Below are 56,610 nucleotides of genomic sequence, written 5' to 3' on the forward strand. Positions count from 1 at the left end.
TTCCGGTCTACATCGCGATCGCGTTCGCGCTCGTGATCGCGCTGCCACTGGGCATCTGGGTGTTTGCTCCGCTGCGGCGGCGCGCGACCGCCGGCCTTGCCATCGTCGACGAGCGTCGCCGCCGTGACCGCGAGCGGCTGCGGGCCCGGCTGCGCGGCGAGAACCCGCGGGAAAACGAATGACACGCGAGGCATTCGGGACCGCGTTCGTCGGTGCCGACGGATTCCTGGACACCCCGAGCGTCGGGCTGCCGCCGCGGTTCGTCGCAGACGCGCTGCGCGACTGCATCGGCTGGTGGGAGGCGGGGACGTTGGACGTGACCCAGTTCGACGAGGCGCTTGGGTCGGCCATCGCGCGGGCGGCGGCACAGGCGGTTCGGGCACACCCCGTTCACCCGGTCGGCGAAGAAGGTGCTCGAACTGGGGCTGCGAGAAGCCATCGCGCACAAGGACCGATTGGATCGGTTGCGAGCACATCGTGCTCGGCATTCTGCGCGGCGGCGACGAGTGCGGGGCGGCACTGCTGACCGAGCATGTCGAGACCCAGCGGCTGCGCGGCGAGGTGATCGCGCTGCTCGACCAGGCCGCCTAACGTCGGTGACGCCGCCATCTCCTTGTTCGACGCGCCGCGTGCGACCAGGCACGCACCGGCGGCGTGCGGGTCTCCGTGGTCTGCCAGCGACCTTGAACCAACTTGCCGGCCACCCCGTGTTCGATAGAACCAAAGCCTCGGTCAACCGAAAGGTGTACCCCTGTGTCCACGACGCTCGAGGCGTCTGCGGCTGATTCATCGCCGAGCGCCACACGTTCTGCCGTCTTCGGCCGCCGTTGGCTGCAGGGTGCCGCCGTGGTGCGCGTGCTCTTCGGAGTGCTTTGGGCCTGCGACGCGAGCTTCAAATGGCAGCCTGGGTTCATTCACGGGCAGACCCTGCACACCGAGCTCGGCAAGGTCTCGCAGGTCAACACGCCCGTCATCCACCAGTGGCTGGCGCTGACACACATGGTCGGCATGGCCAATCCGCCCGTCTTCGCGCTGGGCATCGCCATCGTCGAGACGTTCGCCGCGCTAGCCCTGATTCTTGGAGTGCTGTCCAATGCCGCGTTCGTCGGCACGGCGGTGCTATCTTTCGGCATTTGGTCGGGCGCTGAGGCTTTCCACCTGCCCTTCAAGCCCGGCATGACAGATCTCGGGCCTTCGGTCGGCTACATCTTTGCGTCGCTGGCCCTGTTCTTCGCGGCGGCCGGCTCGACGTGGAGCGTCGACCGCTGGCTGCGCCCCCGTCTCGGACGATTCGCCTGGCTGGCAGCCCCCGCTGTCGAGCCCCGCGGCCGCTGAGCGATGGGAATATCCGGACCCGAACCCAGCCGCCGACATGGGCGCTGACCAGTCCTTCGATCACATTCGACGTTGAAGTACAGCACGCCAACTCTGGCCAGCCGAAGTCGGTGGCGTTCGGCATCGGCGAAATGCGAGGCTGTCCATGATGACTCGCGCATCTCTATCATGTGGGGACGTTCCACCCTCCGCGGCGATGATGCTGCCCCTGGAAAGTCTTCAACGCCCAAGCGCATAGAGCCCCGCGCCGATGGGCATAACTACATCGCGGAGCGGAATAGCACCTGCTATCGAACATCAGGCTCGCCTGGGTCCAGCCTGGTTCGTCCGCAATATGCAGGGCCGCTGAACGTACAGAACAACGTGACAGGGCCCGCGGCGATCGGTGTTAAAAGGGAGCACAGCATGGCCGAGACAGGGTTTTCTTCGTTCAACACCACGGTCGACAAGACAACCGAATCCTGAAGCAAATCGAGGAGGCATGCGACTGGCCGAAGGAGCGGCGCAACCAGTCCTACGCGGCACTGCGGGCGGTTCTGCACCCGCTTCGCGACCGGTTGACGGTCGACGAGGCTGCGCAGCTCGCGGCACAGCTGCCTATGTTGGTGCGCGGCATCTACTACGACGGCTGGGAGCCCACGCGTGTGCCCGTGAAGATGGACAAGGACGAATTCCTCGCGCGGGTTCGCAAAGAGTTTCCGTACGACATCCGGGGCAGCCTGGATGAGCTGGTCCAGACCGTCCTGCAAGCCCTCAGGAGCTACATCACTGAGGGCGAGTGGCAGGACATCAAGTCGAGCATGCCGAAAGACCTGGCCACCGCCTTCCCGTGAGGCGCGGGTCGGGACCACGCATCGGCAGCACCGGACAAGCCGGCACGATGATCGACGCGCTCGATCAGGACACCTGAGCCGGCGCTACCTGGCCAGCGTCAACGCCAGTGCGACGGCCACCGACCACACCAGCATCGTCAGCCCGGTGTCGCGCAACACCGGGATCAGCTCGCGGCCGCCGCTGCCCGCACGCACCGGCGCCGCGGCCCGCACCGCGAGCGGCGCGGCCACCAGCGCCACCAGGCACCACGGCGTCGCCAGGACCAGCACCACGGTCAACGCCCCGGCGGCCGCCATCAGGCCCTGGTAGAGCAGCCGTGTTCGGCGATCGCCGAGGCGCACCGCCAGGGTCCGTTTCCCGGCGCGGGAGTCGGTCGGGATGTCGCGCAGGTTGTTGGCCACCAGCACGGCGCTTGACATCGAGCCGATCGCGACGGCCAACACCACGCCGATCCAGTCGATCCGCAGTGCTTGTACGTACTGCGTACCCAGCACCGCGACCGGACCGAAGAACACGAACACCGCAAGCTCGCCAAAACCAAAGTAGCCGTACGGCTTTGACCCACCGGTGTAGAGCCACGCCCCGGCAATGCACGCCGCGCCAACCGCGATCAGCCACGGCTCGCTACAGACCGCCAGGGCCAGGCCCGCCACCGCCGCTATTGCCAGACTGACGCATGCCGCCGTCAGCACAGCTCGCGGCGCCGCCAGCCGCGAGCCCACCAGCCGCACCGGGCCGGCCCGGTCGTCGTCGGTGCCGCGGATCCCGTCGGAGTAGTCGTTGGCGTAATTGACGCCGATGATCATCGCGACCGCGACGACCAGCGCCAGCAATGCCTTCCACCACACCGCCGCGTGCAGCCACGCCGCGGCGCCGGTTCCGGCGACCACCGGGGCAACCGCGTTGGGCAGTGTCCGCGGGCGGGCGCCCTCGATCCATTGCGCGAAGCTGGCCACAACCGATCCTTACACGGGGCATGCCCGACAATGGTCGCCATGCTCGGAGTCATCGGCGGCAGCGGCTTCTACACGTTCTTCGGCGACGACGCCCGCAGCGTGACCGTCGACACTCCGTACGGACCGCCCAGCGGCGCGATCACGATCGGCACCGTGGGCGATCACGAGGTCGCGTTCCTGCCGCGGCACGGCATCAAGCACGAATTCTCACCGCACACCGTGCCGTATCGCGCCAACATGTGGGCGTTGCGGGCGTTGGGCGTGCGCCGCGTCTTCGGGCCGTGCGCGGCCGGCAGCCTAACCCCGGAGTTCGGTCCCGGCGCGACCGTCGTGCCCGACCAGCTCGTCGACCGAACCCGGGGCCGCATCGACACCTACTTCGATTCCGGGGGCATCCACGTCGGCTTCGCCGACCCGTACTGCCCGACGCTGCGCGAGGCCGCGCTGCAGCCGCGCGTGATCGACGGCGCCACGATGGTCGTCGTTCAGGGGCCGCGGTTTTCCACCCGGGCCGAGAGCCAGTGGTTCGCCTCGCAAGGCTTCACCCTGGTGAACATGACCGGCTACCCCGAGGCGGTCCTTGCCCGCGAGCTGGAAATGTGCTATGCGGCAATCGCTCTGGTGACCGATCTTGACGCGGGCATAGAAGTCGGTGCCGGCGTGCGGGCGGTAGACGTGTTCACAGAGTTCGAGCGCAACCTCGGTCCGTTCAAACAAGTCGTGCTTGACGCGATCGGCAAGGTGGCCGTCGAACGCACCTGCACCGATTGCCTACCGCACGAGGGCGTCCAGTTGCCATTCGAGCTGCCGTGAGGGTGCTGCTGACCGGGGCGGCCGGGTTCATCGGCTCGCGCGTGCAAACCGAACTGCAAGCCGACGGCCACGACGTCGTCGCCATCGATCTGTTGTTGCCCGCCGCGCACGGCCCGCTCAGCCGGCCGCCGTCCGGCTGCCGCGCAGTGGATGTCGCTGACGCCGAGAGCCTGGCCCGGCTGCTCGACGGCATAGACGTGGTCTGCCACCAGGCCGCAATGGTCGGGGCCGGGGTGGACCCCGCTGATGCTCCGGACTACGGCCGCCACAACGACTTCGCCACCGCGGTGCTGCTGGCCGAGATGTACAAGGCCGGCTGCCGGCGCCTGGTGTTGGCGTCGTCGATGGTGGTCTACGGCCAAGGTTCCTATGACTGCCCGCGCCACGGTCCGGTCGACCCTCCGCCACGGCGGCGCGAGGACCTCGACGCGGGAATTTTCGAGCACCGCTGCCCGATCTGCGGCGAAACGCTGAGCTGGCGGCTCGTCGACGAGGATGCGCCGCTGCGCCCGCGCAGCCTGTATGCGGCCAGCAAGACCGCACAGGAGCATTACGCGCTGGCCTGGGCCGAAGCCAGCGGCGCCTCGGTGACCGCGTTGCGCTATCACAACGTTTACGGGCCGGGCATGCCACGCGACACCCCGTATTCCGGGGTGGCCGCGATCTTTCGCTCGGCGCTCGCGAGCGGCCGTCGGCCACAAGTCTTCGAGGACGGACGCCAGATGCGCGACTTCGTGCACGTCGACGACGTTGCCGCCGCCAACATGAAAGCCGTCAACATGGCGCCCGACGGGTTCGTCGCCGCGAACATCTGCTCAGGGCGGCCGATCTCGATTCTCGAGGTGGCCGAGCAACTGTGCGCCGCGTGCGGCGGTCCGCCGCCGCGCATCACCGGCGGTTACCGCAGCGGCGACGTGCGCCACATCGTGGCTGACCCGGCCCGCGCCCGCGAGCTGCTCGGCTTCACTGCCAGCATTCAGCCGGAGGCCGGGCTGCGTGACTTCGCGAAAGCGCCGCTTCGTGATTGACTTCCCGTGGTGGGCAGGTTTGCAGCGGCGGCTGATCTACTTCCCGTCGCGCGTCCCGGTGCCTCGCGCGGCGACGGTGCTACCGCGCGGCCAGGACATGCTCCTTGAAACCAGCGACGGCCTGCTGTTGAGCGCGTGGTTCGCCCCCGCGTCCGCCGACGGTGGACCGGCCGTACTGCTCTGCAACGGTAACGGCGGTGACCGGAGGCTACGGGCGCCGCTTGCAGCCGCGCTGAATGCGGCAGGACTGTCGGTGCTGCTGTTCGACTACCGCGGATACGGCGGTAACCTGGGCCGGCCTTCCGAGCAGGGCCTGGTGGCCGACGCCCTGGCGGCACAAGCGTCATTGGTGGCACGGCCCGAGGTCGACCCGGACCGGATCGTGTACTTCGGTGAATCGCTGGGCGCCGCGGTCGCGGTGCGGCTCGCCATCGAACGGCCCCCTGCCGCGGTGGTTTTGCGGTCACCGTTCACGTCGCTGCCCGACGTCGGCCGACTGCACTACCCGTGGCTGCCGGTCGGCGCGCTGCTGCTCGATCGCTACCCGTCCATCGATTGGATTGGTCAACTCGCCGCACCGCTGCTCGTGGTAGCCGGCGATCGCGACACCATCGTGCCGCCCGAGCTCAGCCGCCGGCTGTATGACGCGGCGCCAAAGGTTCTGGAGCCGAAGCGGTTTCTGATCGTGCGCGGGGCCGGCCACAACAGCCCGGCGCTACTCGACGGCCGTCACATGATCGGCGAGATCGTCGGCTTCCTGACGCGGGCGGGCGTGCTGCCGGTCACCGGTGGGTCGGGCGACGGCTAGCTGCCGACATTGCCTGGCCGCCGATGGCGACTAATCCGTGAACTCGATGCGCACCGAAATCGGATCGCTTTGCAGTGCACGCATTCCCAGGGCCGTCGCGGCGCCGGCGATCCTCCCGTTGGCGAAGCCGCGCGCTCGCGCCTTGACGTCGTCGTCGGGACGCAACGTCGCGGTGCCGGCGCGCCACCGGTCGCCGACCCGAACCCGCACGGCGGGGTTCGCCTTGATGTTGTGGGCCCAGCCCGCGCGGTGGCCGTGTTGCGAGATCACCCAGACGCCGCGATCGTCGGCGCTGCCGGTGAGGTAGACGTGACGCGGCGCGCCGGACTTGCGGCCCACCGTCTCCAACTCGACCACCAGCGAGGACCGCACGCCGATCCGATCCAGCGCGCCGATCAGTGGATTGACCACGCTGCGGCCGACCTGGCGCTCGAACTTGAACTTGCGTAACCCGGTTCCTGCCATCGCCAACCCTTCGACCCCTTCGACCCGGTGCGGTCAACGACATTAATGGACCAATTGGTACAAATCAAGCCGCGGGATCGGCACGAATCAGGCGTGGCTCACGTGGCCTCCTTGATCAGTAGATTCGGTCCTTCCGGTCCGCCGTGAACCGGGTAGTAAGTGCGATGCGTGTCCGAGTTGACCGCCACCACATGCGCGCCGTCGGCCAGGAAGTCGGAGCGGATCACCGGAACGCTGCGATCGTGCAGGAGCAGCACGGCGACGATGCCGCTCTCGGCGGCAACATACAGCCGGCGGCCGGACGTGTCGTAGGCGAGCATGTCGGGGCCTTGGCCGACCGGGTAGGTCCCGGCGATGCTCCAGTTCGTCGAATCGACGATGACGACGGTGGCGTTGTAGTTGCACCCGACGAACACCAACCGGTCCTGCTCGGCGACGCTCACGCCGCGCGGGCCGTCACAGTTGGGCAGTGACACCCGTTGAGCGACCGTCATCGACTGGGCATCGATCACGGCCAACTGGTTGTTGCCCTGCACCGCAAGCAGCATCCGGTCGCTTCTCGAATCGTAACCAACATTGCCAATCTCGCCGCCGATGTCTACGTTGCCGCGCTCTTGCAAGGTGGCCCCGTCCAGGACGGTCAGAGTCCCGCTTTCGCGGTTGGACACCCACACCGCGTGGCGTCGGGAATCGTATGCCAATCCGTCCGGATAATTCCCCGTCGGAGCGCGCCCCACCTCCAGCCCAGTGGTCTCGTCGATAGCCACCAGCTGGTTGACCCGGGTGGCGTTCGCATACACCCGGCTCTGTTCACCGACGGCCAGCACCCCATGTACGGCCTGCAGATTCCGTATGGTGCTCACCACGCGCTGCGCGTTGATGTCGACCTGGATGACGTCGTTTTGCCCTGGGTGTGAGATGAACAACAAACCCCGTTGTGCATCCAAGCTGGCGGAGTCGAACCGCGAATTATCCCCTGGCAGCGGCATTTCCCCCACCGAGCGCAGCGGTAACCCCAGCGGCAGATTTTGCGGAACATCTTGCGGCTGCGCTCGATTCGAGCACCCTCCCACCAGCAACACAGCTGCGAACAGCACTACATGCAATGCACCGGCGGCCCACGACCCACTACGCCGGTTTGGCGTCATAAGCCATGTTCCCACAACCGGTTAACGATATGGCGCCTTATCAAGATCAGACGGCACCGAAGTCCCAGGTCAATCGTCCACGGCGAGCGGTAATCGCACCTCGAACCGGGCGCCCGTGCCGAGATTGCGGGCGGTCAGCGTGCCGCGGTGCGCATTGACCAGGCCCGCGGCGATCGCCAGTCCCAATCCGGATCCGCTCGGCAGTGACGAATCCGATCGCGGCACCCGGCTGTTGGAGCCGCGGTAGGCAACGTCGAACACCCGGGGCAGGTCGGCCTCGTCGATCCCCACGCCGGTGTCGTCGACGCGCGCGTATGCGCCGTCCTCATCGGAGCCGAGCGCCAGCTCCACCCTGCCACCGGCCGGAGTGTGCGCGATCGCGTTGGCCACCAGGTTGGACAGCACCCGAACCAGCGCACGGTCACTGCCGAATACCTGCACCGGCGTGCCGGGCAGCGTCATCTGCAGCGACACTCCGGCGCGCTCGGCGGCGATGCGATGCGCGGCCATCACATCGTCGGCGACCTCGTCGAGCGCGACCTTCTCATGCGCAGGCTGTACCGCACCGGCGTTGATCTTAGACATCTCGAACAGGTCGTCGACCATCTCCGATAGTCGAATCGATTCCTGTTCAATGTGTTTGGCGTGCTGGCGCACCTCGTCTTCGTCGACCACGCCATCGGCGATCGCCTCCGACACCGCACGGATGCCGGCCAGCGGAGTGCGCAGGTCGTGGCTGACGAATGCGACCAGCCGCCGCCGCGACTGCTCGGCTGCTCGTTCGGCGTCGCGAGCCTGCCTCTCCCACACCGTTCTTCGGGCCTGGTAGCGCGCCAGCATCACCGCAGCCGGGATCGTCACGAGCGAGATGATCGTCATCACGATCGACGTCTGCTGAAATGTCTCGGTAATCATGAACCGGCTTGCGCCGAGCACGCCTGCGATCGTCGCCAACGTCGGAATCAGCACCAGCAGCGCCATACTCAGCGCCAGCGACCGAGATCGCACCAGCCACACCACCAACCAGCCGAGCAGTACCAACGGCACCGAGCAGCCCAGTGCCCACGCGACCATCTCGAGGAAGTCACGCCAACCCATCGCCGCTCCACACGTATCCGCGGCCCCACACCGTCTGCAGCCGGTGGTGGCCACCGAGTTTCGCGCGTAGCCGCTTGACGTGCACCGTGACCGTCGACAGATCACCGAAGTCCCACCGCCATACTCGCGTCAGGAGTTCCTCACGCGTGAATACGGTGTCGGTGTGTGTCAGGAAGAACAGCAGCAGCTCGAACTCGCGATTGGTGAGCGTGACCGGTACGCCGGCAACCCGCACCGCGCGGGCCGCGGTCGCGACGGTCAGCGCGCCCTCGGTGATCTCCAGCGGCAGCGTGGTCGCCGGCGCGGACACCCGGCGCAGCACAGACCGCACCCGCAGCGCGACCTCGCGCGGGCTGAACGGCTTGGTCACATAGTCGTCGGCGCCCGCCTCCAGGCCGGCGATGCGGTCGTCCTCCTCGCCGAGCGCGGTCAACAATATGACCGGAATCGCGTAGCCGTTGCTACCGCGCAGGGTGCGGCATAACGTCAGGCCGTCGGGACCCGGCATCATCACGTCGAGCACCGCGAGGTCGATGCGCTCGGTGCCCAGCAGCCGCAGCGCCTCGTCACCGTCGTCGGCCACGCTGACCTGGAGGCCGTCGCGCTCGAGGTATCGGCGCACCATGTCGCGGACGACGGTGTCGTCGTCGGCGATGAGCACCCGCGCCACAGCATCTGACAGTAGCCCTGGCCGCAGCCGACCTGCGCCGATGTCACGCATTTGTCACCGATATCGGGGCCGGTGCCCATCTGGGCTGACTAACCTCGGGACACATGCCCGGCTGTTCCGTGACCGTGGTGCTGCCCTGTCTGAATGAGGCGGCATCGCTGCCCGGCGTGCTCGCGGCCATTCCGCGGGGCTACCGCCCCCTGGTCGTCGACAACAACAGCACCGATGAGACGGCCGACGTCGCGCGCCGGCATGGCGCCGACGTGGTCGCCGAGCCGTCGCCCGGATACGGGTCGGCCGTGCATGCCGGGGTGGTCGCGGCGACGACACCCGTGGTCGCGGTGCTCGACGCCGACGGATCGCTGGACGCGTCCCAACTGCCGGCGTTGGTCTCCGAACTGCGGCGCGGCGCCGACCTGGTGACCGGGCGGCGCCGACCGGTGCAGGGACTGCGCTGGCCGTGGCATGCGCGGGCGGGCACCGCCGCGGTGTGCTGGCGGCTGCGAACGCGTTATGGCGTGCCGATCCACGACATCGCGCCGATGCGGGTGACCCGCCGCGACGCGCTGCTGGCGCTCGGCGTGGTAGACCGGCGCTCCGGGTATCCGGTGGAGCTGCTGGTCCGTGCCGCCAAGGCCGGTTGGCGCGTGGTTGAACGCGACGTGCGCTACGGTCCGCGCACCGGGGGCAAGTCGAAGGTCAGCGGGTCGCTCCGAGGCAGTTTCATTGCCGCGCTTGACTTTTGGCGGGTGATCTCATGATCGCCCAGGGGGCAGGAGCGAAGCGACCGGGGGACATTCCCGTAACGGTGCTGGTGCTGGCCAAGGCGCCGCTGCCCGGCCTGGCCAAGACGCGGCTGGCGGCGGTCGTCGGGCCCGAGGCCGCGGCCGACATTGCCGCCGCTTCGCTGCTTGACACGTTGGACGCGGTGGCCGCGGCCCCGGTCGAGGCCGGTGTGGTGGCGTTGACCGGCGACGTGACCAGGGCCGCGCGCGGCGCGGAGCTGCGTGAGCGACTGCGCATGTTCACCGTAATCGCCCAGCGTGGAGTGGATTTCCCGAACCGGCTGGCCAACGCCCACGCTGATGCGTTTGCCGCGGCGGGCCCTCAACCCCTGCTGCAGATCGGAATGGACACCCCACAGGTCACCGCTGAATTGATAACCCGGTGTGCCGAGGCGCTGTTGACCGCGCCCGCGGTGCTCGGCATGGCCACCGACGGCGGCTGGTGGGTGCTCGGCGTGCACTCGGCGACCATGTCCGCTGTGCTGCGTGACATACCGACCTCGCGCGACGACACCGGTGCCGTAACGCTTGCGGCGCTGCGTGAAACCGGCGTGGACGTGACACTTGTCGATCAACTCCGTGACGTCGACACCATCGACGACATCGAGGCGATACGCCACATGTGCCCGCCAGATTCCCGCTTCGCCAAGGCGACCGACGCGCTTGCCCAACCGGCCGACGCGCTTGCCAAGGCGACCGACGCGGCGGGCGGGTGACATGTTCGGCAACCTTTACGAAAGGGCGCTGGCGGGGGAGCGGTGCTGGATCCGCCACGACGACGGCGCAAAGTGTGCGCTGCCGGTGCGCAGCTGGCTGGGCGGCGGCGGCGGCGCCGACGACGTTTTCGACGGCGCCGTGGTCGCGTTGTGCAAGGGGCCGACCATCGACTTGGGCTGCGGTCCTGGGCGATTGGTCACGCACCTGATTCGACGCGGAATACCCGCGCTGGGCGTCGACCAATCGGCCACCGCCGTCGGGATGGCGCGGCGCAGCGGCGCACCCGCCCTGCACCGCGACGTGTTCGACCCGCTTCCCGCCACCGGCCGCTGGCATACCGTGGTGCTGGCCGACGGGAACGTCGGGCTCGGTGGCGACCCGCGTCGGATCCTGGGCCGCGCCGGCGAGCTGTTGCGCCGCGGTGGCCGCTGTGTGGCCGAATTCGACGCCGCAGCAACAGGTGTCCGGCCGCGATGGGTGCGGCTGGAATCGGCCCGCGCCGTCGGCCCGTGGTTCCGGTGGGCCTCGGTGGGTGTGGACAGCGCCGGATGGCTGGCCGACCAGGCCGGCTTGGCGCTCACCGGTTTTCATCCCGCCGGCAGGCGGATCGTCGCGAGTCTGGCTGCCAGATGACCAAGCCCGTCCTGCGCACCGCCCCCGTCACCGCCCGGGTCGGGCTGTGGCTGGGCGTGGCCGTGGCGATCTGCTTCGTTACTGGGCTGATCAGCCACTTCATCCAGCATCCGCAACCGTGGTTCTTCTGGCCGACACGGCCGGTGTGGCTGTACCGGCTGACACAGGGCCTGCACGTGATCTCGGGCATCGCCGCGATCCCGCTGCTGGTGGTCAAGCTGTGGTCAGTGTGGCCAAAGCTGTTCGAGCGGCCCTTCATCGGCACGCTGACCCGCCAGCTGGAGCGCGGCTCGATCCTCGTGCTGGTTGCCGCGATGACGTTCCAGCTGTCCACCGGGATCATGAACATCGCGCAGTGGTACGCGTTCAAGTTCTTCTTCACCACCAGCCATTACGCGATGGCGTATGTCGCGGCCGGGGCGGTATTGGTGCACATCGCGGTGAAGCTGCCGGTGATCCGCCGGGCGCTGGGCGAGCCGCTGGATGCGGGCCTGCCGCCGGATGCGGGCGAGCCGCCGGATGCGGGCCTGCCGCCGGATGCGGGCCTGCCTCCGGGTGCGGGTGAGCCGCCGCGCGGCGGCGTGTCGCGGCGCACGGTGCTACGCGGCACGTGGCTGGCGGTCGGCTTGGCGACCGTGCTGACCGCCGGGCAGACGGTGCCGTGGCTGCGCAAGGTGTCGCTGCTCGCGCCGCGCTCAGGCCACGGGCCGCAGTCGGTTCCGGTGAATCGCAGCGCGGTGGCCGCGGGGGTGCCGCTCCCGGCGGGGTCACCCGACTACCGGCTGACCGTGACCAGCGGCACCACGTCGCGCGCGTTCACCGTCGCGGAACTGACGGCGATGCCGCAGGCAACGCGCCAGTTGCCGATCGCGTGCGTCGAGGGCTGGAGCGCGAACGCCCAATGGACCGGCGTGGTGCTGGCCGACCTGCTGCGCGCCGTCGGCGCCTCGCCGGATTCCGACGTGCGGATGATCTCGCTCGAGCCACCCGGCCCGTATTCACGGACAGTGCTGCCGGCCCGGCACGCCCGTGACTCGGACACGCTGATCGCGCTGAAGCTAAACGGCCAAACCCTCGATCTCGACCACGGCTACCCCTGCCGGCTGATCGCGCCGAGCAGACCCGGTGTGCTGCAAACCAAATGGCTGTCGCGCATCGAAGTGGTGCCGGCATGAGGCTGACCCGGGCGCTGCTCATGATTCTCGGCTTGGCGATCGCCGGTTACGGCGCCGTGCTGGTCTCGGAGAACCCGCCGGTGATCCTGATGCGCATCGTGGTGTGGGCGCTGGCCGGCGTGGTGCTGCATGACTTGGTGTTCGCGCCGCTGTGCGTCGCGCTGGGATTCGCCGGGCGACGGCTGATCCCGCAGCGGTGGTGGGCACCGGTCGCGATCGCGGCGTTCTGCACCGTCGTGCTGATCATGCTGGCGATCCCGGTCTTCGACAAGCCGGGGATGCGGCCGGACAACCTGACCGTGCTCGACCGCAATTACCACGCGGGGTTGTGGATTTCGCTGGGGGTGGTCTGGGCGTGTGTGCTGTTGTACTTGGTTGCGATGCGGCTGCTACCAGTTCGTCAGGATCAGGTGGTTGATCAGCAGCGCTCCGATGATGTTGACGGCGAGCCACCAGCGGTGCGTTGACGGCCGCAGCAGCGCCGGTGCCGCGGTCAGCCACACCGTGTACGGCAGCCAAATCCGTTCGGTCTCGGCCTTGCTCAGCATGCTGAGGTCGGCGCACAGGATCGCGATCAGCATCGCGATCAGTATCAGGTGCACGCCCGAGCGTCGCCGGATCGCGTCGATGTTCAACAGCCTGCCCAGGCCCGCGACGCTGCCGAGACCGATCGCGCACACCGCCGCAGCGAGGTTGGCCCAGCTCCAGTACTGGAACGGGCGGTCCTTGGCAATGCCCTGCCAATACCGTTGCTGCACAAGGGTATAGCCGTCGAACCACCAGAAGCCGTAGGCGGCGAACACGACAATGACGGCCGCCGCGGCGGGCACAGCCCCGGCCAGCGTCGTCCACACGGCGCCGGCGTTGCGCGCCGCGATCAGCACGGCCAGTGCGGGCAACGCCATCAGCGCCAGCCCGTAGTTCAGGAAGATCGCCCAGCCCAGCAGCAGACCGGCGGCGATCGCGGCAAGGATCGGCAATCCGACGGAGCGGGTCGCGGCCAGGGCCAGCAGGGCGATGCCCCACGCCGCAACGCCGGCGAAGTAGCCGTCGGCCGACACCGCGATCCAGATCGCGGTCGGCGCGACCGCGACGAACGGCGCGGCCAGCCGTGCGGTGTTCTCGTCGTTGACTGCCCGCAGCGCCACGATGATCGCGGTGGCCGCGCTCGAACCGACGACCAAACACAGCCACCCGGCCCATGCGCCGCCACCGAGACCGATGCGGTCGAGCCAGACGAATGTCAGCAGCGCACCGGGCGGATGACCGGACACATGGGTGATCCACGAATTCGGTTGGAAATCAAGGATTCGGCTGGAGAACGTGCGCAGCGCCCCGGGTATGTCGGTGATGGCGCGCACCTGGTTGAGGTACTCGTTGCGGGCGGTGAGCCGTCCGGCGAAGCCGGCGTGCCAGCCGTCGATCATCGCCAGCGAGAAGGCCCACGCCGCGGAGGTGGCCCATGCGGTCAGCGTCAGCGCGCGCCAGGGCAACCGCTGCGCCACGGTCGGTCCCCACAGCACGGCCGCGATGCCGATCAGGACCGCGGCGATGGTGCCCCATCCGACATGTGCGTTCCACCAGCCGAAGATCGGCGCCGTTTGTGCGAACGCGGCGATTCGCGCCGGTGACGAGTTGATCAGCGGTGTCACGATACCCAGGTGCAGGTGCGGCACCCAGAACGCCGCCACCACAAGCACCACGCCAAGCGATACCGAAATCGCCTCGCCGCGACCGCTCCTCACCGTGGTTACGCGGGCCGGTCGGCGACCGGACTGTCATTGACCAGAAGATCGGCCAGTGCCGCGTCAAGCGTCGGGAATTGGAATTGGAAGCCGCTGGCGCCGAGCACTTTCGAGGTGGCATGGCGCCCGGTCAGGCCGAGCGCGGGATCACTGCGCAATGCGACGGCGCCGACCCTGAGCAGTGCGGCCGGGGTCGGCAGCGCGTACCGGGGGTGCAGCCGGCGGCGCAGCGTGTCCATCAACTCCTCGTTGCGCACCGGGTGGTCGGCGGCCGCAACGACGATTCCGGCGGGTATCGTCACGTCCGGTGTTAAACCGAGGCACGCGCGCACGACGCCGAGCCAGTCGGCGACATGTATCCACGAAAACCACTGCCGCCCATCGCCGACTCGCCCACCCAGGCCGAGCTTCGTCAGTTGGACGAGTCGGCGCATCGCCGGCGCGTCGCGGTCCAGCACGATCGACGTGCGTAGAAGGACGCCGTGGTAGGTGTTGGCGCCGTCGAATGCCTGCTCCCAGGGCACCGCAACGCCGGTCATCTGCGGAAGCCCGACCGGTATCGGCGTGGACTCGTCGCATCGGGTCTCACCCGCGTCCGACCAGATCGCGGTCGTGCTGGCCTGAATCCAGTGGGTCAACGGGGTTTTGAGGTGGTGGCTCGCCCGCACCAGGGCTCGGGTGGGCAGCACCCGGCTACGGATGAGTTCGGCGATGTTCCGTTTGCTCGGCCGGCAGTCAACCGGCTTGCCGGCCAGGTTGATCAACGCCGTGTGCGGACCGTCGAGTTCGGCGGCCCACTCTGCGACGTTCTCGCCGTCCCATTGCACTTGCCGCGTCGGCAGCTGCGGATCGGGCCGGCGGGTCAGGATCACGACGTCATGACCGCGGCCGTCGAGGTCCTCGGCGATGTGCCGGCCGAGCGCTCCGCTGCCGCCGGCCAGGACGACTTTCACACGGCTACGCTAACGCTCGATTAGCCTGTCTCGTCATGAACATCGGCGAAAACGCCTCGTGTTGACCCCCGCCGCCCCCGCCCCGGCCACCGCCCGCGCCTCGGCCACCGCGCGCCCCCACGCCACCGCCCGCGTCCGCGCCACCGCCCGCGCCCTCGCCCTCGGAGTGGCAGCCACGCTGGTCGGATGCGGCGCGCCGACCAATCGCCAGGATGCCGCGAAGGACAACCAAGCCGTCCTTGCCCAGGAGGCGCGTTGGCTGACCGCAATCACCTCGGGCGATCGCAACACCGTCGAATCGATCCTCACCGCCGACTTCAAGCACATCACCAGCGAGGGCAAGCTGCTGAACCGCGAGCAGGAGATCACCGGCATCGTCAAGGTCGGGTTCACGATGAACCCGACCGAGCAGCTGGTCGACGTGGTCGGTGACACAGCGGTGATACACGGAGTGAACACCCTTACCGAATCGGGCAGCGTCCTGGCTCGCGAGCGATTCACCGACGTATTCATCAAACAGAACGGCAATTGGATGGCGTTGTCGGCGCAGGAAACCACCTCGACTGCGTAACCAGGGATTTCACAGCAAACAATAACAACGGCACAAGAATCGCAAATCCCGCGAATTCGGTAGCCGCGCCCGGGTACTGTTCCGAGCGATTCATCGGTGCAGGCAGCGAATTGAGGAGCGCCCATGCCGGTCCGTCGAAGCAAGCTCTTTATGGCGATCGCTGTTGCCGTTGTCGTGTCGCTGACGCTGATGATGACGTCGTGCACGTCGCACAAGCCCGAGGCGTCGGTAGGCGTAAACGCCGGTCCGAACGGCAAACCGGCGCCCTACCGGGAACCGGTGAAACTGTCCAGCAAGGACGGGGTCCTCGAGGTGCGGCTATCGGCGCACCAGGGCACGGTCAACCTCGACACCGTCTCGAAACCGGTGTCGGACTTCCTGATCTTCGGATACGAAGTCATCAAGGGCACGAGTTCCGACGGTTCCACCAAGGGCGACAACACGTACCCCGCGCCGACGCTGCGCGTCGATCCGGGCGAGCATCTTATCGTGCACTTCGACAATGACTTGCAGGACTTGACGATTCAGGACTTCTACGACCCGGCGTGGACGCCGGCGGGCGGCCAGGTGCCGCTCTACCCGCCGACCCTGACGTCGGCGCCGATCAATCTGCACCTGCACGGGGTGCACGTCAGCCCGACCGGCAACCAAGACAATGTCTTGCTATCGATCCCGGCGGGGATGAGCAACACCTACGACTTCGCCATACCGAAGGACATGCCCCACGGGATGTACTGGTACCACGGCCATCGCCACACGCTCACCGCCCAACAGACGTATCTGGGGCTGGCCGGGATGCTCGAGATCGGACGTCCCGACGGCAATCTGCCGGTGGTCACCAACAACCACATCCCAATTCGGGACATGGCGCTGCAGTACGACTTTGTGTTCGACCGCAAGGGCAACGGTCACCAGCTGAACAACCCGACGTGGCCGCAGTGGGTCAGCACGCTGAAACCCCCGGAAGGCACCCAACTTGCCGACGGCACCTACGCACCGAGCCTTGCGCCGGTCAACTTCTCGGGGACCGCCAACGGCGCCCAGTTCATGACCAACTGGTACACCGGGCCGCTGTCGCCGGCCAACCACCGCGGCCAGAACGAGTTCATCCCGACGAATCTGCAAAGTTTCACCAGTGATTCGGTGAATGTGCCGGCGGACCCTGGGGTGCCGGACAACCAGCGCGACGTGCAATTCACCGTGAACGGACAATTTCAGCCGCAGTTGAAGCTCAAGCCCGGTCAGACCGAGATCTGGGTGCTGGCCAACATAACCGACTTCGCCTATATGCCGTTACAACTCACCGAAACAGCCACCGGCAACCACCCGAAGTTCTCGATCGTCGGGCAGGACGGTATCCCCTACACCCAGGTGCAGCGCTTTGTCGGCGGCGACGGGACAAGGCTGCTCATCCCGACCGGCGTGCGCTACGCGATCGCGGTCACGATGCCCAAGACCGGCGACCTGGTGCTGGAGATGCCACCAATGCCGGGCGCGAAGCCGGTCACCAACCCCGGCATCCTGTACACGAACAACGGCACCAAGAACTACCCGGCGGTGCTGGGCACGGTGACCGTCGATCCGAAGTACATCAGTTACGCGGACGGCTTCTTCACGTTTCCGACCCAGACCCTGCTGCACGTGACGCCCGACGCGGGGGTAGGCCAGACCACCGCATTCGAACCCGGCCAGAATCTCGACACGTACACCTCGTATGTCGACACCTCCGTCATGACGCCCGACATGACCCGCGACTTCAAGCTCACCGGCGGCTTCGACAACGAGAAGGCAAGCAAGGGCGATCCCAAGGCCTTCACCTACGAGATCGACGACAACACGTTTCCGAACATCCCGCTGATCCAGCCGCGCCTCGATTCCGTTGAGGAGTGGAAGTTCAGCAACTTCAACAACGACGGCCATCCAATTCACGTGCACGTCAACAACTTGCAAGTCACCGAGGTCGTCGATCCGGTCGCAGGCACCAGGACCGGGGTCCAGCCGTGGGGGCAGGACATCGTGAACGTGCCACAGCCGACCACCGACGCCAATGAGAACGCCTTAACACCCGCCACGGTGACGATGCGCACCCAATTCGTCGAATACACCGGCGCTTTCGTGATGCATTGCCACCGGCTCAACCACGAGGACAACGGGATGATGGCTCTGATCAACGTGATCCCGACGGTGTCCAGCTATGCGGTTGCGATCCCGGGCTCGAAGGGTGCACCCGCCACGGTGGAGGTCCGTGACGGCAACGGCGACAAGGTGCTCGCCGTGCCCACGCCCTTTCCGGCGTTCGAGGGCACGCCGTCGGTGGCCATGGCCGACGTGAACGGCGACGGGGTTCTCGATCTCATCGTCGGCACCGGCGCCGGTGTGGCGCCCGAGGTGGTGGTCTACGACGGCGCGAACGGCGGGCTGGGCCCGTTCAGCAACGAGCTGGCCCGCTTCTCGCCGTTCAACACCGATTTCCGCGGCGGCGTCAGCGTCGCCGGCGCCGACGTCGACGGAAACGGGCTGAGGGACAACATCATTGTCGCGGCGGGGCCCGGAACCGACTCGCAAGTTAAGGTGTTCTCCTCTAGGTTGCCCAACGAGCCGCACAAGGCTCCGGATGTGTTCTCGACCTTCACCCCCTACCCCGGATCGCGTTCGGGCGTGACGCTGGCCACCGGTCTGGTCGACGCCGCCTCGGGCCGCCCCAGCATCGTCACCGCCCCAGGACCGGGAGAACCGGCGCACATCAAGACGTTCCGCTATGACCTGTACACGCCGACGGAAAGGGCGAAAGCCAAGGGCGCCCACGCTTCTCAGATCACCGAGCCGGCCACCACGTCGGACTTCCTGGCCTACGACGCCGCCTACACCGGGGGTGTCTCGCTCGCGGCAGGGTGGGTGGCCGGCGCCGAGGGCGGAGCGCAGAGCATCGTCACCGGCCAGCTCGCCGGCGACGGCACGGTGCAGGTGTGGTCGACCGGCTCGCGGCTGGACGGTCAGCCACAGATGTACCTGGAAAGCGCCAACCACGACATGGGCGCCGTCCACTTCGCCTCGATCGCCTCGTTCGCCCCGTTTGTCGGGCCGGCCGCGGCCGCCGGTCTCCGGGTGGCGACAACCAGCACGACCACCGGCGCGCACCTTCTGGTCAGCGGTGCCGGACCCGCGGGCTCGGAGGTTCGCAAGTATGGGCTGGTGCGCGCCGATCCGCAGGCCAAAACGTTGTCGCCCAACCTGTTGACGACGCTGCCACCCGTTCCCGTCGCGGGCGCGCAGATAGCCGGGCGGTAGCTCAGGGCAGGTGCCAGCACACGGTAGCTCAGGGCAGGTGCCAGAACACGGTGGTGATCAGGTAGATGACCACCGTCCAGGCCACCATGACCGCGGCGACGAGGGCGATTCCGCGTAAATTGGTGCGCGCCTTCGGCGCATCGGCCCGCGGCCACAGCCATTGCTTCAGCAGCGGGTTGACGTAGTACGGCATCGTCACGAAGGTCATGACGGAACTGGACAACAGGTTTCCCACCAGCATGGCGAGCCACAGCGGCAGCTTCAATGGTGACAGCGCGAGGGTGAGCAGCACGACGGTGGGGTACAGGCCGACCCACACCGCGATCGCGGATTTAGTGTTCGACGGCTGCGGCGCCGGCACGCCGTGATCGTCGAACGAAAACCAGCTGCCGAACGAGTTGTCGACGGTGCGCAGCTGAAAATCGCTGAACTTCTTACCCTCGTCGAGAAGTTGCTGGCGTTCCTTTGAGGTGAGCCACTTGTCCAGGTCGGCAACGGTGTCGTAGCGGTACAACACGGTCCAGTCGTCCTGGACACCGGGGATCGGGCGGAAGAGCTCGGAGCCCCGAAAGCCTCCGAACTTGCTCTCCACCGTGCGAAGCCGCTCCTGCCAGGCCAGGAAGTCGTCGACGTCCTCCGGACGCACCCGGTGCGTCACAACGACCGTGACGAGCATGTCGGCGGGTTTACCGCCGCCGCTGACGATCTGTTGGGTGGCCGGTCCGTCGAAGTACTGCTGGCCCTGGGTCATCCATTCCTGGCGGGCGGCGCTGTTGATCCACGCCTGCACATTCGCGATCGTGTCGAATCGGTAGACGACCACCCAATCGGGCTGCGTGGCGGTCGGTTCGGTGACCTCGGCGGCGATGAAGCCGGGATACCGCGATGCGATGTCATTCAGCCTGTGTTGCCAGCGCGAAAAGTCCCGCTCAAAACCGGGTCGCACTCGCTGGCCGATGATCACCGTCGTCTCGGTGTCGGTGGCGTTCTCGGCTGGCATCGCCATCACCTCAGCTGGTCGGGGTCAATCGGCTCGACGAGATCCGGTCGTATATCCGCTCCGGGGTGAACGGCAGTTCACGGAACCGCACTCCCGTCGCGTCGTGCAGAGCGTTGGCCAGTGCGGGCGCCACCGGGTTGATGCTGCACTCGGCGATCCCCTTGGCCCGCATCGGACCCACCGAGTCCGTCGAATCGACCAGCAGCACTTCGGTTCTGGGAACATCCGCATAGGTCGGGATTCGGTAGTTTCGCAAGCTTGGGTTGACCATCACGCCGTTCTCGTCGACATGGTGGTTCTCGGTCAGCGCGAAGCCGATGCCCTGCGCCACGGCGCCCTCGACCTGGCCGCGCACCTGCGCCGGATTGATGACAACACCGGCGTCGGTGGCGTGAACGCTGTGCAGAATGCGAATCTCGCCCGTCACCGGGTGCACGGCGATGCGGAAGCCGTGCGCGTTGGAGGTCACGCTGCGCGGTGACCCGTAGGCCTTGCGCGCGACCGTGAACCGGATGCCGCGCCGGCCGGCGGCGTCCAGCAGCTCCGCCAGCGAGACCCGCGTGCCGCCGCACACCACCCCGTCGTAATCCATTGCGCATTCGGTGACGTCGACTCGCAAATGCGCGGCGGCGAAGCGCAGGATGCGGTCACGGAGCGCTTCGGACGCCCGTTGCACGGCGTTGCCGGCCACCGACAATCCCGCGCTGGCGAACGCGCCGGTGTCGAAACCCGTTCGGTCGGTGTCGGACTGGATGAGCCGCACCCGCGACGGGGTGGTACCCAGTTGGTTCGCGGCGATCTGGACGTGCGCGGTAGACGTGCCCTCGCCGAATTCTACCGTGCCGACGGCGATCTGGTAGACGCCGTCGTCGCCGAGGCTGGCCCACGCCTCGGAGATGTGCTCGGTCGGCGGCGCGGTCTCGTGCAGCGAGCTCGCCGTGCCGGTCCCGACGAGCCAGTCGTCGCCGAGTGCCTGCCCGTCACCGGCCCGCTGCAGCGCGGCCTCGACCAGGTCGATGCACGTTGCGACGCCGTCCTCGGTGAACGTGACGTCGTCGGGATGCTCGTCGATCCCGAGCAGGGCATCGCCGGGGCGCACGATGTTGCGCCGCCGCAGCTCGAGCGGATCCATGCCCAGCGCCACGGCCAACTCGTGGATCGCCGACTCCACCGCGTACGCCGGTTGCGTCATCCCGTAGCCGCGCAGCGCGCCGCTGGGCACATTGTTCGTGTACACCGCGTACGCGTCGAATTTCTTGTTGGGGCAACGGTACAACGCGACCGCGGCGCCGCCGGCGAACAGTGTCTCGCCGCCGTGGTTGCCGTAGGCGCCGGTGTTCGACACGTTGCGGAACTGCACCGCCGTGAGCGTGCCGTCGGCCTTCGCGCCGAGCCTCACCGTCACCTTCATCGGATGCCGCGGCGAGGCGGTGGTGAACTCCTCTTCGCGGGTGTATTCCAGGCACACCGGGCGCCCGGTGTCGAGGGCGGCGAGGGCGACCAGGTCCTCGGCGATGACCTCCTGCTTGCCGCCGAAGCCGCCACCGACACGTTTGCAGAACACGCGCAGCTGATCCGGACGCAGATCGAACAGGTACGAAAGCTTGACCTTGGCGATCGACGGCGACTGCGAACTCGTGCGCACGTGTAGCCGACCGTCGGCCATCCACGCGATCGACCCGTGGGTCTCCAGATGCGCGTGCTGCACCCGCGGGCTGAAGTACGTGCCCTCGTGGATCACATCCGCTTCGGCGAAACCCGCGTCGGCATCGCCGATTTCGCCGTGCAGCTCCAGCAGAATGTTGCGGACGGGATCACGCACGAACGGATCCTCGGACCCGTGCAGCTGCGGCGCGCCCTCGGCCATCGCCTCTTCGGGATCGAAGACCGCGGGAAGTACGTCGTATTGGATGACCACCTTGCGGCAGCCTTCCTCCGCGGCTGCCACCGAATCGGCCAGCACCGCGACGACCCGCTGGCCGACGAAGCGAACCACATTGTCCAGGATGTACGTGTCGTCGGGGTCGACCAGGTGGTCGGTGTGGATCGCCGTGTTAAACCGTTTGCGCGGAACATCTTCCCAGGTGTAGACCCGGTGCACGCCGGGAACCGCGAGCGCCGCGGACTTGTCGATGGCCACGATGCGGGCGTGGGCGTGCGGTGAATGCAGCACCTTCAGATGCAGCATGCCCGCGATCTCGGTGTCCATCGTGTACTCGGCCCGACCGGTCACCACCTCGGCGCCGGCCGGGGCGCCGACGCTGGTGCCGACGGCCTTGCCCGGCAGCGCTTCCTCGATCGCCGCGACGCCGTTGATCGCGTCCTCGATCGCACGATAACCCGTGCAGCGGCAGAGGTTACCCTTCAACGCCCTTGGCAGGTTCTGCCTCTGCTCGTCGGTGAGCGACGCCGCGGTCATGATCATCCCGGGCGTGCAGAAGCCACACTGAAAGCCGGGGGCGTAACGGAACTGCCGCTGCATCGGATGCATGTCCTCAGGCGAGCCGAGGCCTTCGATCGTGGTCACCTGACGCCCGTCGGCCCGAAACGCGGGCGTGATGCAGCTGTTCACCGGAACGCCGTCCAGCCACACCGTGCACGCGCCGCAGTCTCCGGCGTCGCACCCCTTCTTGACGCCGTGCCAGCCGAGCGACCGCAGGAAAGTGCGCAGACACTGACCCGGACCGGGCTCTGCGTCAAAATTGTCGCCGTTCACCGTGTACGTCATGACCGGTCTCCCGCCAGGAACTCGGCCCTGATCTCCTCGGCGAAGTGCTTCGCGAGGTGGCGGCGATGCCGGGGCGTCCCGTTCGGGTCGTCGAACCACACCTCCTCTGGTATCGCGTCGATGCGCTGTTGCAGATCGTCGGCGTCGGGCAGGGAATCGAACCCGAACCGCACCGGACGCGTGGTGCCCGCGGTGATGGTCAGCAGCAGGTCATTCGTGCCGGGTGTCTGGGTTGCGATCACGAATATCGTCGAGCGGCCCATGCGGGTCAGCGTGAAACGGCGGTGCGTGGCACGCTTGCGCAGCGCGCTGGCCGGAATGTCGATCTTGCGCAGCACCTCGCCGGGCCGCAGCACATTCTCGTGATTGCCCGTGACGAAATCGAGCGCGTCGACGGCGCGTTCGGACCCGTCGGCCGCCAACAGCGTGTAGGTCGCCTCCAGCGCGACCGTCAACGTGATCATCGGGCCGGCGGGCAGCGACATGCAGATGTTGCCTCCCACCGTCGCCGAGTTCCACACCTTGAACGATGCGAGAAACGACTCACAGCTGACGTGAATCAGCGGGCCCGCTCGCCAATCATCCGGCGGTACAAAGCCATACAGGTCGTGGATCGTGCACATCGGCCCGATCTCGAGTCCGGTGCCGTCGGCGTGCAGGGTGTCCCAACCCAGCGGGGCCAGATCGATCAACCGGTGCAGGTCGACCTGCGGATCGGAGAACAGCCACGTTCCCCCGGCCAGCCAGGCGTCGCCGGCGCGCCACTGCGCTCCCGGTGGGTCGGTGGGATCCCGGACGACCTCGGTGATGGTGTTGAGATCCATTCGGCTTCCTCCCCGCAAATATCGCCGCGGCCGAATTGTCGGCATGCGCGCAAGCGAATCCGACTCTAGACACTGCAGTTGATTCGCGGCGGGGTTTTCTCGAGTCAGTACGGCAAACCCACAGACTCGAGACGTCAAGCCATCGTCAAGCGCCAGCCCGTCGACAATTACGTGATGGCGTTGACGGCCCCAGATACTTTCGACTGGAAATCTGCGGGCAACGGAACGTATCCGTGATCCGCAAGGCCGTCCTGCCCCGGGCCGATGGCCGACTGCAAAAACGCCCGCACCGCCTTACCCACGTCTGCCTCGGGGTACTTCGAGCACACCACCTCGTAAGTGGCGAGAACGATCGGGTAGGCACCGGCCTGGGTGGGCTTGTAGAACGACGACGTGTCGAGCACCAGGTCATTGCCCGCGACGTTTACCTTGGCCGCCGCGATGGTCTTGCCGACCGATGCGGGGCTGATTCCCACCGGAGCGGGGCCTGCGGAGGTCACGATCTTGGCGGTGAAGAGATTCTGGGCTTGGGCGAACGACCATTCGTTGTAGGTGATGGCGCCCTCGGTGTTCTTCACGGCCGCGGCCGTGCCGTCGTTGCCGGTGGCGCCGACGCCCGTTGCGCCCTTGAACGTCTTGCCCGCACCCTTGCCCCATGCGCCGTCGGATGCGGCATCGAGATACTGCTGGAAATTGTCGGTGCTTCCGGACTCGTCGCTGCGGTAAACGACGTGAATGTCGCCCGGCGGCATCGACTGGTTCAGGCGCGCGATCGCCGGGTCGTTCCACTTCGTGATCGTGCCGTTGAAGATCTTCGCGAGTGTCGGGGCATCCAGCACCAGCGTGTCGACGGCGTTGATGTTGTAGCTGATCGCCAGCGGGCCGAACACGACGGGCAAATGCCACGCCACCGAACCGCAGCGCTGCCCCGCCTTGGCCTGCTGGTCCGGTGTCATCGGCGAGTCTGTTCCGCCGAAGGCGGTCCGGTTGTTGATGAACTCGTTCACCCCGGCGCCGGAACCGTTCGCCGTGTAGGTCACCGTCTGCCCCGGGCAGGCCCGTTGGTAGGCGTCGACGAACCGCGTCATCGCGTTGGCTTGCGCCGTCGAACCGCTGGCCCGCAACGACTGCTTGCCGCCACAGTCCACCTTCACCGAGGCCGCGCTGGCGGTCGATGCGCCGCGGTGATCACCGCCGCATGCGGAAAGCACGAGTACACCGGCGGCCATCATGCTCACCGCCGCAACGCATCGGTCGAGCCTCATTTCGCTCCTTCGAAATACGGGTGACGCGCACGCCGCCACCGGTTGCGGCGGACGGAACGGGTCCGCCGACCGAACCAAAACGCGGCACAGCAAAGACTCCATGTACCGCAGTTGAATCCGCACTCTCGCGACGATGAACGGTGGCTCGAGTCCTGTCAACCAGACTCGAACCGGCGCCTCAGCGCGCGCCGATCGACCTTTCCGATGCCCAGAGTCGGCAGCACGTCGACAAAGTGGAGTTCCCGTGGCGCCGCCGTCCGGTCCAAGACCGCCGCGACGTGGTCCCGTAACGCCGCCAACGTGGGCTCGGAAGAATGCGGAGCCAGCACGATCGCGGCCGCGACTCGCTGACCCAGCCGCTCATCGGGCACCCCGAACACGGCGCACGCGGCCACCGACGGATGTCGATTCAACACCGCCTCCACCTGCTGCGGCAGCACCGTGAGCCCTCCGGTGCTGATGGCGTCGTCGAGCCGGCCGTACACCGTCAGCACGCCGGACGCGTCCAGACCGCCCGCGTCGTCGCTGCGAAACCACCCGGGCTCGGCGAACGGGTCCGGATCGGGTGGGTTGCGGTAACCCTTGGCCAGCGTCGCTCCACCAAGGACGATGCGGCCGTCGTCGATCCGCACCCGCACTCCGTCCAGCGGGACCCCGTCGTACACACACCCACCGGCGGTTTCGCTCATCCCGTAGCTGCGGACCACCGGAATGCCCGCCGCCGAAGCCTTTTCGGCCAGCGGTGTCGGCAAGCTGCCGCCACCGATCAACACCGCGTCCAGCTCCGACAGCGCCAGCGCCGCGGGCGTGGACTCCAACGCCTTTGCCAGTTGCGCCGCCACCAGCGCCGCATACCGCGGCCCGGTGCCCAGCGCCGCTACGGCGGCCGGCAGCCCGGCGACGTCGAATTCCACCACCGGTGTCGTGCCGGCCAGCACGCTGCGTGTCAGCACCTGCAGGCCGGCGATGTGGTGCGCGGGCAGCGCCAGCAGCCATCGACCGGGGCCGCCGAGCCGGCGGTGCGTCGCGGTGGCACTCGCCGTCAACGCGGCCGCAGTCAGCATGGCACCTTTCGGGGCACCGGTGGTTCCCGAGGTCGGCACCACCACCGCGACATCGTCGTCGATCGCCTCGTCGACGCGCAAAGACGTTGTCAGCAAGACTTTTTCACGCTCGTCGTGCGCAGGCACCGGCAGCAGCGGCGCACCGCGGCCGGTCAACACCGATTCGAGGACCGGCAGCAGCGACACCACTTCGGGGCCTGCCGGGACGGGCAGCGGACGAAGAGTGGCTATCCGCTCTCCTCGGCGTCCCGCGGAGCGTCGAGCGGCCAGCCCTTTTCTGCGAGCCGCGCCCGCACTCGCTCCACATCCTCAGCCGCCGGCAACTCGTCGGTGATCTGGCTGATTGCCACACCGATGTCGACGTGGTCGAAATCGCCGCGCTGCATCAGCTCCCCGGCGACCGCCTTGACCTCATCAGTGGACAGCCGCCGCGACAGCAGTGCCAACACCGGGAAGTAATCCGTCGGCGGCACCCCGTCGGGATAGCCGGCGCGCAGCCAATTGACGATCGCCGTCAAGAACCGATTCAGCGTGTCACCCCCTCGGGCAGCAACGATCTGGCCGATATTACTTGTGCTTGGCACCCAGGATGTACAACCCCAGGTGGTGGCCGATGAAGTCTCGGGCAACGAACAGCACGCCGATGATGACCGCGATCAGCACCACTGCGAAAATTACCCAGCTGATCGCTATCAGCGCCGGGTTGCGGTGGGCCACGGCGGAATCCCCCGTGGCGCCGACCCCCTCGGCGTTGATGCGAACCGCGAGCGCGAATAGCGCGGGCAGTCCGGCGCCCAGGATCAGCCCGACGATCAGGATCCGCAATGTTGCTTCGTAATTCCACCAAGCGCTCACAGCGTTAACCCCTTCAAATCAGGCGACGGGCGTGGATTCGGGCTTCTCCGGCGCCGAAACACGATGGGCCTGGGTTCCCGCCGTCAGGTTGCCTTCCCAATCGGCGTTGACATTCTTGTGGTCGATCGTCCCGGCCCGGCGCGACTGCAGCCAGATGGCGACCCCGGCCACGACCAACAAGCCGAAGCCGATTGCGGTACCGGCGTAGCCGCCGATGATGTGCACGATGAAATAGGTGACCGCGCCCACGACGCCGGCCGCGGGCAGCGTGATCAGCCAGGCGACGGCCATCCGACCGGCAACGCCCCACCGGACGTCGGCGCCCGGCTTGCCCACCCCGCTGCCGAGGATCGAGCCGGTGGCGACGTGCGTTGTGGACAGCGCATAACCAAAGTGGCTGGACAGCAGTATGATTGCCGCCGACGACGTCTCGGCCGCCATGCCTTGGGGTGACTCGATCTCCACCAGGCCCTTGCCCAGCGTGCGGATCACCCGCCAGCCGCCGAAATAGGTGCCCGCGGCAATGGCCACCGCGCACGACACGATGACCCAGATCGGCGGCAGCGCGTCCGTCTTGCTCGCGGCGCCGTAGGAGATCAGGGCCAAGAAGATGACGCCCATGGTCTTCTGCGCGTCGTTGGTGCCGTGCGCGAGCGAGACCAGTGACGCCGACCCGATTTGACCGTAGTGGAACCCGGTGTTCGTGCGGTGCTTGGGTAGCCCACGCACCGCGCGGTACACCAGCCAGGTGCCGACGCAGGCGACCAGGCCGGCGAGGAACGGGGCCAGCACCGCGGGGATGATCACGTTCGACACCAGACCACGCCAGATCACGCCGTGTCCGCCGACGGCGGCGATCATCGCGCCGACGATCCCGCCGATGAGCGCATGCGAAGAACTGGACGGAATGCCGAGCAACCAGGTCAGCAGGTTCCAGACGATGCCACCCACCAAACCCGCGAAAACCAGCTCCAGGGTGACCAGATGGGAGTCCACCAGACCCTTGGCGATGGTAGCGGCGACCGCGGTAGACAGAAACGCGCCCACCAGATTCAGCGACGCGGACAACGCGACCGCGGTCCTGGGTTTGAGGGCACCACTGGCGATCGAGGTCGCCATCGCGTTACCGGTGTCGTGGAAGCCGTTCGTGAAATCGAATGCCAGCGCCGTAGCTACCACGATCACCAAAGTGAAGAGCTGGAGATCCACGCCAGAAGTCTCGCCCGCCCGGGCCGGCATGTCGATTACTCCCGGCAAGAATTTGTTGGTCAGTGACCACTGGTCGACAGTCGTTCGCCTTCCGTTAACCGCGGTTGTCGCGGCGCAGGGGGTGGTCGCGTGGCACCTGGACGAAGATGATCGTCACGCCGTCAGGGTCGATGACGTGCATCTCGTGCAGCCCCCACGGCTCCTGGCGTGCCTCCCGCGCGATCGGCACCCCGCGGCCCGTCAACTCGTGTTGAGTGGCATATAGGTCCCGCACCTGCAGCCACATCGCGCCGCCGGCGTTCGGCTCGCCGTGCCCCGCCACTTCGATCAGTGATTGGCCCGCGAAAAACACTGTGCCACCGCCGTATTCGCGCGCGATCGCCAGGCCGAGCTGGTCGCGGTAGAAGCGCAGCGAACGGTCATAATCCGCCGGCCGGATCAGCATCCGGCTGGCGAGTATCTCCACCCGCTTTTCCTATCACGCGCACGGTCAGCTACCAGGCTGAATGACCTGCCGTTTCATCAGCGCGTTGACCACCGACGGGTTCATCGTGTCAAGCGCCTGCGCGGCCAACGCCAGTCGAGGCATGATCCGCACCGGCCGCATGCGCGCCGCGGTGATCATCCATTCGGCGGCCTCGTCGGCGGTCAAGCCCGGCAGGCCGTCGTAGGCGCGTGTCGGCGCGATCATCGGCGTTTTCACCAGCGGGTAGTACAGCGTGGTCTGGCGCACCCCGCGCTCGGACCACTCGCCGTCGATGGCCCGGCTGAACGCCGACAGCGCGGCCTTCGACGCGTTGTACACCGAGAACAACGAAGACGACGCGGTCACGCCCCACGTCGAAACGTTGATGATGTGCCCGTCGCGGCGCTCGAGCATGCCCGGCGCAAGCCCGCGGATCAGCCGCAGCGGCGCGTAGTAGTTCAGCGCGATGGTGCGCTCGACGTCGTGCCACCGCTCGAGTGATTCGATCATCGGCCGCCGGATCGAGCGTCCGGCGTTGTTGATGAGAATGTCGACGCCACCGAATTGCTCCTCGACCGTCTCGACGAGCCGGTCCGCGGCGTCGAGGTCAGACAGGTCGCACGGCAGCGCGACGGCCGAGCCGCCGCTTCCGGTGATTCGCCGCGCGACCGTGTCGAGCAAGTCCCGGCGCCGGGCCACCGCGATCACGGTGGCGCCGTGCTTGGCGAATTGCTCGGCGGCGCTTTCCCCGATGCCCGACGACGCCCCGGTGAGCAGCACGCGCCTGCCGGTGAGGTCGACGGCGTCGCGGGCCGGCCGGTGCAGCACGAGTTGTTGGGCCAGCGGTGGCCGCATGCTGGCCACGGTGAGCGCACGGCCTAGCCGTTGCAGAGGGTTCACCCGTCGAAGTCTATGAACCGGCGCCCAATCACCCCGACCGATGCCCAACTCAGATTTGCTAGTCTGGTCGCAACGCAGGGTTAAGGTCCGCCGATTGAAAACGCAGCAAATGGACCGGCGCCCGGCCAGAATCCGTACAGCCGGACGTTGCCGGTCGGCTGGGGCTGCTGGCTAACGCGCCATGAGCTTTCGGGAGGTCGGGCGGCCGGCTATGAACTTCGTCCGTTGGTTGCTGGTGGTGATTGCGGCCGGGGCGTTGACCCTCGCGGTCACGTTGCGCCCGGCACCGGCGTCGCACGGTCCCGCGGCGGTCGGTGGCCCGCTGGCGTGGTTGTTGGCGAGCTCGACCGATCTGGGCCCGTCGCGCGCCGGTCAAACCCGGCTCACCGCGGCCCTACCCGACGCGACGCGCCCGGACGCGTTGACGGACTGGGCGAGCGGCCGCGGTTTGTCGGTGCGCTGGCGCCCCGGCGACGGCTGGGCGATCGTCGAGGGCGCCGCACACGATGTGGCCGCCGCGTTCGGTGTGCCGGTGCACGACTACCGGGGCCGGCGCGGCCAGGTCTTCTACGCGTCGGCGCTTCAGCCCGCGGTCCCTGCGCCGCTGCGCGGCGTCGTCACCGAGTTCGGCCGGGTGCTCGGCTACACCCCGCATCACCGGGCCCGTCCGGTGCTTGAACCGCTCGACGTGCCGCGGCGTGGGTTGCTGCCGACGCAGTTGCTGACGACGTACAACGCCAGCCCGCTGGCGCAGGCCGGTTTCACCGGCAGCGGGCAGACCATCGTGGTCTTCGAGTTCGACGGCTTCGATCAGGCGGACCTCGATACCCATGCCGAGCTGACCGGCCTGCCGAAGTTCACTCCGGTCGTGATCGGCGGCCTGCCCCGGGAATCGGACGGCGAGGCCGTGATGGACCTCGAGGTGGCGCACGCGATCGCCCCGGACGCGCGACTGGTGGTCGTCAACGCGGTTCCGACCGTCGAGGGCAGCGGCGCGTACGAGAAGATCGGGCGCCTGTTCGAGTGGGTGGACCGCCAGTTCCCCGGCGCGGTGTGGAGTCTGTCGATCGGCTGGGGCTGCGACAAGCTGATGACCGCCGCCGACTTGGCCCCGGTACGGGCGGCCGCCGCCGCCGCGCAATCGCACGGCACGTCGGTGTTCGTCGCGACCGGGGACACCGGCGGCCTGGAATGCAAGGGCGGCGACGACTGGGCGGCCGCGCCGGGTCGCGACGACGTGGGGTTGGATGCGGTGGCATCGCTGCCGGAGATGACCGCGGTCGGTGGCACCACGCTGTCGACCGATCCGCAGGGCGTCTGGCTGGCCGAGCAGGCCTGGGTGGATTCGCCGCTGTCCCAAGGCACCAGCGGCGGGGTGTCGGCGCTGTTTCCCCGGCCCCGGTGGCAGGACGGGGTGTCGTCGTCGCGCGACGCCGCGCACCGCCTGACTCCCGACATCGCCGCGGTTGCCGACTCGTTCACCGGCGTGCGGATCGTGTACGACCGGCAGCTGCACGTCGGTGGCGGTACCTCACAGTCGTCGCCGATCTGGGCCGGCCTGACGGTGCTGATGAATCAGTATTTGGTCGCGCACGGCGGGCGCCCACTCGGGGACCTGAATCCGCTGCTGTATCGGGTCGCGGCGGGTGCAAGGCTGCCGGGGTTCCGCGACGTGAGTCTCGGCGGCAACGCCGTCGACCTTGCGGTGCCGGGCTATGACCTGGTGACCGGGCTGGGCAGCCCCAATGTCGACAACCTGGTTCGCGATCTTCTCGATATTCAGAACCGGGCGGCGCCGCGATGACCGCCGACCATGCGCCGGCGCCGCCCGATCGGCGATATCCGGCTCCGCCGTTGCGGCTCACGGCATTTGCGCCAGCGCCGACCGAGCATGTGCTATTGCCGCGGGTGGCCAGTTCATTGTTCCCGCATCTGCCACCCCGATCGCGCCGACCGTTCAGCGTCGCGCTCGCAGTTTTGATCGTCGCGTTGATCGTGTTCGCGGTGCTGCGCTGGCAGGCGCCGCTGATCGCGGTCAGCACCCTCGGGTTGCCGCTGTTGTTCATGATCTACACCTACCAAGCCGACGTCGCCGGCGGTCTGCCCGCCCGCGGCACCCTGCTGCTGACCGCGGTGCTGGGCGCCGGACTCGGCGTCGGCTGGGCGCTGCTGACCGGTGCGATCGTCGCACGCGCCAACGATGTCGCACTCGGTCCGGGGATGTCGCGGTGGCCGATCCTGGTCGACGGGCTGGTCATCCCGCTGGGTGGCGCGATCCTGATGCTGGTGCCCGCGTTCGTGCTGCGGGTGTTGCGGCCGCCGCGCCGAGAATCGTTGGACGGCTTCATCATTGGATCATCGGGTGCGATCGCGTTCACCGCCGCGACGATCCTGACCCTGTTGGCCCCGCAATTCGCGACGGGACTGACCGCAGATGACAGACCCGTCAGTGTGCTGCTGGTCGAGGCGGGAATACGCGGCGTGGCAATGCCTTTGACCGCGGCAGCCGCCGGCGGATTGGTCGGCGCGGCACTGTGGTTCACCCGACGGGCGGACACATTGCAGTGGTTGCCGACGCTGACCCTCGCGGTCGTCGTCGTTCTGGTGCTGGTGCTTTATGCCGCGTTGGGACTGATCGACGTCGCCCCGCTACCCCAAGGCTGGCAGCTGGCATTGCATCTTGCGGTGGCGGTGTCGGCGTTGGTCGCGTTGCGAGCCGGTCTGCACGTTGCGTTGCTTTATGAAACGCCTGACGGGGGGCGCGCCGCGAGGTCGGTGCGCCTGACGTCCCACACCCGGATATTGCTGAGTTTCGGCGCCGGCCTGGTTCTGGTGCTGGTGGCCGCGGTGGCGGTGTCGGCGGTCGTCACCCCGTCGGCCGCGCGGTATGTGTGTCCACCCAATTGCGGGCGACCGCCGATCGGCACGCCGGTCGAAGCCACTCCGCGCTTCACCTCGAGCAACGGCGACTTCTCGGTGTCCTACCCCGGGCCGACCACCGCATACCAGGCCACCCTGAGACCGAACGGCCTGGTGCTCGACTTTGTCGGGGGCGACACCGGCAAGCTCGAGTTGTTCGGCGAGCCCGCCGCGGGTCGCACCGCCAAGCAGGTCGCCGACGACTTGATCCAGCAGACCTACCCGGACGCCACCGTCGACTACGAGATCCCCAATGCGCTGGTCGGCTACCAACTGGGATACGGCGTGGTGGCCGACGACTATCCGCAGGACTCGGCCGGCAGCTATGCCCGGTTGCGGGTGCTGGTGATGGTCGCGGTGAAGAGCGGGCTCGCCCTGGTCGCCGCCGCGATCGGTCCCTACCACGAGTTCAGCCCCGACTTCGGCAACGGACATCCCTCGGGCGCCAACCTGCAAATCGCGATCGACATGGGCAAGTACGTGAACAGTTTCAGCTGGCGAGGCGACCCGCCGCGCTGACTCACCCCAGTGTGAACACCGGGCGCCCCCGCGCGGCGTGTCGTCGCCCTGATGTAACACTCACGCGCCGAATCCTCAGAAGTAGCGCGGGAACCGGCTCCAATCCGGGTCACGCTTCTCCAAAAACGCGTCCCGGCCCTCCACCGCCTCGTCGGTCATGTACGCCAGCCGTGTCGTCTCGCCCGCGAAGATCTGCTGTCCCACCAGGCCGTCGTCGATGAGATTGAACGCGAACTTGAGCATCCGCACCGCCGTCGGCGACTTCCGGTTGATCTCGGCCGCCCAGTCCAACCCAACCAACTCCAGCGACGCGTGCTCCACGACCGCGTTCACCGCTCCCATCGCATGCATCTGCTCGGCGGTGTACGCGCGGCCGAGGAAGAACACCTCGCGCGCGAACTTCTGCCCGACCTGCCGCGCCAGATATGCGCTGCCGTAGCCGCCGTCAAAACTGCCGACGTCGGCGTCGGTCTGCTTGAAACGGGCGTGCTCGCGGCTGGCCAGGGTCAGGTCGCAGACCACGTGCAGGCTGTGCCCGCCGCCGGCGGCCCACCCGTTGACCAGGCAGATCACCACCTTCGGCATGAACCGGATCAGCCGCTGCACCTCGAGGATGTGCAACCGCCCGGCGCGGGCCTGATCGACCGTGTCGGCGGTGTCACCCGACGCGTACTGATAGCCGGTGCGGCCGCGGATGCGCTGATCGCCGCCGGCGCAGAACGCCCACCCGCCGTCCCGCGGCGACGGCCCGTTTCCGGTCAGCAGCACCACGCCGACGTCCGGTGACATCCGCGCGTGCTCCATCACCCGGTACAGCTCGTCGACGGTGTGCGGGCGGAACGCGTTGCGGACCTCGGGCCGGCTGAACGCCACCCGCACGGTCGGCTGCGCGGCGCCGCCGGCGAGGTGGCGGTGGTAGGTGATGTCGGTCAGGTCGCCGAACCCGGGCACCGGCTGCCAGAGCGACGGGTCGAACGGGTTGTCGCTCACGGACATGCCGGGCACGCTACCGCGCTCACAATTCGACGCCGCAGTCGGTCAGCGCCGACTTCAGCCCGTCGCGGCGCTCCGCGGTCGGCAGCGGATCGACGAGCACGAAGCCGCATCCCACCGCGCGGGCGCCGCCGTCGGCTTCCTCGCTGTCGCCGACCATCGCCGCCTCCTCGGCCGGCACGCCCAGCCGGGCCAGCGCGGTCTCGAAAATCCGCCGGTCCGGTTTGATGAGCCCGACCTCGAACGACAGCACGAACTCGTCGACGCAGTCGGCGACCCCCAGGCTGCCGAACGCGGGCCGCACGTCGAAGGCGATGTTCGACACCACCGCCGTGCGGATCCCAGCCGCGTGCAGCCCCTTGAGCACGTCGGCGGTGTCCGGATACGGCGTCCAGCACGCCGAGTCGATCACCCGGCCGTACAGCGCCTCGGCGTGCGGATCGGCCATGCCGGACTCGCGCAGCACGTGCAGGTACGCCTCACGATGCAGATGCGGGGCCAAATCGCGGTTCACCCACGCGTGATAGGCCTCCTTCGTCATGTCGAACGATCTGCCGGTCGGTGCCGTCAACCGGCGCATCAACTCGGCCTGCACACGCCCGTCGACCTCGCGCCCGTTCACATGCATTCCGGCAAACCAGCTTTCGTCCTCTTCGAGCCGGAACAACGTCCCGGAGAAGTCAAAAAGCACCGCGCGCACCGACATATCCCTATCGTGCCTGGTGTGGAATCCGGCGAAAGCGGCAACCCGTCATCAATGACGGCCGGTCTGATCATGCACTGGCTGCGGGCCGGTGAGCTGAGCTTGCCGCTGCCGGGTTCGGGCGAGACGGCGCAGCGGTGGCGCAAGCTGGCCGACCTGACCGCGGTGGACGTGGCCGCGGGCCGGCTGGCCGAACAGCACGCCGACGCGGTGGTGATCCTCGACGAGTTCGCCGGGCCGGCAGCCGAGGAAGGCCAGCTGTGGGGCGTGTGGAGCGCGGAAAGCCCCGACGCGGTGCTGTGCGCCCACACCGTCGGCGACTCGGTGACGCTCGACGGCATCAAGTCGTGGTGCACCGGCGGATCGCTGTGCGACCACGCGCTGGTGACCGCGCGGCTCGACGACGGCCGCCACGGTCTGTTCGCCGTCGAGTTGCGCAACACCGCGGTGCGCCCGCTGGCCAGCGCCTGGCGTAACCCCGGGATGGTCAGCAGCGATGTACGTTCCGTGCAGTTCAGTGGTGCGCCGGCGGTGCCGGTCAGCGGTCCGGGCCAGTTCCTGGACCGGCCGGGCGTTTGGTATAGCGCCATGGGCGTCGCGGCCTGCTGGATCGGCGGTGCCCGCGCGGTTGCCGCGCCGCTGTATCAGCACGCCGGCAGCGGGTCCGCCGACGAACACGCGCTGGCCCATCTCGGGGCGGTGGACGCGGCGATCACGGCGGCCGAGGCGGTGCTCGTCACGGCCGCCGTGCAGGTCGACGGCGATCCGCGCGACGAGACCGGGACCGCCGAGTTGACGGCCCGGCGGCTGCGCGCTGTCGCGGAAAAGGCAGCGGAGCAAGCGATTACCCGCACCGGCCGGGCACTCGGACTCGGGCCGTTGTGCCTCGACGGGGACCACGCCCGCCGGGTGGCCGACCTGACGGTATTCGTCCGGCACAGCCACGGCGAGCGTGACCTCGCCGCGCTCGGCCTGCTCGCGGGCGCCCGCAGCGACCGCCGATGACGACCCGGGTTCCGGACGAGCACTTCGAGGGGATGTATGCCCATTCCAACGACCCGTGGGGTCTGGCGCACAGCTGGTATGAGCACCGTCGGCACGCAATCATCCTGGCGCTCTTGCCTTATCAACATTATCGGCATGCGTTCGAGCCGGGCTGTTCGGTCGGAGTGCTCACCGAACGGCTGACGTATCGCTGTCACCGGGTGACCGCGACCGACGTCGCGACGGCCGCGCTCGACGGTGCCAGCCGACGGCTGCGCGCCGGCGGTCGACGCGAGCAGGTGACGCTGGTGCGCCGGTCGATCGACGAGACGTGGCCGCCAGGGCCGTTCGATCTCGTTGTGCTGTCCGAGGTCTGCTACTACCTGCACGCCGACATGCTGCGCGCGGTGCTGGACCGCGAATGCCCTCGACTGGCGCCCGGCGCGACCGTGATCGCGTCACACTGGCGTCACCCGATGCCCGACTACCCGATGAGCGGCGACCATGCCAACGACATCGTCGCCGCCACCCCGGGGCTGCACATGATCGGCAGTTACCGCGACGCCGACGTCGCGATCGAGGTTTTCGACACCGCCACGGCCGACTCCGTCGCCGACCGCAGCCGCGTGCCGGGGACGTCACAGTGACTGCCGCGCGCCGGCGGCCTTGTCGCTCAACACCTTCCGTTGTTGTTCGTTGCCGGTCAGCCGCGCGGCTTTGTCGAACTCGTCGGCGGCCTCGGCGTGGCGGCCCAGCCGGGCCAGCAGTTCACCGCGCACACTCGGTCGCAGATACGAATCCTCCAAACCTTTTATGCTGTCGACGATCTCGAGAGCGTGGGCCGGGCCGGATGTCGGCCCCGCTGCCATTGACACCGCCACCGCGCGGTTGAGGTCGACCACCGGTGACGGCGCCAGGCGGCCCAGCGCCTCGTAGAGCCACACGATGCGATCCCAGTCGGTGTCCTCGGGCGTGGCCGCGGTGGCGTGGCATTCGGCCAGCGCGGCCTGCAGCCCGTAGTAGCCTCGGCCCGCGTCGCCCGCGGCCTCGTCGGCGCGAGCCAGCGCCGCGACCCCGCGCTGGATCTGCGCGCGGTCCCACTTCGTGCGGTCCTGCTCCGCCAGCAGGATCGGCGTGCCATCGGGCGCCGTTCGCGCGGCAAACCGCGACGACTGAAGCTCCATCAGCGCGACGAGGGCATGGACCTCCGGCTCATCGGGCACCAGCGCGGCAAGAATACGACCCAGCCGCAACGCCTCCGCGCACAGCTCGTCACGAATCCAGCGCTGCCCGAACGAGGCCGAATATCCCTCGTTGTAGATCAGGTAGATCACCGACAGCACCGCCGACAGCCGCTGCGGATACTCGTCGCGCGGCGGCACCTCGAACGGCACCTTCGCCGCGGCCAGCGCCTTCTTCGCCCGCACGATCCGCTGCGCGATCGTCGGCGTCGGCACCAGAAACGCCCGCGCGATCTCCTCGGTGGTCAGCCCGCCGACCACCCGCAGGGTCATCGCGATGCGGCCCTCCCGCGACACCACCGGGTGCGCGGCAACGAAGATCAGCCGCAGCACGTCGTCATCGATCCGGTCCGGATCCCATGACTCGTCGACCTGTGTCTCCAGCTCGCGGGCCATCGTGGCGTACTTGTCGTCGAGGCGGTCCTGACGGCGCCAGTGATCGATGGCCTTGCGCTTGGCGACCGTGGTCAGCCAGGCGCCGGGGTTGCGCGGAACGCCGGACGACGGCCACCGCGTCAGCGCGTCGACCAGCGCCTCCTGCGCGAGGTCCTCGGCCAGTCCGACGTCGCCGACGGCGCGGGTCAGCGTCGCGACGATCTTGGCCGCCTCCATCCGCCACACCGCGTCGACGGTCTGGCGCAAGTCGGGTGCCGCGGTCACGTCGCCCATTGTGCCCAGCACCGCAAAACCATCCGACACGCCGGCGGAAAACCAGCCGCTGCGCTGTTCGCGCCGGATAGTTGGCCAGTGACGCATCGGCCCGGATGTGATGAATACGAGTGACCGCGTCGAGACGCTGCTCCGCCGCCACCGCCGCGTCATCCTGGGGATCACCGGGCCACCGGGTGCGGGTAAGACCGCGCTGGCGCAGTCCGTCGTCGCCGCCGCCGATGTGCCGGCCGTGCACCTACCGATGGACGGGTTCCACCTGGCCGACGCCGAGCTGAGTCGGCTCGGGCGACTGCAGCGAAAGGGCGCGATCGACACCTTTGACGGCCACGGTTATCTGGCGCTGCTGCGACGCATTCGGGCCGAGCCGCAACACATCATCTACGCGCCGGCCTTCGACCGGAACATCGAACAGCCCGTCGCCGGCAGCATCGCGGTGGCGCCGGAAACACGGTTGGTCGTCACCGAAGGCAACTACCTCCTCGACGACGAGCAGCCCTGGCCGTCGGTACGAAATCTGCTCTCGCAGGTGTGGTTCATTGACACCCCGCACGAGGTTCGGCAGCGCCGACTCGTCGCCCGGCACGAGCAATTCGGCAAGTCACCGCGGCAGGCCGAGGCGTGGGTCAACACCGTCGACGAGCCGAATGCCCAACGAATCGAACGCGTTCGGCACAAGGCCGACGTGGTCTTGTCGCTCGAAGGTGGGCACAAGCAGTAATCCCCGAAACCCGCCGCCCGAACGCCGCTAGCCCACCGCGCGGGCGGCACCCTCCCAAAACCGAGCCCGCACCGTCTTCTTGTCCGGCTTGCCCAATCCGGTCAACGGCAGCGAGTCGACCACCACGACCTGCTTCGGCGACTGCACGGATCCCTTGCGGTCCTTGACCGTTGCCTGGATCTCGGCCGTCATCGTCGCCAGTGCCTGCTCGTCGCGTGGCGCGTCCGCACGCAACACGACGACGGCCGTCACCGCCTCACCCCACTTCTCGTCCGGCGCACCGATCACGCACACCTGCGCGACGGCCGGATGCTGGGCGACGACGTCCTCGACCTCACGCGGGAACACGTTGAACCCGCCGGTGACGATCATGTCCTTGACCCGGTCCACGATGAACCAGAACCCGTCCTCGTCCTCGCGCGCCAAATCGCCGGTGTGCAACCAGCCGTCGCGGAACGTCTCGCTGGTCGGTTCCGGCAGATTCCAGTAGCCGGCGGCCAATAGCGGTCCGCTGACACAGATTTCGCCGACTTCGCCCCGCGGCACCGGCTTGCCGTCCTCACCCAGCAGCGCGGTGCGCGCGAACAACGTCGGGCGCCCGCACGACGTCAACCGCTTCTCGTCGTGGTCGCCCTTGGCCAGGTAGGTGATCACCATCGGCGCCTCGGACTGGCCGTAGTACTGCGCGAAGATCGGCCCGAACCGGTCGATCGCCTCCTTCAGCCGCACCGGGTTGATCGCCGAGGCGCCGTAGTACACCGTCTCCAGCGACGACAGGTCGCGGGTGCGCGAGTCGGGGTGATCCATAAGCGCATACAGCATCGACGGCACCACCATCGTCGACGTGATGCGCCTCTCCTCGATGACCCGCAGCACCTCGCCCGGGTCGAATTTCGACAGCACGATCATCTCGCCGCCCTTGATCACCGTCGGCATGAAGAACGCCGCCCCGGCATGCGAAAGCGGGGTGATCATCAGGAACCGCGGGTTCTCCGGCCACTCCCACTCCGACAGCTGAATCGACGTCATCGTCATCGTGGTGCCGGCGGTCATGACCACACCCTTGGGTTTTCCGGTCGTCCCGCCCGTGTAGGTCAGCCCGACGATGTGGTCGGGCGGCAGTTCCGCGGCCACCAGCGGCCGGGACGCGTACTTGGCTGCCTCGGCGCTCAGGTCGACGCCGACGTCCGACAGCGCGTCGGGCACCGGCCCGATCGTCAGAATCTGCCGGAGCGAGTCGACCCGGTCCAGCAGCCCGAGCGCGCGTTCGGTGAACATCGGGTTCGGGTCGATGATCAGCGACGTGACACCCGCGTCGGACAGCACGTAGGCGTGATCGTCCAGCGAACCCAGAGGGTGTAGTGCGGTGCGCCGGTAGCCCTGGGTCTGCCCGGCGCCGACGATCATCAGCACCTCGGGACGGTTCAGCGACAGCAGCCCGACCGCCGCTCCGGTGCCCGCGCCGAGCGCCTCGAACGCCTGAATGTACTGGCTGATGCGGTCGGCCAGCTGGCCGCCGGTCAGCGTGGTGTCGCCAAGGAACAGCAGCGGCTTGTCGCGGTGGCGCTTGAGGGCCCCGGCCAGCAGGTGACCCGAGTGGACGGGATGGCGCAGCAGATCGCCAACAACCTGAGTCATGTGGCCAAGACTAGAACGTGTTACAGCCGCATCCGCAAGCTCACCGGTTGTAGCGCGGATCAAACTGCTTTCGCCACTGCAACTCCTTCTGCACCCACTCGTTGTCCTGCGGGAAGTCCTCGGTCTCGCTGACGCGGCGCACCTCGAGCTTGACGCCGGGCCCGAGCGGGCATTTCTGCGCCCACTGCTTGGCCTCTTCCTTCGACGACACCTCGAGGATCCAGAAACCGTTGAACAGCTCCTTGGCCTCGGCGTACGGGCCGTCGGTGACGACCGGCGGGTCGGAGTCGAAGTCAACAACGAACCCGTCCTCCGGGCCCGACAGACCCTCGCCCGCCAGCATCACCCCGGCCTTGATCAGCTCCTCGTTATAGCGGCCCATCGCGGCGATGATCTCGTTGAAGTCGACGTTCTCCATGGCCTTTTCGGCCTCCGGGGTCGACCGCATGATCAGCATGTAACGCGTCATTATCGTGTCTCCTTCTGTGCTGGGGCCCGTCCATCGTGCCCTCGCCTACACGTCGATCCGCACCGCCCCCGAATCGACATCGGCCCCGAAATTTCTTCGAAGAATTATCTGCGAGCATGACAACGTGTCGCCGCGGCCGCCCGACCTCGCCGATCTGCTGGACCGGCTGCACGTCGTCGCGCTGCCGATGCGGTTGCGCTTCCGCGGCATCATGACCCGTGAGGTGGCGCTGATCGACGGGCCCACCGGCTGGGGCGAGTTCGGTGCTTTCCTTGACTATCAGCCGCCCGAGGCCGCCGCATGGCTGGCATCGGCGATCGAGGCCGCCTACGCCGAACCACCCCCGCCGCGCCGCGACCGCATCCCGATCAATGCGACGGTGCCGGCCATACCGGCGTTGGAGGTACCCCAGGTGCTGGCCCGGTTTCCCGGCGCACGGACGGCCAAGGTGAAGGTCGCCGAAGCGGGGCAGACACTGGCCGAAGATGTCGACCGCGTGGAAGTGGTCCGCGCGTTGATCCCGACGGTGCGCGTCGACGCCAACGGCGGGTGGACCGTCGACGAGGCGGTGGCCGCAGCCAACGCGTTGGGTCCGCTCGAATACATCGAGCAGCCGTGCCAGACCGTCGAAGAACTCGCCGAGGTCCGACGCCGGGTCGCCGTCCCGATCGCCGCCGACGAGAGCATCCGCAAGGCCGGCGATCCGTTGCGCGTGGTGCGCGCCGGCGCCGCGGACATCGCGGTGCTCAAGGTTGCGCCGTTAGGCGGCGTCGCGGCGTTGTTGGCGATCGCGAGGCAGATCGACGTACCCGTGGTGGTGTCCAGCGCGCTGGACTCGGCGGTCGGCATCGGGGCCGGGCTGCGGGCCGCCGCCGCGCTGCCGCGTCTTGACCACGCCTGCGGCCTCGGCACCGGCGCGCTGTTCATCGACGACGTGGCCGAGGCCATGACGCCCATCGACGGGTACCTGCCGGCCGGGCCGGTGACACCCGACCCCGTGCGGCTGCGGGCGCTGGCGGCGCCGCCCGGGCGCCGGCAGTGGTGGATCGAGCGAGTCAAAGCCTGCTATCGGGCGCTGTGATCACCCAACACCATGTCCTAATTGGTGGGATACCTGGCGTAGACGCCATCGCGTAACCGGCGAACACTGGCAGCCGTGACACGAAACGTGGTGATCTTGGCCTTTCCGGGCATTCAGGCGCTCGACGTGATCGGCCCGTACGAGGTGTTCACCCTCGCGTCGCTGCTGGTCGACGGCGCCTACCACGTGGCTGTGGCGTCTCGAGACGGCGAACCCGCGATCACGGCGACCGGCCTCGGCTTACTGACGACAGAGCTGCCCGATCCGCGCGGCCCGGTCGACACCGTCGTGCTGCCCGGCGGCGCGGGTGTTGATGCGGCCCGCCAACGAACCGACATAGTGGACTGGATCCGGGCCGTCGCCGACCATGCTCGCCGCATCGTCAGCGTCTGCACCGGCGCGTTCCTGGCCGCCCAGGCGGGGCTGCTGAACGGCCGCCGCGCCACCACCCACTGGGCCTTCGCCAACCGGCTGGCACGCGAATTCCCCGACGTCACCGTCGACCCCGAGCCGATCTTCCTGCGCAGCTCGGACACCGTATGGACGGCCGCGGGCGTCACCGCGGGCATCGACCTCGCACTGTCGCTGGTCGAAGACGACCACGGCACCGAGGTCGCGCAGACGGTGGCGCGCTGGCTGGTGCTGTACCTGCGCCGCCCCGGCGGGCAAACGCAATTCGCAGCCCCGGTGTGGATGCCGCGGGCGCGCCGCGAACCGATCCGTGCGGTGCAGGCGGTCATCGAGGCGGAACCCGGTGGCGCGCATAGCATCGCAGAACTCGCCCGGCGTGCCGCGATGAGCCCGCGTCACTTCACCCGCGTGTTCACCGTTGAGGTCGGCGAGGCGCCCGGCCAGTACGTCGAGCGGGTGCGCACCGAGGCCGCGCGCCGGCAACTCGAGGAGACCGACGACACCGTCGTCTCGATCGCGGCGCGATGCGGCTTCGGAACCGCGGAAACCATGCGCCGCAACTTCATTCGGCGCATGGGCGTTTCCCCCGATCACTACCGCAAGACCTTCGCCTGACAAAGGAGAAAAACGATGACCCAGATCGCGATTGTCACTTACCCGGGCTTCACCGCGCTGGACATGATCGGCCCCTATGAGGTGTTGCATTTCCTGCCCGACGCCGAACTGCGTTTCCTCTGGCACGAACCGGGACCGATCACCGCCGACTCCGGTGTGCTGGTCGTCGGCGCCACGCATTCGTTCGACGAAACTCCTTCGCCCGACATTATTTTGGTGCCCGGTGGGGTGACGACGATGGAGCACGCCCGCGACCAGAAACTGCTCGACTGGCTCCGGCAGGCCCATCACAACGCGACCTGGACGACGTCGGTGTGTTCGGGTTCGGTCATCCTGGCCGCCGCCGGCCTGCTCACCGGCCGGCGCGCGGCGTCGCATTGGCTCGCGCTCAGCGCGTTGAAGGCTCTCGGCGCCGTGCCCGTCGGCGACGAGCGGATCGTCCAAGAAGGCGACATCATCACCAGTGCGGGGGTGTCGGCGGGCATCGACCTCGCGATGTGGCTCGCCGGCCAGATTGTCGGCGAGCCTCGCGCCAAGGCCATCCAGTTGGCCATCGAATACGACCCGCAGCCGCCGTTCGACTCCGGCCACATGTCCAAGGCGTCGGCGAGCACCAAGGCCGCCGCAACCGCGTTGCTCGGCAAGGGCTTGGTCAACCCGACGCAGATCAAGGCCACCGCGATGCTGCTGTGGGATCACGCGCTCGAGCGCGCCAGGTCCCGGCGCTACCGCGCACGACCTGTGACACGCTAGTACCAATGGTGAACCCATCGACTGTGCAGGCGCGAGTCGTCGTCGACGAGCTGATCCGCGGTGGCGTGCGCGACGTCGTGTTGTGCCCGGGCTCGCGCAATGCGCCGCTGGCGTTCGCGTTGCGCGATGCCGATCATGCCGGCCGCCTGCGGTTGCACGTCCGCATCGACGAGCGCACGGCGGGTTTCCTCGCCGTGGGTCTGGCGGTGGGCAGCGGCGCGCCGGTCCCGGTGGCGATGACGTCGGGCACCGCCGTGGCCAATCTCGGGCCTGCGGTGGTGGAGGCGAACTACGCGCGAGTGCCGCTGATCGTGCTGTCGGCCAACCGGCCCTACGAGCTGCTCGGCACCGGCGCGAACCAGACGATGGAGCAATTCGGATACTTCGGCACCCAGTTGCGCGCCGCGATCAGCCTCGGCCTGGCCGAAGAAGCCGGCGATCGGCTGCCCGAGCAGAATGCCCGGTGGCGCTCGGCGGTCTGTCGAGTATTGGTGGCGGCCAAGGGTTCTCGCAGCGCCAACGCCGGCCCGGTGCAGTTCGACATTCCGCTGCGCGAACCGCTGGTGCCAGATCCCGAGCCGGACGCACACGCCGGTGAGGCGCCGCCCGGACGGCCAAGCGGCTTGGCGTGGACCCACACGCCGGCGGTCACCTTCGACCAGCCGCTGGATATCGACGTGGGACACGACACCGTCGTGATCGCCGGTCACGGCGCGGGCGTGCACCCGAACCTGGCGATGCTGCCGACGGTCGCCGAGCCGACGGCCCCGTCCGCGCGCAACCCACTGCACCCGCTGGCGCTGCCGCTGCTGCACCCGCAGCAGGTGATCATGCTCGGCCGGCCGACGCTGCACCGGACAGTCGAGGCGCTGCTGGCCGACCCGGCGGTGCCGGTGTTTGCGTTGACGACCGGCCCCCGCTGGCCCGACGTGTCGGGCAATTCGCAGGCCACCGGCACGCGCGCGGTCACCTCGGGTGAACCGAGCGAGGGCTGGCTGCGCCGCTGCGACGAGCTGAACCGGCACGTGGTCAAGGCGGTGCGCGATCAGCTGGCGTCCTGGCCGCTGACGACCGGACTGCACGTCGCTGCGCGGGTCGCCGATGCGCTGCGCGAGGGTGACCAGCTGGTGCTGGGCGCGTCGAACCCGGTGCGCGACGCCGCGCTGGTGAGCCTGAACACGAAAGGCGTCACGGTGCGGTCGAACCGCGGCGTGGCGGGCATCGACGGCACGGTGTCGACGGCGATCGGCGCCGCGCTCGCGCACGACCGGTGGGGCGGGCGCACCATCGCGCTGATCGGCGACCTGACCTTCGTGCACGACGCGTCGGGTCTGTTGATCGGGCCGACGGAGCCTGTGCCGCACCACCTTTCGATTGTGGTGTCCAACGACAACGGCGGCGGCATCTTCGAGCTGCTGGAGCAGGGTGATCCACGGTTCTCCGACGTGTCATCGCGAATCTTCGGTACACCGCACGACATTGACGTCGGGGCGCTGTGCCGGGCCTATCACGTCGAGTCCCGTCAGGTCGAGGCCGACCAGCTGGCCGACGCGCTGGACACGCCGGCCGGCGGAGTGCGGGTGTTCGAGGTGAAGGCCGACCGGTCGACGCTGCGGCGGCTGCACGCGTCGATCAAGGCCGCGATATGAGATTGCCCGTCGGCGTCTGCAGCATGGTGCTGCCCCTGCGCAAGCCCGACATGCCCGAGACGCGTTCCCGAATAATCTTCCGCCGGGCCAGGATTGGCCTGCTGGTCGTGGCCGGTCTGGTGACGCTGCAGTCGGTGTTGCTCGTCGCCGGGGCCTGGCGCAATGACCGGCAGATCGAACGGCACATGGGCGTGGCGGCGGCCGAGGTGCTCAGCGCGGGCCCGCGCCGAGCGACGATCGAATTCGTCACGCCCGATCGAGTGACCTACCGGCCCGAGCTCGGCGTGCTTTACCCCTCGGAGCTGGACACCGGCATGCGCATCTACGTCGAGTACGACAAGAACGACCCCGACCTGGTGCGGGTGCAGCACCGCAATGCCTCGCTGGCGATCGTCCCGGCCGGTTCGATCGCGGTGGTGGGCTGGCTGGTGGCCGCGGGTCTGTTGGTCGGGCTGGCATTCGCCGAGAAGCGCTGGTTCGGCGGGGCCGGCTAGCCGCCCTGCACCAGGTTCTTTACCCAGTTGTCGTTGCCGACGTCGATGACCTGTTTGGCGTTGACGTCGTAGACGGTGGGCGTGCGGGCGCTCCTATTAATGATGCCTTCGAGGCGCTTGGTGTTCGCCTTGGCCATGGCGTCCAGGTCGACGCCCCTGTCGCCGGCGGCGATGCGATCCGCGACCTCGGACGGCAGCGCGTCGTCCTTGGCGATCTTGGCGATCGCCTTCGCGTCGATGTTCGGGCCGTTGGGATTCATCTGCCAGTACAGGTCCTGGATCCACCCCAGCATGGCGCTGGCCTTGGTTTTGGTGCCCGGGGCGGCGGCCAAGAACCAGGCGTTGGCGACCTGGTGTGAGTAGCCGCGCGGTGACGGGTCGAGGAAGGTCAGCGGCCGGTACGTCACGACCAGATCGCCCCTCTCGACGTACATCTGCATCTCCTCGCCGAAGTAGAACTGCAGATCCGCGCAATGCGAGCAAAGCGGCTCGGTGAAGATCTCGATCGCCGCCGGCGCGTACGGCTTGCCCAGCTGCACGCCATACCCGTCCTCGGCGATCACCACGTCGGCCTTCAGATCCACGCCGGACGGCGCCACCGCGCGGCCGTCGGTTGTCGACGTACACGCGGCCGCGGCGACCATGATCCAGACCGCCGCGGCAACGTTCATCCACCGCATGGTGGAACCGTACCGCCCGAATCGATTCACGGGCGGCGATTGCGCGGCATCCAACCGGCCCGAAGCGACCCGAATATATCGTCGCCAGCAACGCCCCCTGGACGGTGACCGTCGATACGGGTGTTAGCTGATCGCCGAAACGGCGGCCCAAGCCAGCGCGGTGCCACACTTCTCGTTTTGCCGCATTTATTGACCGCAGCGTTGATTTCTGTGCTGGTTCTTGCAATATCAAGCATCGTCGCCAAGCCAACGAGTTCCATCGTCAATAGCCTCTACGGGATGGTGGCAGTGGCGGATACTCGGTTTGCTTGTCACGGCATTCGAACTCGCCTTAGCTAACAAGGAGGTAAGTATGAAGTATCTCGTTACGTTTTCCGCGCCGCAGGGCAGCTTCCGGACGGCAACCGAGCGCTTTCTGAAAACGGGCGCCAAACCGCCGGATGGTGTGACTCAACTCGGTCGGTGGTTCGGCATGAACGGCAAGGGCTGCGCCGTCTTGGAGGCGGCCGATCCGAAGGGCGTGTTCGAGATGCTGTCTGAATGGCGGGAACTGATCGAGATCGACGCCACGCCGGTGTTGGAAGACGACGAAGCAGGCGCGATCATGGCCAAGTTGTACGGATGAGAGGACGGGGAGCGGTCGCGGGGACCGCTCCCCGTCATCTTCGTCATGCCGTTGGCCCGTGATCCGCGGTGCCCGGATCGCGGGCGCGAGGCCCTGCGTCAGGGATTAAGTGCCAAAGCTTCCCCCGGGAGACGGAGACCCGGCCCCGGTCGTCGGCGCGCCAGGAGCTCCGCCAAGTCGACTGGCCGCAAAGGCCGCGCCCTGATCAATTGCCGCGCCGTTGGTCCAGTACGACTTATGTGTGTCGAAATTCATCCCGTCGGAACAGATCGGGTCCTCGGGAGCGCATACCTTGATGGTCTTGGCCTGATAGAGCGGCCCGATGACGACCGGCGGCTGGCCGAAAAAGTTCATCGTCTTGTCATTTGGCATTGCGAAGAGCACGACCGAGGAGACGTGGTTGGCCACCTCGGGGTCCAGCGGTTTGGGTACGCTCGCCGGATCGACCCCAGCCGGTACTTCAGCCGAGGTGACGAAGCCCATCACGGCCGCGCCTGAGGAATAACCGCCGAGCACCATCTTGGTGTTGGGGCAGTCGTGCGCCATCGAAACGACGTGCGCGCTCGCGTCTCTGATGCCCTCCTTGCCCCCGTTCGTCCAGTCATAGGTAGCGGGGTAGGTGACCGGATATACGTCGAGCGATTTTGCGACAACGCGCGCGCGCAGGGAGTCGATGAATGCCTGTCCGGTCGGACCGACACCAGGAGGGTCGTCGGTGCCGCGGGCGAACACCACCTGAACGTCCGGACACGGATCGGCGGCGGCGGAAGGGGTTACAGACGCGAGAACGGAAACGCTGACGCCCAACGCCGCGACTACCGCAGGAGCAAGCAAACGATGGATGTGACGTGCGATCATGCCGCAGGGTGCCCACTCATGCGATTCCTAAACCGCGATCGACGTCGCGCTGGCCGGCGCCAAACTGGATCTGACCCGCCAACGCATCCAGCAGACACCGCGGCCGCACCAGCGACCCGCTCTGCGGCGTGCGGCGCACCCTGCGCGCCATCAGCGCGCGATGGCACTCGCGACCTGTCGGAACATCTCCAACAGGCTCTTGTCGTTTTCGACTGCGTGGGTGCGGCCGCGGATTCGCTTGACGGCCGGATCATTGGACAACGCGACGATGTCGGGATGACCGGCGGGGTCGATGCCGGCTCGGCGTAGCCACGCCAGCAGATCCGAGAGCACCGGCGTGACCGCGTCCAGCTCGCCCTGCGCCCATCGCTCTCGGTATTTCCGCGATGCGGTTTGCCATTGAACGCGGGCGGCGTCGCTGTGGTCGAGAACGGTGCGCAACATGCTGGTTATCGCATTGCTGAGCAGGCGGCGCAGCCGCACCGCGGAATCGGGATCGAGTTGTCGCACCCGATGCAGCGGGTAATTGTCAACGCCTAAATTGCTCGCCGGAAAAGCCATTGATTCGTCGGTTCTCCTGTGGTGCCGGTGGCCAATTAGCGGGAAACGCTACCGCAGATTTTGGCAATTTCGGTAACTTTTTAATAACTCCTAATTCGGATAAACGGCCGCGGTCAGCGGCCGCGTTGTTCTGCGCCGATTTTCGCACCGGCTTTTCGTGTCCCGTATCCCTGTGCATAACCTCTCGGTCAGTCGCAGCTGTCACCCTTGTCACGTGCGAGTCGCGATCGTCGCAGAGTCGTTCCTGCCCAACGTCAACGGCGTCTCGAACTCAGTGGTCCGGGTGCTCGAGCATCTTCGCCGCACCGGCCACGACGCCATCGTTGTCGCTCCGGACAATCCGCGCGGCGAGCAGCCGGCCGATCGTGAGTACGACGGCGTGCCGGTGTACCGCATGCCCTCGCGGATGTTCCCGAAGATCACCTCGCTACCGCTCGGCGTGCCCCGCCCGAGAATGCTTCGCATATTTCGCGAATTCGCGCCGCACGTAGTGCATTTGGCATCGCCGGCGCTGTTGGGTTGGGGCGGGCTGCAGGCCGCCCGGTTCCTCGACATCCCGACGGTCGCGGTGTACCAGACCGACGTTCCGGGTTTCGCCGAGAGCTACGGCATCGGCGTCACCACCCGGGCGGCGTGGGCCTGGTTCCGCTATCTGCACCGGCACGCGGACCGCACGCTGGCGCCGTCGTCGGCGACCGTGGAGAACCTTGTCGCGCATCGGATTCCGCGGGTGCACAAGTGGGCACGCGGCGTCGACATCACCGGGTTCGCGCCGTCGGCGCGCGATGAACGCCTTCGCCGGCAGTGGTCACCCGACGCCAAGCCGATCGTCGGATTCGTCGGCCGGCTCGCGCCGGAGAAGCACGTTGACCGGCTGAAGGTGCTGGCCGACGGCAACGATGTGCAAGTCGTCATCGTGGGCGACGGAGTGGACCGCGCTAAGCTCGAAAAGCTCATTCCCACGGCGGTTTTCACCGGCGCGCTGTACGGCCCGGAACTGGCCGCCGCCTATGCGAGCATGGACGTGTTCGTCCACCCCGGCGAGCACGAAACCTTCTGCCAGGCGGTGCAGGAGGCGTTGGCCTCGGGCCTGCCCGTCGTCGCGCCCGACGCCGGCGGACCGCGCGACCTCGTCGAGCCCGGGCGCACTGGCTTTCTGCTGAGTGTCGACGAATTCGAAGCGCAGCTGCCGGGTGCGGTGACGCATCTGGTCCAGGCCAGGCCGCGCTACTCGCACGCCGCCCGGCGCAGCGTGGTGCAGCGCACATGGCCGGCGATCTGCGACGAGCTGCTCGGGCACTACGCCGCCGTGCAGGGCACCCCGGCGGCCCGGGGGAGCCTGACGGCGTAGGTTCGGCTCCGTGAGCCGGGCGACGCTGGACAAGGATCCACGCCAGGTCGCGTCGATGTTCGACGCGGTCGCACGCCGCTACGACATCACCAACACCGTGCTGTCGCTGGGCCGCGACGGCGCCTGGCGCCGGGCCACCCGCAAGGCGCTCGACATCGGCCCGGGCCACACCGTACTCGACCTCGCCGCCGGCACGGCGGTGTCGACGCAGCAGCTGGTCGACTCGGGCGCCTGGTGTGTGGCAACGGACTTCAGCGTGGGCATGCTGAGGGCGGGGCGGCGGCGCAAGGTGCCGAAGGTTGCCGGCGACGCGACCCGACTGCCGTTCGCGGACGCGGTGTTCGACGCGGTGACGATCAGCTTCGGGTTGCGCAACGTCGCCGATCAGGACGCGGCGCTGCGCGAGATGGCCCGGGTGACGAAACCGGGTGGGCGTCTGGTGGTGTGCGAGTTCTCGACGCCGACCAATCGACTGTTCGGCACCGTCTACAAGGAGTATTTGATGCGGGCGCTGCCGCGGATCGCGCAGGCCTTCGCAAGTAATCCGGAGGCGTACGTGTATCTCGCCGAATCGATTCGCGCCTGGCCGGATCAAGCCGCGCTGGCTCGCCGCATCGAGGAGGCCGGCTGGGCGGGCGTCCGGTGGCGCAACCTGACCGGCGGCATCGTGGCGCTGCACGCGGCCACCCGCCGCGTCGTCTAAGCGAGCTACTGGGCGGTGAGCATCAGGTATTGCGCGGCGAGTTGTTGGTGCGCGTCAAGCTCCGGCACAGGCGACCGCCCGGATCAGTTTCGCCACTGCCCGCCCATCAGCTAAACGGCGGCCGCCGGTCCGCCCAGCGCGACGCCGCGCCGGCTCGCCGCCAGGTCCATGCCATCAGGTCGACGTCGTCGTCGGTGACGAAGTTACCCATCACCCGCACCGCGATCTCCATCAGCTTGATCGACCGCATCGCGATCGGACCTCCGGTCGGCAGGAACCAAGGTACCGTCAGCAGCCAGCCGAGCCGCCGCGCGATCGAAAACGCCTTCGCGTAGTGGTGCTGCAACAGCGACGCCCACGCCCTGGACAGGTCCCCGGTGCCGAGCAAATCGACGGCCAGCCGCCCCGTTTCCAGCCCGTAGTCGATGCCCTCGCCGTTCAGCGGGTTCACGCACGCGGCGGCGTCGCCGATCAGCATCCAGTTCGGCCCGGCGACGCCGGACACCGCGCCGCCCATCGGCAGCAACGCGGACGCGATCGCCCGCGGCGGCCCGTCGAACCCCCACTCGTCGCGCTGGATGTCGGTGTAGTGCGCGATCAGCTTGCGCAGCGCGACGTCGGCCGGCCGTTTCTCGGTGCCCAGCGCGCCGACGCCGATGTTCACCTCGCCGTCGCCGAGCGGGAAGATCCAGCCGTAGCCCGGCAGCAAATGACCGGCCCGGGTGCGCAGTTCAAGGTTCGTCGACAGCCACGGCTCGTCGTGGCGGGGCGACTTCAAATAACCGCGCACCGCCACCCCGTACACCGTCTGCTGATGCCACCGCCGGCCCAGCGTCCGTCCCAGCGGCGACCGCGCGCCATCGGCGACGATCAGCTCACGGCATCCCACTTCCCTGAACCCGCCATTCCGCGACATCACCAGCGAGCGCACGCGACCGGACGAATCATGCTCGATGTCAACGACTTTCGAACGCAGCATCATCGACGCGCCGTCGTCGGCGGCCACCTGGCGGATGCGTTCGTCGAGTTCGGTGCGCGGCACCGCGCTGCCGGTCGCCGGAAACGATGGGGCCGGCCAGTCCACCTCGACGCCGCCGCCGAACCCGGTGAGCCGCAGCCCCCGGTGCTTGATGCGTTCGTCGAGCCAGTCGCCGAGACCGAGCAGCCGCAACTCGGCCACCGCCCGCGGCGTCAGCCCGTCGCCGCAGGCCTTGTCGCGGGGAAAGTCGGCGGCGTCGACCACCAGCACCTCGCGGCCCGCACGCGCCGCCCACGCCGCGGCCGCCGAACCGGCCGGTCCGGCGCCGACGACGACCACATCTGCGCTGGTGTTCACGCTTCCCAGTATGTTGGACGGGTGGGGACACCAGCGACAGTAGTTGCGGGCGTAGACCTGGGGGACGCGGCGTTCGCCGCCAGCGTGCGCGACGGTTTGGCTCGCATCGAAGAGCTGATGGAAACCGAGCTGACCCAGGGCGACGAGATCATCCGCGACGCGGTCCTGCACCTGTTCCGCGCCGGCGGCAAACGCTTCCGGCCGCTGTTCACGGTGCTGTCCGCGCAGCTGGGACCCGATCCGGATGCATGGCAGGTCACCGTCGCCGGCGCGGTGATCGAGATGGTGCATCTGGCGACGCTGTACCACGACGACGTGATGGACGAGGCGCAGGTGCGTCGCGGCGCGGCCAGCGCCAACGCCCGGTGGAGCAACAACATCGCGATCCTGGCCGGCGACTACCTGTTCGCCACCGCGTCGCGGCTGGTGTCCCGGCTTGGCCCGCACGCGGTGCGGGTGATCGCCGAGACATTCGCCGAGCTGGTGACGGGTCAGATGCGCGAGACGCGTGGCGCCGCCGATGGCATCGACCCGGTCGAGCACTACCTGCGCGTTGTGCACGAGAAGACGGGGTCGCTCATCGCGGCGTCGGGGCAGTTCGGGGCGGAATTCTCCGGGGCGGCCGAGCGGGACGTGCAGCGGCTGAGCCGGCTCGGCGGGATCGTCGGCACCGCCTTTCAGATCTCCGACGACATCATCGACATCGCCAGCGACTCCGACGAGTCCGGCAAGACGCCCGGCACCGACCTGCGTGAGGGCGTGCGCACGCTGCCGGTGTTGTATGCGCTGCGCGAGGCCGGTGCCGACGCCGAGCGGCTGGGCAAGTTGCTCTCCGGACCGATGGACGACGCGCACGTGGCCGAGGCGCTGGACCTGCTGCGGGCGTCGTCGGGCATCCGGAAGGCCAAGGAGACGGTCGCGTGGTACGCGGCGGCGGCCCGCGAGGAGCTGGCCGGGTTGCCGGACGGCGAGGGCCGTCGGGCGTTGGCGATGCTCGTCGACTACACGATCGACCGGCACGGCTAGCGGTGGAACCCTGCGGGCCGGCGCGAACGTTCAACCTCCGGACGAGGCTTTCGTAGGAGGAAAACTGATGCACGGGCAGCCATACCGCAACGGTGTCAAGACGGTGCTGCTGCTGGGGCTGATGTCGGCCCTGATCGTGTTCATCGGGTCGCTGTTCAGGAATCCGTCGATTCTGTGGCTGTCGGTGTTGTTCGCCGTCGGCATGAACGTCTTCGTGTACTTCAAGAGCGACACGCTGGCGCTGCGGGCGATGCACGCGCAGCCGGTCAGCGAGCTGCAAGAGCCGGTGATGTACCGGATTGTCCGCGAGCTGGCCACGACGGCGCACCAGCCGATGCCGCGGCTCTACATCAGCGACACCGCCAACCCCAATGCCTTTGCCACCGGGCGAAACCCGCGCAACGCGGCGGTGTGCTGCACGACGGGCATCCTGGCGATCCTGAACGAGCGGGAGTTGCGCGCCGTGCTGGGTCATGAGCTGTCGCATGTCTACAACCGCGACATCCTGATCTCGTGTGTCGCCGGCGCGATGGCGGCGGTGATTTCCGGGCTGGCCAACATGGCCGTGATCATGAGCTGGTTCGGCGGCAACCGCGAAGGTGGGGCGAATCCCTTTGCGCTGCTGTTGATTGCGCTGCTGGGTCCGATCGCGGCCACGATCGTGCGGTTGGCGGTGTCACGGTCCCGTGAGTACCAGGCCGACCAGTCGGGGGCGGAATTAACGGGCGATCCCCTGGCTTTGGCCTCGGCGCTGCAGAAGATCTCCCGAGGCGTGGAGGCCGCGCCGTTGCCGCCGCAGCCTCAGTTGGCCAGCGAGGCCCATCTAATGATCGCCAGCCCGTTCCGGTCCGGCGAGCGGATGGGGTCGCTGTTCTCGACGCACCCACCGATCGAGGACCGGATTCGCCGGTTGGAGGCCATGGCCCGCGGCCACGGCTTCTAGCGGTGAATGATGCAGGTGGTGCTGCCGTGCGCGACGAGGCGGCCGTCCGGGTCATAGACCCGTCCTTCGGCGGTGGCGGTCGTGCGGCCGACGTGAATGGTGTGCGCGGTCGCGGTGAGCTTGACGCCGTCGACGGGCACCGAGCGGACGTAGTTCACCTTCAATTCCAGCGTGCCGTAGCCGACGCCGGCCTCGAGCGTCGAGTGCACCGCGCTGGACATGGCCGAGTCGAGCAGCGTGGCGCAGATGCCGCCGTGCAGTGTGCCAAGCGGGTTGGCGAACTCCGGGCGGGTGTGCAGGCTCATCACGACGCGGCCGTGCCCGACCTCGTCGAACGTCATACCGAGCAGTGACCCAATGGACGGCGGCAGGTTGATCGCGCGTTTCAGCAGCTCCAAGCCGGTCAGTTCGTCCGCGGACGGCACGATGGTCATGCGGGCCCTTTCGTCGCCCAATTTTGTACCAACCAGTCTATTATGGATGTGATCCTCCGCGGTACGTGATGCGCGTCTCAGCGCGGTCCCCTAGGGTGTGTGCCGTGTTGCGCGGAATACTGATCGGCCTGGCCGGTGCCGCGGGGGCGGCAACGCTTGCGATCCCGGGCGCCGCGTTGGCCGACCCGGGCGCGCCACCGCCGCCGCCGAACGTCAATGCCTATCCACCCGTCTCGCCCGCCGACTTCACGGTCATGAACGGCGCCTGGTACGGGTTCGGCACGCCGGACGGGCTGACCTGCGTCATCCAAAAAGCCAACGGCAACTACGGCTGCAGCGGGCCGATCCCCGGCGCTCCCAACGGCGCCAACATCGTCAGCGGCGGGCCGACCGGTGCGCCGGGCTTCGCCAACGCCGACGCCCCGGTGTTCGCGGCCGCTGGACCGGTCAAGCCGCTGCCGCCGAACACCAGACTGAGCTACCGGTCGATCAGCTGCGCGACGGACGGTGGGGGAACGACGACGTGCATGAACTCGGCGTTCCAGTCCGGGTTTGTGATCAGCCCGGGCGGCAGCTTCATCGTCGGCGAGACGTCGCCGCTCATAGATCGGCCGCAGGGCACCAGGCCGTTCTAGAAACCCGGCCCGTGCACCTCATGCCCGGGCGTCTCGGCGGCTAGCCCGCGGTAGGCCTGTTCCACCGTGGAGCCATGGTTGATCACGGCGTCGACCTCACGCGCGATCGGCATGTTGATCCCGTAGCGGTCGGCGAGCTCCGTGATCACCTTGGACGCCTTGACGCCCTCGGCGACCTGGTTCATCGATTCGATGATCTCGTCGATGGACTTTCCGGCGCCCAGCTGTTCGCCGACGTGGCGGTTGCGGCTGCGCTGGCTGGTGCAGGTGACGATCAAATCGCCCAGACCTGCCAGACCGGGGAAGGTCTCGGGGTGCCCGCCCATCGCCACCCCGAGCTTCGTCATCTCACGCAGCGCGCGGGCGATCACCAACGCACGGGTGTTCTCGCCGATGCCCAGCGAGTACCCCATGCCGACCGCGATCGCGAACACGTTTTTCAACGCACCGGCCATCTCAACGCCGATCACGTCGTCGGTGGTGTACACGCGGAACCGCTGGGTCCGGAACAGCTGCGCCAGCCGCTCGGCGAGATTGTGGTCGGGCATGGCCAGCGTCGCGGCGGCCGCGTACCCCTGGGCCACCTCGCGGGCGATGTTCGGGCCCGCCAAAATCCCCGCCGGATGACCCGGCATGATCTCCTCGATGATCTGCGACATGCGCAGGTTCGTGCCCTGTTCCAGGCCCTTGACCAGGGACACGAACGGTACCCACGGCCGCAGCACCTTGCTCAGATCGTTGAGCACGCCCCGGTAGCCGTGCGACGGCACCGCCATGACCACCACGTCGGCGACCTCGGCGGCCTCGTCGAAGTCGGTGGTGGCGTTCAGCGTGGGGGAGAGCTCGATCTCATCGCCGAGATACTTCGTGTTGCGGTGGTTCTTGTTGATGTCCTCGGCGGTTTCCTCCGAGCGACACCACTGCAGCGTTTCGGCGCGGCGGGCGCAGATGGACGCGACGGTGGTGCCCCACGAGCCTCCACCGAACACGACGACGCGGGGTTCCCGGCGGGCAGCGTCAGCGGTCATGCAGGACAGACTATTGGCCAATCCCACCGATTCACCCGTAGTTCAGAAAACGCCGTCGGTCGTTGGTGTTGAAGACCATCGACTCGGTGATGCGGTCGAACCGATAGTCGATCGCGTCGGCCCAGTAGTTCTGCCGCACGTTCCACGGCCGCTTGGTGCCGGACTTCGGCAACGCGTGCAGGTTGCGCAGCACATAGCCGGCCTGGATGTCCCACGCCGGCTTCTCCGGCATCGGCTCACCGTTGCGATGCGGGTGGGCGGACGTGTAGCCGTGAGACCCCATGTAGGACAGTAGCTTTGCCGTCGCGCGGGCGGTCATGTCGGCACGCAATGTCCACGACGCGTTCGTGTAGCCGAGGCACCAGAACAGGTTGGGGACGTCCTCGAGCATGTGCGCCTTGTACACGAAGCGGTCCTGCGGCTTGATCTCGGCGCCGTCGATATTGAGCGTGACGCCCCCAAGCGCCTGCAATTGCAGGCCAGTGGCCGTGACGACGATGTCGGCGTCCAGGTGGTGACCGGATTTCAGCACGATCCCGGTGGCGTCGAAATAATCGATCCGATCGGTGACCATCTCGACGCGGCCGTCGCTGATCGCTCGATAGAGGTCCGCGTCCGGTATCAGACACAGCCGCTGGTCCCAGGGGTTGTACGGCGGCTTGAAGTGGACGTCGACGTCGTAGCCCGCGGGAAGGTTATTGATCGCTTGTTTGCGCAGCATCCGCTTCATCAACCCGGGTGCCGTGCGCGCCAGGAACCAGACGACCCACTCGATCAGGACGCTGCGGAAGCGGATGATCGCGTGAGCCAGGTTGGGCGGCAACGCATTACGGAGGGTATCGGCAAGCGTGCTGAACTTGGACGCGGAGATCATGTAGGTCGGTGTGCGCTGCAGCATCGTGACCTTCGACGCCCGCTCGGTCAGCTTCGGAATAAGCGAGACGGCGGTGGCGCCGCTGCCGACGACGACGACCTTCCTGCCGGCGTAGTCCAGTTCTTCGGGCCAATGCTGCGGATGCACCACCTCGCCACCGAACCGCTCGATGCCGGGAAAGTCCGGGGTGTAGCCCTCGTCGTAGTTGTAGTAGCCGCTGCCGAAGAAGACGAACCGGGTGCGGTACGTCTTGGCGCCGCCGTCGTGTTCGACGCGCAGCGTCCAGGTGTCGGTCGACGAATCCCAGTCCGCCGAACGAACGTGGTTGTCGAAGCGGATGTGCTTGTCGATGCCGTACTTGCGG

Annotated in this window: 58 protein-coding genes and 1 pseudogene (1 of these 59 only partly in view); 30 read left to right on the top strand and 29 right to left on the bottom strand. The window is 67.9% G+C overall.

The genetic code is table 11. The features are described from left to right. The 4 genes and pseudogenes from VE759_RS05325 to VE759_RS05340 all read left to right on the top strand — a co-directional run. Positions 1–182: DUF4229 domain-containing protein (locus VE759_RS05325; RefSeq protein ID WP_324928928.1), on the top strand; the 182-nt coding region annotated here is incomplete at its 5' end. A gap of 162 nt (positions 183–344) precedes the next feature. Continuing rightward, a pseudogene (locus VE759_RS05330) lies at positions 345–591 on the top strand (Clp protease N-terminal domain-containing protein); the annotation flags it as partial. Between the two features lie 255 nt (positions 592–846). Further along, positions 847–1,335, top strand: a complete 489-nt coding sequence (locus VE759_RS05335) for a hypothetical protein (protein WP_324928931.1) — start codon at positions 847–849, stop codon at positions 1,333–1,335. Positions 1,336–1,805: 470 nt separating this feature from the next. Continuing rightward, positions 1,806–2,168 (top strand): DUF2267 domain-containing protein, encoded by a 363-nt coding sequence (locus VE759_RS05340; protein ID WP_414687838.1) that lies wholly within the window; start codon positions 1,806–1,808, stop codon positions 2,166–2,168. An 84-nt stretch (positions 2,169–2,252) separates the two neighbouring features. On the opposite strand, the gene VE759_RS05345 is transcribed toward VE759_RS05340, so the two are convergent. After that, on the bottom strand, positions 2,253–3,125 hold the full coding sequence (locus VE759_RS05345; protein ID WP_324928933.1) for a 1,4-dihydroxy-2-naphthoate polyprenyltransferase: 873 nt from the start codon (positions 3,123–3,125) through the stop codon (positions 2,253–2,255). A gap of 39 nt (positions 3,126–3,164) precedes the next feature. Between VE759_RS05345 and VE759_RS05350 the strand changes: the two genes are divergently transcribed. The 3 genes from VE759_RS05350 to VE759_RS05360 are packed head-to-tail and all read left to right on the top strand — an operon-like array spanning position 3,165 to position 5,774. Then, a complete protein-coding gene (locus VE759_RS05350) occupies positions 3,165–3,938 on the top strand; it encodes an S-methyl-5'-thioadenosine phosphorylase (RefSeq protein ID WP_324928935.1) in 774 nt (257 codons plus the stop codon). Continuing rightward, positions 3,935–4,966, top strand: a complete 1,032-nt coding sequence (locus VE759_RS05355; protein ID WP_324928938.1) for an NAD-dependent epimerase/dehydratase family protein — start codon at positions 3,935–3,937, stop codon at positions 4,964–4,966. The genes VE759_RS05350 and VE759_RS05355 overlap by 4 nt, the downstream gene beginning before the upstream one ends. Beyond that, on the top strand, positions 4,935–5,774 hold the full coding sequence (locus VE759_RS05360) for an alpha/beta hydrolase (RefSeq protein WP_324928940.1): 840 nt from the start codon (positions 4,935–4,937) through the stop codon (positions 5,772–5,774). The genes VE759_RS05355 and VE759_RS05360 overlap by 32 nt, the downstream gene beginning before the upstream one ends. Before the next feature lie 30 nt (positions 5,775–5,804). Here the strand turns inward: VE759_RS05360 and VE759_RS05365 are convergent, their stop codons facing one another. The 4 genes from VE759_RS05365 to VE759_RS05380 form a co-directional block, all read right to left on the bottom strand. After that, positions 5,805–6,239 carry a nitroreductase family deazaflavin-dependent oxidoreductase gene (locus VE759_RS05365; RefSeq protein ID WP_324928942.1) on the bottom strand — a complete coding sequence of 145 codons (435 nt, stop codon included), beginning with the start codon at positions 6,237–6,239 and terminating at the stop codon, positions 5,805–5,807. Positions 6,240–6,337: 98 nt separating this feature from the next. Further along, positions 6,338–7,228, bottom strand: coding sequence for a YncE family protein (locus tag VE759_RS05370; protein ID WP_324928944.1), 891 nt, complete (start codon positions 7,226–7,228; stop codon positions 6,338–6,340). A 228-nt stretch (positions 7,229–7,456) separates the two neighbouring features. Further along, the gene (locus VE759_RS05375; RefSeq protein WP_324928946.1) at positions 7,457–8,485 is read right to left on the bottom strand and encodes a HAMP domain-containing sensor histidine kinase; all 1,029 of its coding nucleotides are present in this window, start codon (positions 8,483–8,485) and stop codon (positions 7,457–7,459) included. Beyond that, positions 8,472–9,155, bottom strand: a complete 684-nt coding sequence (locus VE759_RS05380) for a response regulator transcription factor (protein ID WP_324928948.1) — start codon at positions 9,153–9,155, stop codon at positions 8,472–8,474. The genes VE759_RS05375 and VE759_RS05380 overlap by 14 nt, the downstream gene beginning before the upstream one ends. A 104-nt stretch (positions 9,156–9,259) precedes the next feature. On the opposite strand from VE759_RS05380, the gene VE759_RS05385 reads away from it, so the two are divergent. From VE759_RS05385 to VE759_RS05405, 5 genes are read left to right on the top strand one after another with little or no spacing between them, the layout of a single operon-like run. Next, positions 9,260–9,916, top strand: coding sequence for a glycosyltransferase family 2 protein (locus VE759_RS05385; protein WP_324928950.1), 657 nt, complete (start codon positions 9,260–9,262; stop codon positions 9,914–9,916). Continuing rightward, entirely contained in the window at positions 9,913–10,656 is a 744-nt protein-coding gene (locus VE759_RS05390; protein ID WP_324928952.1) for a TIGR04282 family arsenosugar biosynthesis glycosyltransferase, read from the top strand. Before VE759_RS05385 ends, VE759_RS05390 begins: the two co-directional genes overlap by 4 nt. Before the next feature lies 1 nt (position 10,657). Next, a complete protein-coding gene (locus tag VE759_RS05395; protein WP_324928954.1) occupies positions 10,658–11,290 on the top strand; it encodes a class I SAM-dependent methyltransferase in 633 nt (210 codons plus the stop codon). Continuing rightward, positions 11,287–12,465, top strand: a complete 1,179-nt coding sequence (locus VE759_RS05400) for a molybdopterin-dependent oxidoreductase (RefSeq protein WP_324928956.1) — start codon at positions 11,287–11,289, stop codon at positions 12,463–12,465. The genes VE759_RS05395 and VE759_RS05400 overlap by 4 nt, the downstream gene beginning before the upstream one ends. After that, complete coding sequence (locus VE759_RS05405; RefSeq protein ID WP_324928958.1) at positions 12,462–12,932, top strand: hypothetical protein; 471 nt, start codon at positions 12,462–12,464, stop codon at positions 12,930–12,932. Before VE759_RS05400 ends, VE759_RS05405 begins: the two co-directional genes overlap by 4 nt. Here the strand turns inward: VE759_RS05405 and VE759_RS05410 are convergent. After that, complete coding sequence (locus VE759_RS05410) at positions 12,855–14,210, bottom strand: hypothetical protein (protein WP_324928960.1); 1,356 nt, start codon at positions 14,208–14,210, stop codon at positions 12,855–12,857. The genes VE759_RS05405 and VE759_RS05410 overlap by 78 nt on opposite strands. Before the next feature lie 5 nt (positions 14,211–14,215). Beyond that, a complete protein-coding gene (locus VE759_RS05415) occupies positions 14,216–15,163 on the bottom strand; it encodes an epimerase (protein WP_324928962.1) in 948 nt (315 codons plus the stop codon). Positions 15,164–15,221: 58 nt separating this feature from the next. Between VE759_RS05415 and VE759_RS05420 the strand changes: the two genes are divergently transcribed. Both VE759_RS05420 and VE759_RS05425 read left to right on the top strand, forming a co-directional pair. Beyond that, the gene (locus tag VE759_RS05420; protein ID WP_324928964.1) at positions 15,222–15,734 is read left to right on the top strand and encodes a nuclear transport factor 2 family protein; all 513 of its coding nucleotides are present in this window, start codon (positions 15,222–15,224) and stop codon (positions 15,732–15,734) included. Positions 15,735–15,857: 123 nt separating this feature from the next. After that, complete coding sequence (locus VE759_RS05425) at positions 15,858–19,022, top strand: multicopper oxidase domain-containing protein (RefSeq protein ID WP_324928966.1); 3,165 nt, start codon at positions 15,858–15,860, stop codon at positions 19,020–19,022. A gap of 28 nt (positions 19,023–19,050) precedes the next feature. Here VE759_RS05425 and VE759_RS05430 read toward each other — a convergent pair whose 3' ends face one another. The 10 genes from VE759_RS05430 to VE759_RS05475 form a co-directional block, all read right to left on the bottom strand. Beyond that, a complete protein-coding gene (locus VE759_RS05430; protein ID WP_324928968.1) occupies positions 19,051–20,022 on the bottom strand; it encodes an antibiotic biosynthesis monooxygenase in 972 nt (323 codons plus the stop codon). A 10-nt stretch (positions 20,023–20,032) separates the two neighbouring features. Next, a complete protein-coding gene (locus tag VE759_RS05435; RefSeq protein ID WP_324928970.1) occupies positions 20,033–22,750 on the bottom strand; it encodes a molybdopterin-dependent oxidoreductase in 2,718 nt (905 codons plus the stop codon). After that, positions 22,747–23,574 (bottom strand): FAD binding domain-containing protein, encoded by an 828-nt coding sequence (locus tag VE759_RS05440; protein ID WP_324928972.1) that lies wholly within the window; start codon positions 23,572–23,574, stop codon positions 22,747–22,749. Before VE759_RS05440 ends, VE759_RS05435 begins: the two co-directional genes overlap by 4 nt. 167 nt (positions 23,575–23,741) lie before the next feature. Further along, complete coding sequence (pstS, locus tag VE759_RS05445) at positions 23,742–24,839, bottom strand: phosphate ABC transporter substrate-binding protein PstS (RefSeq protein WP_324928973.1); 1,098 nt, start codon at positions 24,837–24,839, stop codon at positions 23,742–23,744. Positions 24,840–24,994: 155 nt separating this feature from the next. Further along, positions 24,995–26,083: an o-succinylbenzoate--CoA ligase gene (gene menE / locus VE759_RS05450; RefSeq protein ID WP_414687839.1), complete on the bottom strand. Its 1,089-nt coding sequence runs from the start codon at positions 26,081–26,083 to the stop codon at positions 24,995–24,997. 47 nt (positions 26,084–26,130) lie between these two features. Then, positions 26,131–26,433: a DUF3349 domain-containing protein gene (locus VE759_RS05455; RefSeq protein ID WP_324929043.1), complete on the bottom strand. Its 303-nt coding sequence runs from the start codon at positions 26,431–26,433 to the stop codon at positions 26,131–26,133. Between the two features lie 37 nt (positions 26,434–26,470). Next, complete coding sequence (locus VE759_RS05460) at positions 26,471–26,758, bottom strand: hypothetical protein (RefSeq protein ID WP_324928975.1); 288 nt, start codon at positions 26,756–26,758, stop codon at positions 26,471–26,473. Between the two features lie 18 nt (positions 26,759–26,776). Beyond that, positions 26,777–27,967: an inorganic phosphate transporter gene (locus VE759_RS05465; RefSeq protein ID WP_324928977.1), complete on the bottom strand. Its 1,191-nt coding sequence runs from the start codon at positions 27,965–27,967 to the stop codon at positions 26,777–26,779. Between the two features lie 94 nt (positions 27,968–28,061). Further along, the gene (locus VE759_RS05470; protein WP_324928979.1) at positions 28,062–28,433 is read right to left on the bottom strand and encodes a VOC family protein; all 372 of its coding nucleotides are present in this window, start codon (positions 28,431–28,433) and stop codon (positions 28,062–28,064) included. Between the two features lie 24 nt (positions 28,434–28,457). Next, on the bottom strand, positions 28,458–29,333 hold the full coding sequence (locus tag VE759_RS05475) for an SDR family oxidoreductase (RefSeq protein WP_324928981.1): 876 nt from the start codon (positions 29,331–29,333) through the stop codon (positions 28,458–28,460). Between the two features lie 181 nt (positions 29,334–29,514). Here VE759_RS05475 and VE759_RS05480 point away from each other — a divergent pair, with 181 nt between their 5' ends. Continuing rightward, complete coding sequence (locus VE759_RS05480) at positions 29,515–31,137, top strand: S53 family peptidase (protein ID WP_324928983.1); 1,623 nt, start codon at positions 29,515–29,517, stop codon at positions 31,135–31,137. Continuing rightward, positions 31,134–32,771, top strand: coding sequence for a zinc ribbon domain-containing protein (locus VE759_RS05485; RefSeq protein WP_324928985.1), 1,638 nt, complete (start codon positions 31,134–31,136; stop codon positions 32,769–32,771). The genes VE759_RS05480 and VE759_RS05485 overlap by 4 nt, the downstream gene beginning before the upstream one ends. Positions 32,772–32,846: 75 nt before the next feature. Here the strand turns inward: VE759_RS05485 and VE759_RS05490 are convergent, their stop codons facing one another. Together VE759_RS05490 and VE759_RS05495 are read right to left on the bottom strand one after the other, a co-directional pair. Continuing rightward, positions 32,847–33,761: a 1,4-dihydroxy-2-naphthoyl-CoA synthase gene (locus tag VE759_RS05490; RefSeq protein ID WP_324929045.1), complete on the bottom strand. Its 915-nt coding sequence runs from the start codon at positions 33,759–33,761 to the stop codon at positions 32,847–32,849. 25 nt (positions 33,762–33,786) lie between these two features. Next, positions 33,787–34,470, bottom strand: coding sequence for an HAD-IA family hydrolase (locus VE759_RS05495; RefSeq protein ID WP_324928987.1), 684 nt, complete (start codon positions 34,468–34,470; stop codon positions 33,787–33,789). 51 nt (positions 34,471–34,521) lie between these two features. On the opposite strand from VE759_RS05495, the gene VE759_RS05500 reads away from it, so the two are divergent. Both VE759_RS05500 and VE759_RS05505 read left to right on the top strand, forming a co-directional pair. Beyond that, entirely contained in the window at positions 34,522–35,472 is a 951-nt protein-coding gene (locus tag VE759_RS05500) for an acyl-CoA dehydrogenase (RefSeq protein WP_324929047.1), read from the top strand. Continuing rightward, positions 35,469–36,098: an SAM-dependent methyltransferase gene (locus VE759_RS05505; RefSeq protein WP_324928989.1), complete on the top strand. Its 630-nt coding sequence runs from the start codon at positions 35,469–35,471 to the stop codon at positions 36,096–36,098. The genes VE759_RS05500 and VE759_RS05505 overlap by 4 nt, the downstream gene beginning before the upstream one ends. Here VE759_RS05505 and VE759_RS05510 read toward each other — a convergent pair. Continuing rightward, a complete protein-coding gene (locus VE759_RS05510; RefSeq protein WP_324929049.1) occupies positions 36,090–37,361 on the bottom strand; it encodes an RNA polymerase sigma factor in 1,272 nt (423 codons plus the stop codon). The genes VE759_RS05505 and VE759_RS05510 overlap by 9 nt on opposite strands. Positions 37,362–37,461: 100 nt before the next feature. Here VE759_RS05510 and VE759_RS05515 point away from each other — a divergent pair, with 100 nt between their 5' ends. Beyond that, positions 37,462–38,082: a nucleoside/nucleotide kinase family protein gene (locus tag VE759_RS05515; protein WP_324928991.1), complete on the top strand. Its 621-nt coding sequence runs from the start codon at positions 37,462–37,464 to the stop codon at positions 38,080–38,082. A gap of 27 nt (positions 38,083–38,109) precedes the next feature. Here VE759_RS05515 and fadD8 read toward each other — a convergent pair whose 3' ends face one another. Beyond that, positions 38,110–39,720 (bottom strand): fatty-acid--CoA ligase FadD8, encoded by a 1,611-nt coding sequence (gene fadD8, locus VE759_RS05520; protein ID WP_324928993.1) that lies wholly within the window; start codon positions 39,718–39,720, stop codon positions 38,110–38,112. A gap of 40 nt (positions 39,721–39,760) precedes the next feature. After that, positions 39,761–40,189 carry a YciI family protein gene (locus VE759_RS05525; RefSeq protein ID WP_324928995.1) on the bottom strand — a complete coding sequence of 143 codons (429 nt, stop codon included), beginning with the start codon at positions 40,187–40,189 and terminating at the stop codon, positions 39,761–39,763. A gap of 124 nt (positions 40,190–40,313) precedes the next feature. On the opposite strand from VE759_RS05525, the gene VE759_RS05530 reads away from it, so the two are divergent. The 5 genes from VE759_RS05530 to VE759_RS05550 all read left to right on the top strand — a co-directional run bounded on the left by VE759_RS05530 (position 40,314) and on the right by VE759_RS05550 (position 45,192). Next, complete coding sequence (locus tag VE759_RS05530) at positions 40,314–41,270, top strand: o-succinylbenzoate synthase (RefSeq protein ID WP_324928997.1); 957 nt, start codon at positions 40,314–40,316, stop codon at positions 41,268–41,270. Between the two features lie 75 nt (positions 41,271–41,345). Continuing rightward, positions 41,346–42,296 carry a GlxA family transcriptional regulator gene (locus VE759_RS05535; protein ID WP_324928999.1) on the top strand — a complete coding sequence of 317 codons (951 nt, stop codon included), beginning with the start codon at positions 41,346–41,348 and terminating at the stop codon, positions 42,294–42,296. 15 nt (positions 42,297–42,311) lie between these two features. After that, complete coding sequence (locus VE759_RS05540) at positions 42,312–43,049, top strand: DJ-1/PfpI family protein (RefSeq protein WP_324929001.1); 738 nt, start codon at positions 42,312–42,314, stop codon at positions 43,047–43,049. An 8-nt stretch (positions 43,050–43,057) separates the two neighbouring features. After that, a complete protein-coding gene (gene menD / locus VE759_RS05545; protein WP_324929051.1) occupies positions 43,058–44,698 on the top strand; it encodes a 2-succinyl-5-enolpyruvyl-6-hydroxy-3-cyclohexene-1-carboxylic-acid synthase in 1,641 nt (546 codons plus the stop codon). After that, complete coding sequence (locus VE759_RS05550) at positions 44,695–45,192, top strand: DUF3592 domain-containing protein (protein WP_324929003.1); 498 nt, start codon at positions 44,695–44,697, stop codon at positions 45,190–45,192. The genes menD and VE759_RS05550 overlap by 4 nt, the downstream gene beginning before the upstream one ends. Here VE759_RS05550 and VE759_RS05555 read toward each other — a convergent pair. Next, entirely contained in the window at positions 45,189–45,863 is a 675-nt protein-coding gene (locus VE759_RS05555) for a DsbA family protein (protein ID WP_324929005.1), read from the bottom strand. The two genes, VE759_RS05550 and VE759_RS05555, sit on opposite strands and share 4 nt — an antisense overlap. Positions 45,864–46,224: 361 nt before the next feature. Between VE759_RS05555 and VE759_RS05560 the strand changes: the two genes are divergently transcribed. Then, positions 46,225–46,497 (top strand): DUF3303 domain-containing protein, encoded by a 273-nt coding sequence (locus VE759_RS05560; RefSeq protein ID WP_324929007.1) that lies wholly within the window; start codon positions 46,225–46,227, stop codon positions 46,495–46,497. Positions 46,498–46,602: 105 nt separating this feature from the next. Here VE759_RS05560 and VE759_RS05565 read toward each other — a convergent pair whose 3' ends face one another. After that, positions 46,603–47,355, bottom strand: coding sequence for a cutinase family protein (locus VE759_RS05565; protein ID WP_324929009.1), 753 nt, complete (start codon positions 47,353–47,355; stop codon positions 46,603–46,605). Between the two features lie 150 nt (positions 47,356–47,505). Next, positions 47,506–47,916, bottom strand: a complete 411-nt coding sequence (locus VE759_RS05570; protein ID WP_324929011.1) for a hypothetical protein — start codon at positions 47,914–47,916, stop codon at positions 47,506–47,508. A 214-nt stretch (positions 47,917–48,130) separates the two neighbouring features. Here VE759_RS05570 and VE759_RS05575 point away from each other — a divergent pair, with 214 nt between their 5' ends. Both VE759_RS05575 and VE759_RS05580 read left to right on the top strand, forming a co-directional pair. Continuing rightward, positions 48,131–49,267 carry a glycosyltransferase family 1 protein gene (locus tag VE759_RS05575; protein WP_324929013.1) on the top strand — a complete coding sequence of 379 codons (1,137 nt, stop codon included), beginning with the start codon at positions 48,131–48,133 and terminating at the stop codon, positions 49,265–49,267. 10 nt (positions 49,268–49,277) lie between these two features. Next, positions 49,278–49,970, top strand: coding sequence for a demethylmenaquinone methyltransferase (locus tag VE759_RS05580; RefSeq protein WP_324929015.1), 693 nt, complete (start codon positions 49,278–49,280; stop codon positions 49,968–49,970). A 106-nt stretch (positions 49,971–50,076) separates the two neighbouring features. On the opposite strand, the gene menJ is transcribed toward VE759_RS05580, so the two are convergent. Further along, on the bottom strand, positions 50,077–51,315 hold the full coding sequence (gene menJ, locus VE759_RS05585) for a menaquinone reductase (protein ID WP_324929053.1): 1,239 nt from the start codon (positions 51,313–51,315) through the stop codon (positions 50,077–50,079). Between the two features lie 12 nt (positions 51,316–51,327). Here menJ and grcC1 point away from each other — a divergent pair, with 12 nt between their 5' ends. Together grcC1 and htpX are read left to right on the top strand one after the other, a co-directional pair. Continuing rightward, the gene (gene grcC1 / locus VE759_RS05590) at positions 51,328–52,332 is read left to right on the top strand and encodes a nonaprenyl/(2E,6E)-farnesyl/geranylgeranyl diphosphat synthase (RefSeq protein WP_324929017.1); all 1,005 of its coding nucleotides are present in this window, start codon (positions 51,328–51,330) and stop codon (positions 52,330–52,332) included. Between the two features lie 67 nt (positions 52,333–52,399). Then, the gene (gene htpX, locus VE759_RS05595) at positions 52,400–53,275 is read left to right on the top strand and encodes a zinc metalloprotease HtpX (RefSeq protein WP_324929019.1); all 876 of its coding nucleotides are present in this window, start codon (positions 52,400–52,402) and stop codon (positions 53,273–53,275) included. Here the strand turns inward: htpX and VE759_RS05600 are convergent. After that, the gene (locus VE759_RS05600) at positions 53,272–53,703 is read right to left on the bottom strand and encodes a PaaI family thioesterase (RefSeq protein WP_414687840.1); all 432 of its coding nucleotides are present in this window, start codon (positions 53,701–53,703) and stop codon (positions 53,272–53,274) included. The two genes, htpX and VE759_RS05600, sit on opposite strands and share 4 nt — an antisense overlap. A 110-nt stretch (positions 53,704–53,813) precedes the next feature. Here VE759_RS05600 and VE759_RS05605 point away from each other — a divergent pair, with 110 nt between their 5' ends. Continuing rightward, a complete protein-coding gene (locus VE759_RS05605; protein ID WP_324929023.1) occupies positions 53,814–54,344 on the top strand; it encodes a hypothetical protein in 531 nt (176 codons plus the stop codon). On the opposite strand, the gene VE759_RS05610 is transcribed toward VE759_RS05605, so the two are convergent. Both VE759_RS05610 and VE759_RS05615 read right to left on the bottom strand, forming a co-directional pair. Then, positions 54,341–55,372 (bottom strand): NAD(P)H-dependent glycerol-3-phosphate dehydrogenase, encoded by a 1,032-nt coding sequence (locus VE759_RS05610; protein ID WP_324929025.1) that lies wholly within the window; start codon positions 55,370–55,372, stop codon positions 54,341–54,343. The two genes, VE759_RS05605 and VE759_RS05610, sit on opposite strands and share 4 nt — an antisense overlap. Positions 55,373–55,403: 31 nt before the next feature. Then, positions 55,404–56,610: the 3' portion of an NAD(P)/FAD-dependent oxidoreductase gene (locus tag VE759_RS05615; RefSeq protein ID WP_324929027.1), read on the bottom strand. The gene runs 287 nt beyond the window's last position; the window shows 1,207 of its 1,494 coding nt (coding positions 288–1,494); the start codon falls outside the window, past its right edge — the gene reads right to left on this strand; its stop codon occupies positions 55,404–55,406.

The organism is Mycobacterium sp., assembly GCF_035640695.1.
In the GTDB taxonomy this organism is placed as follows: domain Bacteria; phylum Actinomycetota; class Actinomycetes; order Mycobacteriales; family Mycobacteriaceae; genus Mycobacterium.

Coding starts and splice junctions, on each gene's coding strand:
- VE759_RS05375 (WP_324928946.1), bottom strand. CDS start 8,485: ATGGGTTGGCGTGACTTCCTCGAGATGGTCGCGTGGGCACTGGGCTGC.
- fadD8 (WP_324928993.1), bottom strand. CDS start 39,720: ATGACTCAGGTTGTTGGCGATCTGCTGCGCCATCCCGTCCACTCGGGT.
- VE759_RS05480 (WP_324928983.1), top strand. CDS start 29,515: ATGAGCTTTCGGGAGGTCGGGCGGCCGGCTATGAACTTCGTCCGTTGG.
- VE759_RS05565 (WP_324929009.1), bottom strand. CDS start 47,355: ATGATCGCACGTCACATCCATCGTTTGCTTGCTCCTGCGGTAGTCGCG.
- pstS (WP_324928973.1), bottom strand. CDS start 24,839: ATGAGGCTCGACCGATGCGTTGCGGCGGTGAGCATGATGGCCGCCGGT.
- VE759_RS05390 (WP_324928952.1), top strand. CDS start 9,913: ATGATCGCCCAGGGGGCAGGAGCGAAGCGACCGGGGGACATTCCCGTA.
- VE759_RS05435 (WP_324928970.1), bottom strand. CDS start 22,750: ATGACGTACACGGTGAACGGCGACAATTTTGACGCAGAGCCCGGTCCG.
- VE759_RS05400 (WP_324928956.1), top strand. CDS start 11,287: ATGACCAAGCCCGTCCTGCGCACCGCCCCCGTCACCGCCCGGGTCGGG.
- VE759_RS05525 (WP_324928995.1), bottom strand. CDS start 40,189: ATGACGCGTTACATGCTGATCATGCGGTCGACCCCGGAGGCCGAAAAG.
- VE759_RS05510 (WP_324929049.1), bottom strand. CDS start 37,361: ATGGGCGACGTGACCGCGGCACCCGACTTGCGCCAGACCGTCGACGCG.
- VE759_RS05405 (WP_324928958.1), top strand. CDS start 12,462: ATGAGGCTGACCCGGGCGCTGCTCATGATTCTCGGCTTGGCGATCGCC.
- VE759_RS05495 (WP_324928987.1), bottom strand. CDS start 34,470: ATGTCGGTGCGCGCGGTGCTTTTTGACTTCTCCGGGACGTTGTTCCGG.
- VE759_RS05385 (WP_324928950.1), top strand. CDS start 9,260: ATGCCCGGCTGTTCCGTGACCGTGGTGCTGCCCTGTCTGAATGAGGCG.
- VE759_RS05550 (WP_324929003.1), top strand. CDS start 44,695: ATGAGATTGCCCGTCGGCGTCTGCAGCATGGTGCTGCCCCTGCGCAAG.
- VE759_RS05500 (WP_324929047.1), top strand. CDS start 34,522: ATGACGGCCGGTCTGATCATGCACTGGCTGCGGGCCGGTGAGCTGAGC.
- VE759_RS05555 (WP_324929005.1), bottom strand. CDS start 45,863: ATGAACGTTGCCGCGGCGGTCTGGATCATGGTCGCCGCGGCCGCGTGT.
- VE759_RS05395 (WP_324928954.1), top strand. CDS start 10,658: ATGTTCGGCAACCTTTACGAAAGGGCGCTGGCGGGGGAGCGGTGCTGG.
- VE759_RS05440 (WP_324928972.1), bottom strand. CDS start 23,574: ATGGATCTCAACACCATCACCGAGGTCGTCCGGGATCCCACCGACCCA.
- VE759_RS05365 (WP_324928942.1), bottom strand. CDS start 6,239: ATGGCAGGAACCGGGTTACGCAAGTTCAAGTTCGAGCGCCAGGTCGGC.
- htpX (WP_324929019.1), top strand. CDS start 52,400: ATGCACGGGCAGCCATACCGCAACGGTGTCAAGACGGTGCTGCTGCTG.
- VE759_RS05560 (WP_324929007.1), top strand. CDS start 46,225: ATGAAGTATCTCGTTACGTTTTCCGCGCCGCAGGGCAGCTTCCGGACG.
- VE759_RS05425 (WP_324928966.1), top strand. CDS start 15,858: ATGCCGGTCCGTCGAAGCAAGCTCTTTATGGCGATCGCTGTTGCCGTT.
- VE759_RS05485 (WP_324928985.1), top strand. CDS start 31,134: ATGACCGCCGACCATGCGCCGGCGCCGCCCGATCGGCGATATCCGGCT.
- VE759_RS05515 (WP_324928991.1), top strand. CDS start 37,462: ATGAATACGAGTGACCGCGTCGAGACGCTGCTCCGCCGCCACCGCCGC.
- VE759_RS05430 (WP_324928968.1), bottom strand. CDS start 20,022: ATGCCAGCCGAGAACGCCACCGACACCGAGACGACGGTGATCATCGGC.
- VE759_RS05505 (WP_324928989.1), top strand. CDS start 35,469: ATGACGACCCGGGTTCCGGACGAGCACTTCGAGGGGATGTATGCCCAT.
- VE759_RS05370 (WP_324928944.1), bottom strand. CDS start 7,228: ATGCCGCTGCCAGGGGATAATTCGCGGTTCGACTCCGCCAGCTTGGAT.
- VE759_RS05350 (WP_324928935.1), top strand. CDS start 3,165: ATGCTCGGAGTCATCGGCGGCAGCGGCTTCTACACGTTCTTCGGCGAC.
- VE759_RS05570 (WP_324929011.1), bottom strand. CDS start 47,916: ATGGCTTTTCCGGCGAGCAATTTAGGCGTTGACAATTACCCGCTGCAT.
- VE759_RS05540 (WP_324929001.1), top strand. CDS start 42,312: ATGACCCAGATCGCGATTGTCACTTACCCGGGCTTCACCGCGCTGGAC.
- VE759_RS05610 (WP_324929025.1), bottom strand. CDS start 55,372: ATGACCGCTGACGCTGCCCGCCGGGAACCCCGCGTCGTCGTGTTCGGT.